The organism is Marivivens marinus (genome assembly GCF_035969385.1).
Classification (GTDB): Bacteria; Pseudomonadota; Alphaproteobacteria; order Rhodobacterales; family Rhodobacteraceae; genus SELP01.
On record NZ_JAYKKJ010000005.1, the window covers coordinates 1 to 57,020 of the forward strand.

At 57.3% G+C, this 57,020-nt stretch carries 56 protein-coding genes and 4 tRNA genes (1 of these 60 running past the window's edge); 15 read left to right on the top strand and 45 right to left on the bottom strand.

What is annotated here, in order from left to right:
• Nucleotides 1–129: 129 nt before the first annotated feature.
• Nucleotides 130–546: a MerR family transcriptional regulator gene (locus tag U3648_RS09035; RefSeq protein WP_420858914.1), complete on the bottom strand. Its 417-nt coding sequence runs from the start codon at nt 544–546 to the stop codon at nt 130–132.
• 72 nt (nt 547–618) lie between these two features.
• On the opposite strand from U3648_RS09035, the gene U3648_RS09040 reads away from it, so the two are divergent.
• Nucleotides 619–1,254: a cation efflux transmembrane domain-containing protein gene (locus tag U3648_RS09040; RefSeq protein WP_420858915.1), complete on the top strand. Its 636-nt coding sequence runs from the start codon at nt 619–621 to the stop codon at nt 1,252–1,254.
• Entirely contained in the window at nt 1,251–1,802 is a 552-nt protein-coding gene (locus U3648_RS09045; RefSeq protein WP_420858916.1) for a methyltransferase family protein, read from the top strand. Before U3648_RS09040 ends, U3648_RS09045 begins: the two co-directional genes overlap by 4 nt.
• Before the next feature lie 329 nt (nt 1,803–2,131).
• Here the strand turns inward: U3648_RS09045 and U3648_RS09050 are convergent, their stop codons facing one another.
• The 7 genes from U3648_RS09050 to U3648_RS09080 all read right to left on the bottom strand — a co-directional run bounded on the left by U3648_RS09050 (nt 2,132) and on the right by U3648_RS09080 (nt 12,004).
• Complete coding sequence (locus U3648_RS09050; protein WP_420858917.1) at nt 2,132–3,043, bottom strand: 2-dehydro-3-deoxygalactonokinase; 912 nt, start codon at nt 3,041–3,043, stop codon at nt 2,132–2,134.
• Entirely contained in the window at nt 3,033–4,589 is a 1,557-nt protein-coding gene (locus U3648_RS09055) for a tryptophan halogenase family protein (protein ID WP_420858918.1), read from the bottom strand. The genes U3648_RS09050 and U3648_RS09055 overlap by 11 nt, the downstream gene beginning before the upstream one ends.
• The gene (melA, locus tag U3648_RS09060; RefSeq protein WP_420858919.1) at nt 4,586–5,959 is read right to left on the bottom strand and encodes an alpha-glucosidase/alpha-galactosidase; all 1,374 of its coding nucleotides are present in this window, start codon (nt 5,957–5,959) and stop codon (nt 4,586–4,588) included. The genes U3648_RS09055 and melA overlap by 4 nt, the downstream gene beginning before the upstream one ends.
• Nucleotides 5,960–6,094: 135 nt before the next feature.
• Entirely contained in the window at nt 6,095–7,705 is a 1,611-nt protein-coding gene (locus tag U3648_RS09065) for an ABC transporter ATP-binding protein (protein ID WP_420858920.1), read from the bottom strand.
• Entirely contained in the window at nt 7,698–8,843 is a 1,146-nt protein-coding gene (locus U3648_RS09070) for an ABC transporter permease (protein ID WP_420858921.1), read from the bottom strand. Before U3648_RS09070 ends, U3648_RS09065 begins: the two co-directional genes overlap by 8 nt.
• Nucleotides 8,844–8,852: 9 nt before the next feature.
• Nucleotides 8,853–9,875, bottom strand: a complete 1,023-nt coding sequence (locus tag U3648_RS09075) for an ABC transporter permease (protein ID WP_420858922.1) — start codon at nt 9,873–9,875, stop codon at nt 8,853–8,855.
• 107 nt (nt 9,876–9,982) lie between these two features.
• Nucleotides 9,983–12,004: an ABC transporter substrate-binding protein gene (locus U3648_RS09080; protein ID WP_420858923.1), complete on the bottom strand. Its 2,022-nt coding sequence runs from the start codon at nt 12,002–12,004 to the stop codon at nt 9,983–9,985.
• 156 nt (nt 12,005–12,160) lie between these two features.
• On the opposite strand from U3648_RS09080, the gene U3648_RS09085 reads away from it, so the two are divergent.
• The 3 genes from U3648_RS09085 to U3648_RS09095 all read left to right on the top strand — a co-directional run bounded on the left by U3648_RS09085 (nt 12,161) and on the right by U3648_RS09095 (nt 15,028).
• A complete protein-coding gene (locus tag U3648_RS09085; protein WP_420858924.1) occupies nt 12,161–13,084 on the top strand; it encodes a helix-turn-helix domain-containing protein in 924 nt (307 codons plus the stop codon).
• Nucleotides 13,085–13,127: 43 nt separating this feature from the next.
• Complete coding sequence (locus tag U3648_RS09090) at nt 13,128–13,460, top strand: hypothetical protein (RefSeq protein ID WP_420858925.1); 333 nt, start codon at nt 13,128–13,130, stop codon at nt 13,458–13,460.
• 386 nt (nt 13,461–13,846) lie between these two features.
• Complete coding sequence (locus U3648_RS09095) at nt 13,847–15,028, top strand: tyrosine-type recombinase/integrase (protein WP_420858926.1); 1,182 nt, start codon at nt 13,847–13,849, stop codon at nt 15,026–15,028.
• A gap of 618 nt (nt 15,029–15,646) precedes the next feature.
• Here the strand turns inward: U3648_RS09095 and U3648_RS09100 are convergent.
• Complete coding sequence (locus U3648_RS09100; RefSeq protein WP_420858927.1) at nt 15,647–16,303, bottom strand: hypothetical protein; 657 nt, start codon at nt 16,301–16,303, stop codon at nt 15,647–15,649.
• A gap of 139 nt (nt 16,304–16,442) precedes the next feature.
• Here U3648_RS09100 and U3648_RS09105 point away from each other — a divergent pair, with 139 nt between their 5' ends.
• Nucleotides 16,443–17,375, top strand: coding sequence for an IS5 family transposase (locus tag U3648_RS09105; protein WP_420394792.1), 933 nt, complete (start codon nt 16,443–16,445; stop codon nt 17,373–17,375).
• 192 nt (nt 17,376–17,567) lie between these two features.
• Here the strand turns inward: U3648_RS09105 and brxL are convergent, their stop codons facing one another.
• Genes brxL through U3648_RS09145 form a run of 8 tightly spaced genes read right to left on the bottom strand, consistent with a single transcriptional unit; the run spans nt 17,568 to nt 31,417 of the window.
• Nucleotides 17,568–19,631 carry a BREX system Lon protease-like protein BrxL gene (gene brxL, locus U3648_RS09110; RefSeq protein WP_420858928.1) on the bottom strand — a complete coding sequence of 688 codons (2,064 nt, stop codon included), beginning with the start codon at nt 19,629–19,631 and terminating at the stop codon, nt 17,568–17,570.
• Between the two features lie 7 nt (nt 19,632–19,638).
• Nucleotides 19,639–22,167: a PglZ domain-containing protein gene (locus U3648_RS09115; RefSeq protein WP_420858929.1), complete on the bottom strand. Its 2,529-nt coding sequence runs from the start codon at nt 22,165–22,167 to the stop codon at nt 19,639–19,641.
• Nucleotides 22,164–24,008: a BREX-1 system adenine-specific DNA-methyltransferase PglX gene (locus U3648_RS09120; protein ID WP_420858930.1), complete on the bottom strand. Its 1,845-nt coding sequence runs from the start codon at nt 24,006–24,008 to the stop codon at nt 22,164–22,166. The genes U3648_RS09115 and U3648_RS09120 overlap by 4 nt, the downstream gene beginning before the upstream one ends.
• Nucleotides 24,005–25,894, bottom strand: a complete 1,890-nt coding sequence (locus U3648_RS09125) for an Eco57I restriction-modification methylase domain-containing protein (RefSeq protein WP_420858931.1) — start codon at nt 25,892–25,894, stop codon at nt 24,005–24,007. Before U3648_RS09125 ends, U3648_RS09120 begins: the two co-directional genes overlap by 4 nt.
• Before the next feature lie 3 nt (nt 25,895–25,897).
• Nucleotides 25,898–29,527 (bottom strand): BREX system P-loop protein BrxC, encoded by a 3,630-nt coding sequence (gene brxC / locus U3648_RS09130; protein ID WP_420858932.1) that lies wholly within the window; start codon nt 29,525–29,527, stop codon nt 25,898–25,900.
• A 21-nt stretch (nt 29,528–29,548) separates the two neighbouring features.
• Nucleotides 29,549–30,124 (bottom strand): BREX protein BrxB domain-containing protein, encoded by a 576-nt coding sequence (locus U3648_RS09135; protein WP_420858933.1) that lies wholly within the window; start codon nt 30,122–30,124, stop codon nt 29,549–29,551.
• On the bottom strand, nt 30,111–30,890 hold the full coding sequence (locus U3648_RS09140) for a BrxA family protein (RefSeq protein ID WP_420858934.1): 780 nt from the start codon (nt 30,888–30,890) through the stop codon (nt 30,111–30,113). Before U3648_RS09140 ends, U3648_RS09135 begins: the two co-directional genes overlap by 14 nt.
• Complete coding sequence (locus U3648_RS09145; protein WP_420858935.1) at nt 30,890–31,417, bottom strand: BrxE family protein; 528 nt, start codon at nt 31,415–31,417, stop codon at nt 30,890–30,892. The genes U3648_RS09140 and U3648_RS09145 overlap by 1 nt, the downstream gene beginning before the upstream one ends.
• A gap of 537 nt (nt 31,418–31,954) precedes the next feature.
• On the opposite strand from U3648_RS09145, the gene U3648_RS09150 reads away from it, so the two are divergent.
• A complete protein-coding gene (locus U3648_RS09150) occupies nt 31,955–32,428 on the top strand; it encodes a hypothetical protein (RefSeq protein ID WP_420858936.1) in 474 nt (157 codons plus the stop codon).
• Between the two features lie 35 nt (nt 32,429–32,463).
• Here U3648_RS09150 and U3648_RS09155 read toward each other — a convergent pair.
• From U3648_RS09155 to U3648_RS09175, 5 genes are all read right to left on the bottom strand, one after another.
• Nucleotides 32,464–32,547, bottom strand: a tRNA-Leu gene (locus tag U3648_RS09155).
• A gap of 2 nt (nt 32,548–32,549) precedes the next feature.
• A tRNA-Ile gene (locus U3648_RS09160) sits at nt 32,550–32,626 on the bottom strand.
• Between the two features lie 22 nt (nt 32,627–32,648).
• The gene (locus U3648_RS09165; RefSeq protein ID WP_420858937.1) at nt 32,649–32,858 is read right to left on the bottom strand and encodes a hypothetical protein; all 210 of its coding nucleotides are present in this window, start codon (nt 32,856–32,858) and stop codon (nt 32,649–32,651) included.
• Between the two features lie 120 nt (nt 32,859–32,978).
• Nucleotides 32,979–33,494 (bottom strand): META domain-containing protein, encoded by a 516-nt coding sequence (locus U3648_RS09170; RefSeq protein ID WP_420858938.1) that lies wholly within the window; start codon nt 33,492–33,494, stop codon nt 32,979–32,981.
• A 163-nt stretch (nt 33,495–33,657) separates the two neighbouring features.
• A complete protein-coding gene (locus U3648_RS09175; RefSeq protein ID WP_420858939.1) occupies nt 33,658–34,371 on the bottom strand; it encodes a hypothetical protein in 714 nt (237 codons plus the stop codon).
• A gap of 445 nt (nt 34,372–34,816) precedes the next feature.
• On the opposite strand from U3648_RS09175, the gene U3648_RS09180 reads away from it, so the two are divergent.
• The 3 genes from U3648_RS09180 (at nt 34,817) to U3648_RS09190 (ending at nt 36,905) form a co-directional block, all read left to right on the top strand.
• Nucleotides 34,817–35,284, top strand: coding sequence for an HD domain-containing protein (locus U3648_RS09180; protein ID WP_420858940.1), 468 nt, complete (start codon nt 34,817–34,819; stop codon nt 35,282–35,284).
• Between the two features lie 315 nt (nt 35,285–35,599).
• Nucleotides 35,600–36,175, top strand: coding sequence for a hypothetical protein (locus U3648_RS09185; protein ID WP_420858941.1), 576 nt, complete (start codon nt 35,600–35,602; stop codon nt 36,173–36,175).
• A 421-nt stretch (nt 36,176–36,596) separates the two neighbouring features.
• Nucleotides 36,597–36,905: a hypothetical protein gene (locus tag U3648_RS09190; protein WP_420858942.1), complete on the top strand. Its 309-nt coding sequence runs from the start codon at nt 36,597–36,599 to the stop codon at nt 36,903–36,905.
• 427 nt (nt 36,906–37,332) lie between these two features.
• On the opposite strand, the gene U3648_RS09195 is transcribed toward U3648_RS09190, so the two are convergent.
• The 19 genes from U3648_RS09195 to U3648_RS09285 all read right to left on the bottom strand — a co-directional run bounded on the left by U3648_RS09195 (nt 37,333) and on the right by U3648_RS09285 (nt 51,508).
• Nucleotides 37,333–40,590, bottom strand: coding sequence for a DEAD/DEAH box helicase family protein (locus U3648_RS09195; RefSeq protein WP_420858943.1), 3,258 nt, complete (start codon nt 40,588–40,590; stop codon nt 37,333–37,335).
• A gap of 87 nt (nt 40,591–40,677) precedes the next feature.
• Nucleotides 40,678–40,998, bottom strand: coding sequence for a hypothetical protein (locus U3648_RS09200; RefSeq protein WP_420858944.1), 321 nt, complete (start codon nt 40,996–40,998; stop codon nt 40,678–40,680).
• A gap of 319 nt (nt 40,999–41,317) precedes the next feature.
• Nucleotides 41,318–41,803 (bottom strand): hypothetical protein, encoded by a 486-nt coding sequence (locus tag U3648_RS09205; RefSeq protein ID WP_420858945.1) that lies wholly within the window; start codon nt 41,801–41,803, stop codon nt 41,318–41,320.
• A 221-nt stretch (nt 41,804–42,024) separates the two neighbouring features.
• A tRNA-Phe gene (locus tag U3648_RS09210) sits at nt 42,025–42,099 on the bottom strand.
• A 92-nt stretch (nt 42,100–42,191) separates the two neighbouring features.
• A complete protein-coding gene (locus U3648_RS09215; RefSeq protein WP_420858946.1) occupies nt 42,192–42,374 on the bottom strand; it encodes a DNA gyrase inhibitor YacG in 183 nt (60 codons plus the stop codon).
• The gene (locus U3648_RS09220; RefSeq protein ID WP_420858947.1) at nt 42,371–43,411 is read right to left on the bottom strand and encodes a ribonuclease E/G; all 1,041 of its coding nucleotides are present in this window, start codon (nt 43,409–43,411) and stop codon (nt 42,371–42,373) included. Before U3648_RS09220 ends, U3648_RS09215 begins: the two co-directional genes overlap by 4 nt.
• The gene (locus tag U3648_RS09225; RefSeq protein WP_420858948.1) at nt 43,408–43,992 is read right to left on the bottom strand and encodes a Maf family protein; all 585 of its coding nucleotides are present in this window, start codon (nt 43,990–43,992) and stop codon (nt 43,408–43,410) included. Before U3648_RS09225 ends, U3648_RS09220 begins: the two co-directional genes overlap by 4 nt.
• A gap of 2 nt (nt 43,993–43,994) precedes the next feature.
• Nucleotides 43,995–44,552, bottom strand: a complete 558-nt coding sequence (locus U3648_RS09230; protein ID WP_420858949.1) for a hypothetical protein — start codon at nt 44,550–44,552, stop codon at nt 43,995–43,997.
• A 27-nt stretch (nt 44,553–44,579) separates the two neighbouring features.
• A complete protein-coding gene (gene infA / locus U3648_RS09235; protein WP_008186030.1) occupies nt 44,580–44,798 on the bottom strand; it encodes a translation initiation factor IF-1 in 219 nt (72 codons plus the stop codon).
• 83 nt (nt 44,799–44,881) lie between these two features.
• Entirely contained in the window at nt 44,882–45,766 is an 885-nt protein-coding gene (locus tag U3648_RS09240; protein WP_420858950.1) for a carbon-nitrogen hydrolase family protein, read from the bottom strand.
• Complete coding sequence (locus U3648_RS09245; protein WP_420858951.1) at nt 45,763–46,350, bottom strand: GNAT family N-acetyltransferase; 588 nt, start codon at nt 46,348–46,350, stop codon at nt 45,763–45,765. Before U3648_RS09245 ends, U3648_RS09240 begins: the two co-directional genes overlap by 4 nt.
• Nucleotides 46,347–46,751, bottom strand: a complete 405-nt coding sequence (locus tag U3648_RS09250) for a ketosteroid isomerase-related protein (RefSeq protein WP_420858952.1) — start codon at nt 46,749–46,751, stop codon at nt 46,347–46,349. Before U3648_RS09250 ends, U3648_RS09245 begins: the two co-directional genes overlap by 4 nt.
• A gap of 7 nt (nt 46,752–46,758) precedes the next feature.
• Nucleotides 46,759–47,154, bottom strand: a complete 396-nt coding sequence (locus U3648_RS09255; protein WP_420858953.1) for an arsenate-mycothiol transferase ArsC — start codon at nt 47,152–47,154, stop codon at nt 46,759–46,761.
• A gap of 84 nt (nt 47,155–47,238) precedes the next feature.
• Nucleotides 47,239–47,718 carry a UPF0262 family protein gene (locus tag U3648_RS09260; RefSeq protein ID WP_420858954.1) on the bottom strand — a complete coding sequence of 160 codons (480 nt, stop codon included), beginning with the start codon at nt 47,716–47,718 and terminating at the stop codon, nt 47,239–47,241.
• Nucleotides 47,719–47,722: 4 nt separating this feature from the next.
• Nucleotides 47,723–49,027: a histidinol dehydrogenase gene (gene hisD, locus U3648_RS09265; RefSeq protein ID WP_420858955.1), complete on the bottom strand. Its 1,305-nt coding sequence runs from the start codon at nt 49,025–49,027 to the stop codon at nt 47,723–47,725.
• 76 nt (nt 49,028–49,103) lie between these two features.
• Nucleotides 49,104–49,583, bottom strand: a complete 480-nt coding sequence (locus U3648_RS09270; RefSeq protein ID WP_420858956.1) for a GNAT family N-acetyltransferase — start codon at nt 49,581–49,583, stop codon at nt 49,104–49,106.
• Between the two features lie 11 nt (nt 49,584–49,594).
• A complete protein-coding gene (locus U3648_RS09275; protein ID WP_420858957.1) occupies nt 49,595–50,074 on the bottom strand; it encodes a DUF2948 family protein in 480 nt (159 codons plus the stop codon).
• The gene (gene murA, locus U3648_RS09280; RefSeq protein ID WP_420858958.1) at nt 50,071–51,339 is read right to left on the bottom strand and encodes a UDP-N-acetylglucosamine 1-carboxyvinyltransferase; all 1,269 of its coding nucleotides are present in this window, start codon (nt 51,337–51,339) and stop codon (nt 50,071–50,073) included. Before murA ends, U3648_RS09275 begins: the two co-directional genes overlap by 4 nt.
• 7 nt (nt 51,340–51,346) lie before the next feature.
• A complete protein-coding gene (locus U3648_RS09285; protein ID WP_165352884.1) occupies nt 51,347–51,508 on the bottom strand; it encodes a hypothetical protein in 162 nt (53 codons plus the stop codon).
• Nucleotides 51,509–51,594: 86 nt separating this feature from the next.
• On the opposite strand from U3648_RS09285, the gene U3648_RS09290 reads away from it, so the two are divergent.
• Nucleotides 51,595–51,669: transfer RNA gene (locus U3648_RS09290), tRNA-Thr, on the top strand.
• Nucleotides 51,670–51,787: 118 nt separating this feature from the next.
• Nucleotides 51,788–52,300: a hypothetical protein gene (locus U3648_RS09295; protein ID WP_420858959.1), complete on the top strand. Its 513-nt coding sequence runs from the start codon at nt 51,788–51,790 to the stop codon at nt 52,298–52,300.
• Nucleotides 52,301–52,319: 19 nt separating this feature from the next.
• On the opposite strand, the gene U3648_RS09300 is transcribed toward U3648_RS09295, so the two are convergent.
• From U3648_RS09300 to U3648_RS09310, 3 genes are all read right to left on the bottom strand, one after another.
• Entirely contained in the window at nt 52,320–52,838 is a 519-nt protein-coding gene (locus U3648_RS09300; RefSeq protein ID WP_420858960.1) for an acyloxyacyl hydrolase, read from the bottom strand.
• 67 nt (nt 52,839–52,905) lie between these two features.
• On the bottom strand, nt 52,906–53,718 hold the full coding sequence (gene hisN, locus U3648_RS09305) for a histidinol-phosphatase (protein WP_420858961.1): 813 nt from the start codon (nt 53,716–53,718) through the stop codon (nt 52,906–52,908).
• Nucleotides 53,719–53,784: 66 nt separating this feature from the next.
• Entirely contained in the window at nt 53,785–54,153 is a 369-nt protein-coding gene (locus U3648_RS09310; RefSeq protein ID WP_420858962.1) for a helix-turn-helix domain-containing protein, read from the bottom strand.
• Nucleotides 54,154–54,411: 258 nt separating this feature from the next.
• Here U3648_RS09310 and U3648_RS09315 point away from each other — a divergent pair, with 258 nt between their 5' ends.
• Nucleotides 54,412–55,389 (top strand): NADPH:quinone oxidoreductase family protein, encoded by a 978-nt coding sequence (locus U3648_RS09315; RefSeq protein ID WP_420858963.1) that lies wholly within the window; start codon nt 54,412–54,414, stop codon nt 55,387–55,389.
• A gap of 44 nt (nt 55,390–55,433) precedes the next feature.
• On the opposite strand, the gene U3648_RS09320 is transcribed toward U3648_RS09315, so the two are convergent.
• A complete protein-coding gene (locus tag U3648_RS09320) occupies nt 55,434–56,318 on the bottom strand; it encodes a LysR family transcriptional regulator (RefSeq protein ID WP_420858964.1) in 885 nt (294 codons plus the stop codon).
• A 116-nt stretch (nt 56,319–56,434) separates the two neighbouring features.
• On the opposite strand from U3648_RS09320, the gene U3648_RS09325 reads away from it, so the two are divergent.
• Both U3648_RS09325 and U3648_RS09330 read left to right on the top strand, forming a co-directional pair.
• Entirely contained in the window at nt 56,435–56,665 is a 231-nt protein-coding gene (locus tag U3648_RS09325; protein ID WP_420858965.1) for a DUF1127 domain-containing protein, read from the top strand.
• Between the two features lie 122 nt (nt 56,666–56,787).
• Nucleotides 56,788–57,020 carry the start of a Bax inhibitor-1/YccA family protein gene (locus tag U3648_RS09330; protein ID WP_420858966.1) on the top strand. The gene runs 547 nt beyond the window's last position, so 233 of the gene's 780 nt are visible here — the first part of the coding sequence; its start codon is at nt 56,788–56,790; the stop codon falls past the right edge of the window.

Genomic DNA, 57,020 nt, shown 5'->3' on the forward strand with positions numbered 1-57,020 from the left:
CCCAGCCATCGCTGATCCTCCAATTTGCGGGACAAACTATCCCAGTTGGTGGACCACTTTCAGGGGGCTATTCCACCGGGACTTTGCTGCCGTTCATTCTCAGCAGTCCAATATCCGCATTCACGGCTTTTAATGCTCTCTGTCGCACAAGTTGTGGTCGGCCAATGATGCTAAAACGTAGCAGTCTTCGGAAACGCCTTCGCCGTCGCAGCCCTTTGATATCCGGCTGAGTTCCTTTTCAAGTGTTCTAAGACGTTTGATCTTCGCGCGTACCTCTTCAAGTTGGGACGTGGCAATGTTTGTTGCCGCCTCGCACGACCGATCCGGATGATCCTGCAATTCGATCAACGACGAAATCGCTTCAATCGAAAACCCAAGGTCACGCGCATGACGGATGAAGCTCAGCCGCTCTAACCCAGCTTTGTCGTATCGCCGTTGGTTACCGGACGTGCGTTCTGCCTCGGCCAACAACCCCATTTCCTCATAGTACCGGATTGTCGGGACCTTGACCTTTGTACGCTTTGAAAGCTCGCCGATAGAAAACATGAAGAAACCTCTTGAACCTCTAGTCACTAGAGACATTACACTATGAGCAAGCAAAGATGAAAGAGGATTTCCATGGCTGGTTGCTGCGGACATGATGGCAAGTTTGACGGCGTTTCAGATGATTACAAGGAGCGGCTGTGGATCGTCATTGCGCTCAACGCCACGATGTTCTTTGTCGAGATGACGGCAGGCCATCTGGCCAAGTCCCAAGCGCTGCAAGCCGACGCCCTCGATTTTGCGGGTGATGCGTTGACCTACGGCATTTCGCTTGCAGTTATCGGGGCCTCACTCCGTGCGCGCACGAATGCGGCACTGTTCAAAGGCGTCAGCCTGCTTCTGATGGGCCTTTGGGTGTTCGGGTCAACGGTCTATCGCGTCTTCTTTGTTGGCGTCCCTACGGCTGAGATCATGGGCGTTGTCGGCTTTCTTGCACTGCTCACCAATCTGGCAAGCGTATTGCTGTTGGTTCGCTACAAGGACGGTGATGCCAATGTCCGGTCGGTCTGGATGTGTTCGCGCAATGACGCGATTGGGAACGTGGCCGTAATGTTTGCAGCACTTGGTGTGTGGGGTACGGCGACCGGCTGGCCTGACCTGATCGTGGCAACCATCATGGCGGGATTGTTCCTGTCATCGGCCTTCCAGATCGTGCGCCAAGCCTTGGCGGAGCGGCGGGGAATCACCGACCATGAGCATGTGGGAGTATGATGCAGACGGTCTTGATCATCATCGGCCTTGTAATCGCGTCAGCTACGTTTGCCGCGATGCTTTGGTCCATCGCATATCCTGAACGCCGCCTTTGGCCGCCAAGGCGCTATACCATGACCACTCCTATCCTGGTTTGGGTTCCGACATTCACCCTCTTTGGGATACTGATCGCCCTCGGAGTGATTGAATGGGGAAGCCTGCCAATCCCGACTTGGTTGCGGTTTGGCGTAGGCTTACCCCCGATTGTTGCCGGGAACGTAGTTGTCTGGTCAGAAGCCGCAAAGTTTGGTTTTGCCCAGACTGGCGGTGCAAAAGGATCGCTTCGCACAAGCGGTATGTACCGCTACTCCCGGAATCCACAGTACGTGGCGGATATCGCAATGATTGTCGGATGGACCGTGCTTTGTGCGTCGCCCGGAGCAGCTCTGATCGGTTTTCTCGGAATAGCCGTACTAATCGCCGCGCCTTTTGCCGAGGAACCATGGCTCGAAAAACAATACGGATCCGCATTCGAGGACTACAGGGCAACGGTCCGACGGTTCCTGTAAGCAAACGACCAAGTGCAAAAGCAGACCTTCGCTATGTTGCGGTATCTTTGTAGCTCTGGGCTCACTCCCGCCATTAGATTGGCCGCAGCATTTTCGCTTCATGGGCGCGCCATCACCGACACGCACGGCCCATTGCGGACTTCAAAGCTACCAAATGGATTCTGCAGTCGCAAACCACTTTCGGACATTCAATCTGGCCAGCTCCTGCTGTCTGCTCACAAACGTGGCAGGTTCGCATTGGTCAGGTATTGGGCCTCCACGATCAAACCGGTCCAGGTCATCTTGGTACAAGTCGAAGATACAGACTCTCGCCATCTGTTGACCGCAGTTCATGCCACCGGACGTAGCTTCAAGCTGTCATATGCGCGTCGTAGCCCATCGAGGGTGCAGATTTCGCCGTCTGCCGTTTCGACTTTTGCACTGACTGCCTCTAGTGCCGACCGGTAGACTTGCACCAGCTTGTCGTGGCCAATCAGAACCGTTTTGGACTTCTCCCAAAATTCCCTTGCGCCGCCGATCTCAAGCCCCATCAGGATTCCTGATAGCTCAGATCGGCTTTGGGCGCGATCAAGACCTTCCAACAGTGCACTAGCTCGGATGGAGAAAAGCTGGGAGGTCAGATGCTGCGGCGCGCTGAGCGTCTGCTTCAACGCTGCAATGAAGGAAGGGGCATTCCATCCTTCACCCGCGACGACATGGGAAAGGACCGAGTTTGTCGCCAAGAGATTGAAACATTCGCCCGTCATGAATGTCCGAAAGCTCTGGATACATCCGCCAGAGACGCGGACCCATTTGCTATGCGTGCCGGGCAAACACAGCACCCCGTCAAAGTCAGGATGAGAGGCCAGATAGCCTGAAATCTGGGTTTCCTCACCCCGCATCACGTCTGAAGGCCGAGCCTGCATGACGCCTGTCAGAATACGGACACCAATGCGCGGGTCGCGGGTTTCCGGCTGCACCGCCTGACCCGGATGCAGCGGGTTACATGGTGCACAGACGTAAGGAGCTTCAAGCCATCCCTGACGCGCGCCCGCCATGCCGCAGATGACAACCGGAGTCTGACGGTCGGACTCCAGTCTGTCACCAATCAGATCAAGAAGCGTGTGTTCGAACTGGCCTTTCTGAACGGAAGACACGCCAAGCGCTGCGGTTTGTCGAGCGATGATCCGGCCATCTGCCGCGATCATCCATGCACGCAGGTTTGTTGTTCCCCAATCAACGGCAACCCATTCAACCGACATGCGTTCGGTCCTCTTTAGGAAGAGTCTCGAGCCAAAGACGGTGTGGGAGCGCCTGCCGGGCAACCGAACTGGCCTGTTTCTCAAGGTGATCTGTCGTCGCGCGCGCGAAAGCTTGCAGGCGCCTATCCTGTGCCATCTGCGTTTTTGCGACCTTGCGGTTCAGCAATCCCAAACCGTCCAGAACCGGATAATGCAGCAGTTCTTCGACATGCGGCAGACCATCAAGGTCATTGCTGAAATCTGCGGCCTCGGGCATCCGTTGCTGCCAAATCTCCAGTTTCTCGCGGACTTTCGGCAGGATGAAGTCAGCTGCGACGTCACGCCAGAACGGGGAGTCATCGCGCTCCGAGACATAGTGCAGGTTGATGAAGTCGCGGAAATCGTCGACCTGTCCGGCAATTGCCGCATTGTAGCGCGACTGACCGTCGTGATCGGTGCCAGTCAGTGCACCAAGATGCCGCTGGCAGAAAAGCAAAAGCGCAACCACCGTTCCGTGGATTGAGGTTGCCTCAAGTGGTTCCAGAAAGCTTGACGCCAAGCCGAGCGCTAGAACGTTGCCGCGCCATGTTTCGGTCAGGCGGCCTGCACTGATTGGAATGTCTGCGCGCGGTGTGATCTTGTGCCCAAGTGCCGCTTCGATCTCGGCCTGTGCGGCATCAGGTGTCGTATGGCGATCCGAGTAGACATACCCACAGCCTATGCGGCCCTGTGTCGGGATTTGCCACATCCAACCGGACTTTTGCGCCCAGGCATGCGTGTAGGTGGGGATCTCCTGATCCTCGGCAAGGTCGAGCCAGAACGGCATCGCACGGTTCACCGGCAATGCGTCGGCATAGCTGACCCAACCGGCACCCATCGCACTCTGAATCAGAGTGCGTCGGAATCCAGTGCAATCAATAAAGAAGTCTCCGGCGACTGTTTCGCCGCTATCTAGGGTTAGCGCGGTAATGTGGCCGGTGTCGGGGTCATGCACAGCACCCTCGACCAGCGCGTCAATTTGCGCAATGCCGGTCGCCTTGTCTCGCAGATAGGCCCCGACTTTCGCCTGGTCAAAATGGTAGGCGTGGTGAAACCTGCTCACAGCGACGCGGCGACCCGCGACATCTGCCACCGGTGCCTTGCCGTCCTTCATCAGCGCCGCAAAAACATGTGGCGATGCAACAGACCGACCTGCAGCGACACAGAAAGTATCGATCCAAGACCCGCCACCCGGAATCTTGTCTGCCAAGGCATAGACGTCATCAATCGGCCCGTCATAGCTGTGGCCAAGGCGTCGCCAGTCGCGATGCCGGATACCGTATTTGATCGTCGCGTCGGTCTTTGCCAAGAAGTCCTCTTCGTCGAATCCCAAGGACTGCAAGACGCCGCGAAAGACAGAGGTGGTGCCTTCGCCAACCCCGATTGTGGGCACTTTCGAGCTCTCGATCAGAGTGAGGGACAGCCGAAGGCCCTGCCGTGCGCTCTCTGCTTTCAGCAGATGTGCGGCGAGCCAGCCTGCTGTCCCGCCGCCTACAATCACCACATGCTTTTGCGGCAGACCGGTCATGCCACCCGCATCGTCCGTGCGCCTGACAACCACGAGGGCAACCAATCGCCATGGGCCTCGATCAGGGCATCCACCAGCGACCAGATCTGGTCGAGGTCAAGCTCAGCACCCGTGTGTGGGTCCATCATGGCGGCGTGGTAGATATGCTCGCGATTTTCGGTCAGCAGCGCCTTCACCGTCAGTTCCTGCACGTTGATGTTGCTGCGCATGATGGCAGTCAACTGCGGCGGCAGGTCAGCCACGCGCGTGGGCTGAATGCCGTTGCGGTCGACAAGGCAAGGCACTTCCACGGCACAACCCTCTGGCAGATCGGGGATATAGCCCGCATTCGCGATGTTGCCGTAGATCACGCTGGGCGTGCCGGTCCAGACCGAGTTCATGATCTCGGATGCATATTCGACCGAGTTCGGGACATCGATCTTTTCGGAGTTCTTGAACTCTTCAAGGCGGTCCTGCCAGCTTGCGATCTGTTCCACGCAGCGCTTGGGGTACTCGTCCAGAGGGATGCCGAAGCGTTCGATAATGTCTTCGCGCCCTTTCTTGATGAACCACGGTACATATTCCGCAAAATGCTCGGAGCTTTCTGTGGCGAAGTAGCCCAGGCGCTTCATCATCTCGTAGCGGACCTTGTTGGGGCAGCGGGGATTCCAGCTGCTTTCGGGTCGCGGGAATGTGCCGTTGGCGTAGCCCTGTTGCAGTTGCGGATAGAGGTCGCGGTAAGTGCCGTCCTCCATGATCTCTGCGAATTCGAGAAAGTAGGCCACGTGATTGATCCCGGCCGACCTGTAGCGGATCTTCTCCACTGGAAGTTTCAGGTCACTTGCCAGTTCGGCGGCCGTGTGCTGCACCGAGTGGCACAGACCGACCTGCTTAATCTTGGGATACTTCGCCGCGATGGCCCATGTGTTTATTGCCATAGGGTTGACGTACTGCAGCAAGAGTGCGTCGGGGCAGACCGCCATCATATCTTCGCAGATTGACCACAGGTGGGGGACGGTCCGCAGGCCGCGCATGATCCCGCCGATGCCCAGTGTGTCAGCAATCGTCTGACGCAATCCGAACTTTTTGGGAATTTCAAAGTCGGTGACGGTGCAAGGCTCAAACCCACCGATCTGGAACGCCACGACCACGAAGTCGGCCCCTTCCAGAGCTTCACGCTGGTTGGTATGCAGCGAATGGGTTGCAGGAACATCCAGCGACATCACCAGCTTTTCAAAGACAATCTCGCTTTCTTTTAGCCGCGTCTGGTTAATGTCCATCAAGGCGACATGCGCACCCTTCAACGCTTCGCGTTGCAGGACGTCGCCAATGATATTTGTCATAAACACGGTCGAGCCCGCGCCGATAAATGCAATCTTAGGTCCGCTCATGTGAACTCTCTTCTGATTGGGTGTGTTTCGTTTGATTTGCAGGGGTAGGACGCTGGCCAGCACATGCCGACCAGTGCCGGTTTGTTCGGAAATCGGGAAGGCATGCGATCCGATTGCGGTTCTTTGGCAGGGGCATCATGCGACAACCTTGAAAGCCGCATCGACAAGTCGGCGGGTGTATTCCTTCTGCGGATTCTCGAGGACGCGGGAGGTGGGGCCGGTTTCGACGACATCGCCGTGCTGCATGACGATCACGTTGTGACACAGCGCTTTGACAACTTTCAGGTCATGGCTGATGAACATATAGCTCAGGTCGTGTTTGGCGCGCAGGTCGCGCAGCAGGTCGATAATCTGGGCTTGAATCGATAGATCGAGGGCCGATGTAGGCTCATCCAGGAGGATGAATTCGGGCTTCAGGACCAAAGCGCGTGCGATGGCAAGACGCTGGCGCTGCCCGCCGGAGAACTCGTGCGGGAAACGCTGCATAGCGTCTCTGGGCATCTGCACGTCGTCAAGTGCCTGACCAATCATCTCTTCCCGTTCCGCCGCAGATCCGCCAATGCCATTGACGATCAGCCCCTCCTCCAGGATTTGCCGGACGATCATACGCGGGTTTAGCGACGAAAACGGGTCCTGAAACACGACCTGTATGCGGGTGCGGAATGGTCGCATCTGTTTGCGCGACAACCCGTCGATGCGGGTCCCGTCAAAGGTGACTTGTCCGCCATTCGGTTCCAACAGCCGGATCATGGCCATGCCAAGGGTGGTCTTGCCCGACCCGCTTTCGCCAACAACACCCAGGGTTTCGCCACGCCGAATGGTGGCCGAAATGTCATTGACGGCGACAAGATCGGTGTATTTCCGGCTGAGCAGCCCGCCATGTGCGATGCGAAACGCGACACGCATGTCCTGCGACACCATCAGCGGTGGTGCATCCGGTTCAAGTGGATCAGGCCGGCCCTTTGGCTCGCTTGCGAGAAGGTGGCGGGTGTAGGGGTGCTGTGGATCGGCGAAGACCTCTGCGGTGTTTCCGCGCTCAACAACCTCGCCGTAACGCATGACCACGATCTTGTCGGATGTCTTCTCGACGACGGTCAGGTCATGGGTGATGAGAACGACTGCCATGTTATGGGATTTCTGCAGGTCCTTCAGAAGCGACAGGATTTCTGCCTGAACCGTGACATCCAGCGCCGTTGTCGGCTCGTCCGCGATCAGCAGGTCAGGCTTGTTGGCAAGCGCCATGGCAATCATCACCCGCTGCCTTTGGCCGCCGGACATTTCATGCGGGTATTGGCTCAGCCGGGCTTCGGGGTCCGGCAGGCGCACCTCTTCGAACAGCTTCAGGACCTCGGCCATCGCCTGTTTTTTCGGCATCGGGCGATGCACTTGAATGATCTCGGCAACCTGATCCCCGACACGGTAGATCGGGTTCAACGAGGTCAGCGGTTCCTGAAAGATCATGGAAATCCGATTGCCCCGGATTTCCTGCATCTGAACCTCTGACAGCTCTGAAAGGTCGATGCCGTCAAACCAGATCCGGCTCTCGGCCCCGACGCGGGCATTTTCGGCCAGCATAGACATGATGGCCCGCGCGGTGACGGATTTGCCTGACCCGCTTTCGCCGACAACCGCCAGGGTTTCGCCGCGCGCGACCTCGTAAGATACGCCACGTACCGCATTCACGGTGCCATGAACGGTACGGAAATCGACCACGACGTTTTCGATTTTCAGAAGTGGATCAGTCATTGGAATACGGGTCCATTGCATCGCGCAGCCCATCGCCGAAGGCGTTGAAGGCCAGAACAGAGATCACGATCATCCCCACCGGAGCCATCAACCATGGGGCGGCTGCGAAGGATTGGAAGTCGCGCACCTGGTTCAGCATCGTGCCCCAGCTGACCATTGGCGCTTGTACGCCAACGCCGAGGAACGACAGGAAGCTTTCGAGCAAGATCACTTCGGGGAGTTGGTAGGTCGCCCAAACGATGATGTGCGACGATGTATTCGGCACGATATGACGCCCAATGATCCGCCGATCCGGGGCCCCGACCGCCACGGCCGCGCGGACATATTCCATCGACCGCAGGGAAATGACCTTGCCGCGCAGCTCCCGGCTCAGGTCTGCCCAACGCAGCAGAACAAGGATCGACGCAAACAGGATGAAGACGGTGACCGGATCCGCCCGCCGCGGCAGGATCGCCACCAGAGCAAGATAGAGCGGCAGGTCCGGGAAGGATTTCACGAATTCCACGATCCGCTGCACCAGCATGTCGAAGCGTCCACCGAAATAGCCGGACGAGACCCCGACGATCGTCCCGATGACACAAGAGGCCGCCATGACGAGAAAGCCCATCAAAAGGGTCACGCGCGTGCCTTCGACCATCCGCGAAAACACATCGCGGCCCAGCGAGTCCGTGCCCAGAAGATGAACGAACCCACCATCACTGGTTCCGATCAGCCGGGTCTCGAATTCCATCCCCAGAAAGGTCCAGGGATCGCCCTGCACGAACAGTGCAAGATCGTGGCGAGCCTCCGGATCAGGCACGAAGGTGATCTCGAATGTGTTCGGGTCCATTTCCTCGGCATAGCCAAGGACATAGGGCCGGGTCAGCCCGCCTTCGGGGGCGATGATGCGTGGCATCTGGGGCGGGCTGTAGATCGCCGCGCGGTCTTTGGTCTCTCCGTCATAGGGGGCGATGAAACCCGAAAAGACGGCCGTGACGACAATGAACAGACACCCGATCAGCCCGACAAGGCCGTATCGGTTGCGCAGGAACCGGCGGCGCACCAGCTGCCAATAGGACAGGCCCGGGCCGGTTGCGGTTTCCGCGTTCATGGTCGCGCCATCGGGCGTGATTGTTGTCATGGGGGTTTTCTCGGTCATCGGGGCCCCTCAATTCCGGCTGATCGTTGCGCGACGGACCCGCGGGTCGAGAAGCGCAAGCATGAGATCGGCGAACAGGTTGCCCAGCACCAGCAGCACCGCCACCATCATGAAGATCGCCGCGACCACATACATATCGCGATCGCCGACGGCGCTCAGGATCAGGGGGCCGACGGTGGGAATGCCCAGCACGATGGCGATCTCGATCTCGCCCTTGATCATGTAGTCGAAGCGCGTGCCGAGGTTCATGATGACCGGGTGCAGGGCGTTCGGAACAGCGTGCTTGAACAGAACCTTGCGACGGGACAGGCCCTTGGCGCGCGCAGTTTCGATATACTGCATGTTCATCACATCAAGCAGGTTTCCCCGCATCATCCGCGTCGTATAGGCCTGTCCGGCCCAGATCGACACAAGCAGGATCGGCCAGACGTGTTTCAGGAAGTCCCAGAACTTTGCCCAAGTCCATCCGTCCTGAAGGATATACTGGGGCGAATTGATCGCGCCGATATAAGGCGAGTGCCAGACGATCGCGAGGAAATAGAGGATCACGAGGCTGATCACGAATTTCGGGATGACGATTCCCATGAATGCGATCAGCGTCGCAAGGTTGTCGCCCAGTTTGTATTGGTTCGTGGCGGCGTAAATGCCCAGCAGCACCCCAAGCGCCTGACCGATAACCAGTGTCAGTACGGCCAGAAGAAGCGTGCGCGGAAGGCGCGTGCCGATCACTTCGGTCACGGGGCGGTTCTGTTCGAACGACATACCGAAATCGAAATGGAAGACAATATTCTTGAGCCAGGTCAGGTATTGGACTGCAATCGGCTGATCGAGGCCAAGCCTCTCGCGCATGGCTTCTGCATGGGGCAGCAGCTCGTCATAAGACTTGCCGGTTTGCGCCGCGGTGTTGGCAATCCAACTATCGACGAAGTCGCCGGGTACGGCCTGGATGATCGCGAATGACACAATCGAGATACCCAGCAGAAGGGGGATCGACATGGCAATGCGCTTGGCAAGAAAGACGAGGAAATCCATGGCGGACTCCGTTGTGGCGGGGTCAAATTCTGAACGGGCCACGCGCGGTGCGCGATGGGTGCCCTGCCCCCCTATTCAAGGGGACAGGGCGAGCAACCGGCAAGGGCTTAGTATTCAGCCACTGTGCCAGGGAGGAGCTCTTCGGTCTGCAGGTCGGCGGGGACCCACAGGCGTTCACGGATCACGGCATCTTCGGCCCATTCATACATGAAGACCGGGGTGCCGGGATGCGCGTTGCGGACCCGCTTGTTCACCAGCAGAGCTGCGGGCACCTGAACCAGACCGATGTTGTAGAGGTTCTCTGTGAGGATCGACTGCATCCTATTGGCGATTTCCGCTTGTTCAGCCGCGTCACTGGACGCGTTGAACCGCAGAACGATATCCGCTAGTTCAGCCTCGAACGGCAGAAACTCACGACCATCAGGCCCGGCCAGGTGGAATGCTGGGCAGATTTCAGACGTTGGCAGGTTGCCGCAGGTTTCCCGCGTGGGCACAACAAAACTCACCCGCTGCAGGATCGCCGTGAAGCTGCCAGAGTTGCGCAGCGGATCAAAGCTGGTTTCATCGACCGGAGTCGGCAGGACACGGATCCCGATTTCTGCCAGTTGCGAGGTCACCGCGTCGACCTGCTTGCGGTCGTCATTTCGCTGGGACTTGAAGGTCATGTCGATGACAAGATCTTCGCCCGTGCCTGGCAAGTTCAAGATCCCGTTGCCGTCCGTGTCTTCCAGACCGAGACCGGCCAGAAGCTCGCTCGCGTAACTCTGATTGAACGGAGTAAAGTCAGTCGAAGCCGCATCGTAATAGGGCGAGCCGCTCGCGAAACCACCCATATATGGATAAGCGAATGGACCACGCGCCAAAGCTTGTCCTAGAGCGTCACGATCAATTGCCGAGCTAAGCGCTTCGCGGAAATCGTGCTCGCGGAACAACCCACGCAATTCGGCGTCGTAATCGCTGTCAGCCATGTTCTGGGCGAAGTTCAGTTCGATCCGAAACGCCAGAGTCCGCGGTCCGAAGTTTGCCGTGACCGGCGCGTCTTCATCTTGGCTTTGCTTTAGCGCTTCAACATAGTTGCCGGGGTTTTCCATGTTCGACCAGTCACCGGTACCGGCGACAGCTTGTGTCGTGCGGTCGTCCCAGGTCGTCAATTTGAAATGCATCTCGTTGAGATAGGGCAGCTGGTTTCCGGCTTCGTCCACTTTCCAATAGTATGGATTGCGGCGAAGGATGACCAGCTCGTCAGGACGGTGCTCGACCGGTACCCATGCACCCAAAACTGGAACCGGAACATCACTTGCCGGCATTGCGTTCAGGTAATCGTCGTAGGAAGCATCGGAATTATAAGTCGGATGCGAATCGCGAAGCACATGGCTCGGCCCGGGGCAACCCTGGATATAGGCCAATCCCTCGACCACGGTTTCCGACTGCGGGCTGGGGAAGGTGAATTTGAAGGTATATGCGTCGATGATCTCGAGCGTCGCGCCACCGCCGAAGGACCCGGCCTGAATGCGGCTCGCAACGTTTTCGTCTTCGACGTTGTCGTTCCACCAGAAGGCAATGTCGTCGGTATCGAACGGATCGCCGTCAGACCACTTGACCCCTTCGACGAGGTGCATGGTCAGCTCGGTCATATCCGCGTTCCATTCCCAGGAGCGGGCAAGGTTCGGCAGCGGGCCGGTCTGGTCTTCGGCACGGATCTGCCAACGTGGGCCTTGCCGCACAAGGCATTCCTGAACGGCCATGTTGATGCCGCCCCAGCCCTGATGCTGCCCGGCAAGCCAGTTGAACCCTTCAGGCCGACCGCCGATCACGTGGCGGAAGACGCCACCATATTCACCAATACCGTCGGACATGGCCGAGGTCTTGAAAACAAGCGGTTCCGCCGGCAGTCGATCTTCGACGGGCGGCAGTGCACCGCTTTCAACCAGCGCATCCAGGAACGGCGCCTGATTGTAAGACTCGAGTGCCCGATAGGAATACAGGTCGTCACGACCGATCAGGTCGTATTCCAGACCGGCAAGGCTCTGCTCGGGCGGCATTTCATCGGCATTGGCTGCGGTGATTCCCAGCGCGGCGGCACAAACGCCGCCCAGCAGAAACCCGGTTCGTGTTGCTTTGTGAATCATTGGATGTCCTCCCTTAGACGCCCAATCTGTCGCACGGTCCGGCGACTTGCCGCTTCCGGTTTTTCAACATTCTCTTCCGGTTTTTTTGATTCACAGTTACAGTTTGATAAGGCCCAAAGGATGGCAACAGCCATGTCTCGCCGAAAGGAAAATTGGATGCCCCGAAACAGCCACTCGATCGATGCGACCATCCCCTTTTCGGAAGCGGTGGACCAGACGCGCGTTCCCGCCCCCAACGGGTTCATCATCGAACGGCACCGTCCGACCCTTTTCGACACGCCGTTTCACCACCACACGTCGGTCGAGGTGAATTTCCTGCAAGACTGCAGTATGAAGTATTCTTTTTCAGGGCGGACCGCGCATCTTGAAGCCAACCGTCTGGTGGTTTTCTGGGGGGCAGCGCCCCATCGGGTTACAGACGTTGTCGGCGAGGGGCGGATCACAAATATTTACCTGACCCTGGGGCAATTCGTCCGCTGGGGTCTGCCGTCCGAACTGGTCAAGGCGGTTCTGTCCGGCGAGGTCATCGCTTCTGCAAAACCCGATCCAATCGACGCGCTGCTGATCGACAGGCTCTACAATGAAAGACAACGTGACGCGGCATCCTGGCGAAGGACACATCTTGCAGAAATCGAATGCCGTCTGCGGCGCCTTGCGCTTGATGGATGGTCAACGCTGTTGTCGACACCGCGACAGGCCACGCCCTTTTCGGCAAGGTCGGCGACGATGCGGCAGGTTGAAGCGATGCTTCGGTTCATTTCTGACAACTTTACCCTACCCATCTCGGTCGAGGACATTGCCGAAGCAAGCAGTTTGTCCCCGGCCCGGGCCGGTCAGATTTTCCGCGATGTCATGACGGTCAGCATCAAGAAGCATCTGACACGGGCGCGATTGTCACACGCCCGAATGCTCTTGATCGAAACCGAGGCGAAAGTGGGCACGGTTGCGCTGGACAGCGGGTTCGCGTCACTTTCCGCCTTCTATGAAGCATTCACCAAGGAACACGGACAATCGCCTGCCAAGTTCCGCCGACAGTCGCAGCGCAGCAATCCCTTTCTTGCGTTCCACAGACAGGACTGAGGATCGTCGACCCAAAACCAATAACGGTTTTGCTGATGCGAGAGTGACCAATTATTTGGTTATTTCACGACTGAAAAATTTCGCTCCCTTCGTGGTGCCAACCGAAAAAGGCCACGCAATGGCAGTTTGGACGTCCGGTTTGTTGTTTTCGACTGACTACAATGCGGCCGCAGCGAACTTCCGCTTCCCGCCCAACCCTCCCGAAATGTCATTTCCGCCGCGTCGCAGAATGAATGTCCGTTTTGGGCTGAAAATGGTCATTGGAGATACTCACATCAACCCAATCGGGGAATCCTTCTTTGACAAGTCTTCTGTAAACAATCACGAATTTCGGATACCCGTCTGGTTTTGCTCCGCCGTTCTCAGGCAGGTCTAGCCGCATGACCTGACTGGCGTATGCGAAGCAAAGAATCGAATGTGTGGCTCGCCCGTGAAAAGGACGCGTTTCATAGAAAACAGGCTAGGTGGCATTCAAGCACAACGGCTTGGGCGACAACACAAGACCCGAAGCAAAACACAAGACCCGAAGCAAAACACAAAAGGTGTATAACTAGGGGGATAATAGAAAGCCCCTCTTGGATATATCCATTATATTACAAAGATTTACATGAATTATGTGGTGCCCGGGGGCAGCACCAGGAATATAACTCATCATGTATCAGCGCCGCTCATTCCGCCCCATTTTCCCTTTAAAATAAATACCATTATGCCTCATCATGTCTTGACGACAATCAAGGCATCGCACACATAATGGGGGAGTAAATGGAGGAAAGGATGCGCGCCCTTCACAAGCTTCCGAGCAATGCCATCACATCAATGCCTGCTGGCAAACACGAAGATGGAGGCGGCCTGCGCCTCGTCAAAGATGAAACCGGGGGCGGCTACTGGGTTTTTCGTTTCAGTCTCCACGGCAGGCGTCGAGAGATGGGTCTCGGGTCAATCCAAGATATTTCACTGAAGCAAGCCCGAGAACAGGCCGCGCATTGGCGCTCTCGTAGGGCGCTTGGGTACGACCCCATTTCCGAAAGAGACCGAGATCGCGCAAATCGTTTGGGAGCAAGCCTTGAGGGTGTCACACTTGAAGCCTTTGAAGCGCGCAAGGCCGAGTTGAAAGGTGAGGGAAAGTCAGGACGCTGGTTGTCTCCGCTGGAGCACCACATCCTGCCTAAGCTGGGCGCCGTCCCAATTGTGCAAATCACTCAAAGAGACCTGCGAGATTGCCTCGCTCCGATCTGGCACGAAAAGGCAGCGACAGCGACCAAGGCAGTCAATCGTTTGAAGGTGGTCTTTGGGCACGCAGCCGCGCTCGGGCTTGATGTCGATCTTCAGGTCGTCGACAAAGCCAAAGCGCTGCTCGGAAAACAACGCCACAAGGTCGAGCACATTCCCGCGTTGCCGTGGCGAGAGGTGCCGGCTTTCTACACCACACTGCGCGAACCGACGCTCGGCAATCTTGCGCTACGGCTACTCATACTCACTGGTGTGCGTTCAGGCCCAATCCGCAACCTCAAGCTGGAAGATATCAGCGGCGATATCTGGACCGTCCCAGCAGATGACATGAAAGGACGTGTTGGGGCTGTCGAGGCTTTTAGGGTTCCGCTCTCGGCAGAGGCTTTGGATGTTATCGAGCAGGCCAGCCCCCATGCGCGCAACGGCTTTCTTTTCTGGTCACGTAAAGGCGTAATAAGCGACATGACAATGTCGGGGGTAATGAAGCGGCAAGGCCTTGAAGCGCGACCACACGGATTTCGCACTAGCCTCAGGGAATGGCTCGCCGACTGCACTGATGCGCCACACGAAGTCGCGGAGATGGTACTGGCCCACAAGGCTGACAGCTCGGTCGTGCGCGCATACCGTCGCACCGATTTTTTAGATCAGCGGCGGGGCCTACTGACTTCTTGGGCTGTCTTTGTGACAGGCCAACAAGTTTCTGAGTCGGACTAATTGTTTCATGAAACTCGCATCGCATCTGGACGAAAATCTCAAAGTAGAAATCCACCTAAGATACCAGTTTAACCCCAAGCCTGAGCGCGAGCGGCCCGCGGAGACCAGCGCGGGATGAAATTGTGTCAGCTCCATCTGCCGACGCAGTTCCAGCATCCGTAATACGTCGGGCTGCGGATGCGTCTCCAGTTCCCGCGCCACTCTCGCTCCCAATAGCATCTGAGAATTGCGGCCCATCGCTTGTAGCTCGTCCATCGAGTAGGCCAGCAGGTCCGCGTCCAAAGTAGTCATCGGCTCGTCCATGGTGTGTCCATTGATCATGATCTTGCGATCCTCGACCGTTTTACGCTGGCGACAATTTCCGACCGTCTTTGCATTGATACCGAGTTTTCGGCTCTGCGTCGCGAGCGAAACTTGCGATCGCTGTATTGCTGTTCTGACACCGTGCGTTGTAGTGTTGCAGTCTTAAAGAATTTATCCCATGGCGCCTCCTTACATTCCGACGTTTGGATCGCGCCATCAAACCGCAATACTGACATTATTAAAAATAAAATTTCAGATAATAAAATAATTATTCATAAATAATCTAAAAACTACCAAAATTCAAAATAATTATAATTAAGTGATTTCTGTTTTTTTTGCCGACCCAGCAAGGCGTTCGCGCTCTTCTCGTCCAACAATTATCTCAATTATAGCGGCTTCGCTCAGCAAGCCTTGCTTGTACATCATTAGCGCCTCTTTTAAGAATTGGTGAAAATTGTCATTTTTGCTACCTAATGCTCCCTTGGTAGGAGCTATATCTATATTTTCTGCAGTTTTTGCAGTTTCTGCAGTTTCTGCGGCCTTTACCAAACTGCCGCGCATTGGACGAATTTCAATATCTTTGGGGGTGCGCTTGATTTTTTCATCAATCCACCTTTCAGCCTCAATTACATTGGGCAAGGGGTGCTCACCAACGCTCACTCCTTTGCTTTGCCTCACGATCTTATAACCTTTATATATCTTGATAACCTCGCCGACCTTTCGTTCCAGCCTAAAACTTGCTTTAACTTGTTCAGTTTCTCGTATTTCTAATTTAGCGGGAAATTTCCCCAAATTCCGCAGTTCTTCGATCCTTCTAAGGCCGGCTTCATCAATTAAGCCTAGCCTCTCTTTTTCAAGAAGTGATTTTACATCTTTCTTGTGTTTGTATACAAAAAAAGGCGTTGCGATAAGTGACAAAAAGAATGCAGCCAAACCACCAGTCACTGCAGCATTTAGTCCATCAATAAGCACATTCCTCTCCACTTCCATATTTCGCTTTCTAGACGCACTGATTGTGATTTTAGTGCAATATATATGAACCTCGCAAGGCTTTGTTGCACAAATGGGGTGAGGGATTCCCTGTGTGAATCCAGCGTGGTAGCTGGCGAGCATGAGCAGTTGGTCCCTTATGACGTACAAGACCAGGAACTGGCCTTCGTACAACACGGCGCTGAAGCAGCGCGGTTCGCTATCGATCTGGTTTGATCCCGATATGACCTGGCACGCGGCACCCACCGGCAAGCGCGGGCGGCAACCCGAGTTCAGCGACGCGGCGATACAGGTTTGTCTCACGATAAAGGTGTTGTTCGGCATGCCCCTTCGCCAGACGACCGGGTTCGTCGAAAGCCTGCTGCGGTTGGCAGGCCTTGACTGGAAAGTGCCGGACTTCAGCACTCTGTCTCGCCGCCAGAAGACCCTGAGCGTCGCCATCCCTTATCGCGGAGGAACGGGTCCTTTGCACCTGCTGATCGATGCGACCGGGATCAAAGCCGAGGGCGAGGGAGAGTGGAATGCCCGCAAGCATGGCGGGTCAAAGAAGCGCCTTTGGCGCAAGCTGCATCTTGGTATGGACGAGGAAACACTGGAGATCCGCGCAGTCGGTGTCACGACAAGCAACGTCGGCGACGCCCCTATGTTACCCGACCTGCTGGCACAGATCCCGCCCGACCAAGAGATTGCCACGGTCACCGCTGACGGAGCCTATGACACGCGCAGATGTCACAATGTGATTGCCGCTCGAGGTGCCGTTGCCGTCATCCCACCACGCAAGAATGCGCAACTCTGGAAGCCAACTACGGCGGGTGCTATCGCGCGAAACGAAGCCGTGAGGGCCTGCAAATATCTCGGACGGGCACTCTGGCGAAAGCTGACAGGCTATCACCGACGAAGCCGCGCAGAGACGAAGATGCACTGCGTCAAACTCCTTGGCCAAGGCCTGATGGCCAGAGACTTCGACCGGCAGGTCGCTGAGCTCCAGATCCGGATCGCGGTGCTCAACCGCTACACCGCTCTTGGCATACCCGTCACTGAGCCCGTAGGATGAGTCCGTCCGGGGAAAGGGGAAGCCTGCCCTTCAACCGATTTGTGCAACAGAGCCCCCTTAAGAAGAAAGATGGCTCATGCTTCACATGACAGGTTCAACTTTGATCGTTTCAGGGATTTGCCCCAACAATAATGCGAAACTAGGCTTAATCAGCTAGTTCTACCATCTTCAGAAATTTTAGTTTGCCACAAGTTATGTTGCTTTGAAGATGTCGACTTTTGTCTCCAGGCACGGCCTGAGCGAGAAGTCATTTGCTCCAATCGCGAACCAGCCTTCCGGTCTCTGATAGAAGTCGAGACCTCGTCCGATCTTGATGATCCAGAAGTCATCGATCCTGATTTCCCGGTCATGAATTTTGCTGTCGATCTCAACTGAAAGTACGACGTCTCGCTCAAGCAGGCTCTGTTTGAGCTCTTCAATCTTGCTCTCCACCCCCGCAAGATCGGTGTTTTCATCATATCCGGTCAGTAGATGGATCTCTCGCACGGTCGGGCTTTTCACGACTGTCTCGCAAAAGCGCACAAAATTCGCGATCTGATGGGGTGCACGAATGTACGGGTCTTCAATCGAAACCTTCTTCGCCTTTGCCAGGTATGGTCCGACGATCGTGTCGTAGGTATGCCCAACGTCCCCATAGGCGATGGTGTAGTGCCGCTCTTCCGGGACTTCAGCTTCAACGGGCTGCGAAACTTCGGGTGAGATAGCTCTCTGTTGGGTCGCCACTTCCGGTTCTTTGATCTCAACCATTTTCGGTCGAGAGGCCTTTCCGGAAAGCGTGCGGCGCGCAGGTTCGAGCGTCGCGGCAATACCTTTAGTCTCCGGGCAATGAACCACCACCTCACGACCATCTGGCGCGAAATAGGAAAGGTTTATCAACGCAAACTCGTCATCTGGTTTGCGCTTGTTCATCTGCTCCTTCACGCGACGACGACACTCAATCGCGTACTCGACGTACTCGAAGAAATCCTCGTCGCTGGGAGCGCCGTCGGGATGGAGGATTTTCAAGAACGCGCAGAGCGTCTTCTTGATACCCTTCTCATCGCGCCCCTCGACATTGCTCCCAAGCTTCACCCGGCTTGAGACCTCTTCGTATCTGTTATTGTGCTTGAGCTGGTAGTGAAACGCTTCAGCCAAGTAGTCCGTGATTAGCCCAAAGCGGTCTGTCAAGTACGCGCTGCTTGTCTTGGGCATCTCCCAGCCAGGCAAGTAGCAGGCAAAGCGGTCCATCACGGCCAGATCGAACTCAGCAGGGAGCGGTAGGAAGAGGTCGTGCTCGGATGAACGAACGATTTGTTCCACCGACTGATCGATGTTTCCCACGAAGGCCATGCTCGCATTGGCAATGATCTCGACACCCCTCGAGAACCGACCATTGGCCATGAAGTCCTTCATGATTTGGATGGTATCTGGGTCTTTGATCTTGATCCCACCAACCTCGTCGAAAGCAACGGTATCCCAGAAGCCAACAAGCCCGATCTTGTTGCGGGCATTGTTGTAAAACAGCGTTGCCTTCGTCGCTTGGCCGCCGCTGATCAGCGTCGAGTACGGGGAAAATTCACTAAAGAAGTACGACTTCCCGGTGCCGCGCGGACCAAGCTCGACAAAGTTGAAATTAGCCTCAACGAGGGGCGCGAGCCTAGCAATGAAGTGCAGCTTTTCCCTATGTGACAGCGTGCCTGGTTCGAGGCCGACCGACCTCAGGACCACGTCCAGCCATTCGTCTCTCGTAAGCTTTGAACGGCCTTCCTTGTAGGCTTCGAAGTCGAAGCGACTCAGCTGGATGGGACGCAAGTCTTCTACGTAGAAGGCGTAGTTGTCCTCGTCGATATCGTTGTGTGCGATGGTCACCTCAGCCCAGATACCGCCTTCAAGAAGTCGATCGATGTCGCGGTAGAACTTCTCGGCGATGGCGACTTTTTGGGATGCAAAGTTCTCGAGCGCTGCCCAATGACGCTTGTCCTTCTCGACGTAGCGCACATGCACCTTGTCGATGAATTTGTGCCTGCCCTTTACGGCAACCCGAGATTGAGCGGCATTTGCTTCGTCAGGGCGAACGTAGTTCTCATCAAGCGTCGCTAGAACGGCTTCCATACCGGCTTGGATTTCCGCTGGTTCGTTGCTTGCGCAATACCGTGCCAAAAGGAACTCCAGGACGAACGTAGGCACGTTCGTCCCTTTCTTAATGCGATGCAGTAGGTCCTTGCGGACGACCTTGCCGTCGAAGACCTCGTTGAGCTTCTTGTCGAGGTCATCCATTTCCATTTCAAACGGCATAGTCAGTCTCCAGATCAAGGCTGGCGTAGGCGGCCATCGTTACCGGATCGAGGGCCTTCAGCCTAAATTTTCCTTCAAACTCAGGCTCCATGCGAATGGGGATTTGTTTGCTCTCGCCGGGCCGCAGCGTGATGGTTCGTGTGGCTGGGTTTACGTCCCCGCCTGGGCGCGGCTCTCCTACGACATCATCTTGTGCGGACTGAGCTTCGAGAAGGACCTCAATGTTTTTGTCCTGTGTGAACATGTCTTCAGACGATGCACTCACTTCCACTACCGGCACCCGCGTTGTGATCCGCTTAGCGCCACGCTTGTAGTTGAGCTCAACACGGAAGCTTCCGGAGCCCGACAGATCCTTGGTATCCAGTCGCGCGACCAAGACCGGTACGATCGCCTCCGGCAGCGATACCCCTCCGTGAAAGTAAAGATGTCCTGCTCTGTAAGGAGCCATGCTCTTTGGCAAAGCGACTTGCTGATAGTCTCCACGCACCCCCAACTTGGCCGCATCGATTACAACACTATGATTGTCCGCGTTACCCGTTCCTAGGAACGCACGGTCGTGTGCGTTTACGGCCCAATTGCCTTGTGGCTTCGAACAGACGTCGCCGTCAGATGCGTGCCCATTCAAGAAGAAGCCGTGATCTGTGGCGATAACTGCGTCGTGGAAACCAAGCTCGCGCAGCTTGTGAAGGGCCACGCGAACAAGTTTCAGCGTGTTCGGGATGAGCCCGAGGGTGCTCTCCGGGTTGTTCTCGAGCTGACTGTCGATCTCAGTTGAGCGCAGCACGATAAGATCAACAGTCTTGGAAAGGCGCGGTTTCGCTTTTACGAAATCGCTTAGGGTCATTTCATGGAAGCGGTCACCCAACCGCTTCCTTAGAACATCCATACGCTGACTGACATTCGCGACTTTGGCATCACCAAGCCTGGGAACGAGCTTACCGGCCTCGTCTGTCAACCTGAGGTCTTCGCGCGCTCCAGGGAGGAGGCTTGCCATTCCAACTGGCGTGATGGTCGGAAGCTGCGCGTACGCCGCTTGAAGTTCAACCGGGCCATCATCCGCAAGCCTTTTTTCAAGCGCTACACCGAGTTCGTAGCGCAGGGCATCTACAAGGATATAGGCGACCTTTCGACCGCTTTCCTTCAGCTTGCTCGCCACATGCTTGTCGTAGACATCGAGATTGCTCAGGCGTCCCTGCGGGGGCCAACCCGATGCTTCCAGATGCTTCACAAAGGCGGTCTGTACCTTCTCAGCGAGGCGTCTGTATTTTGACCTCGAGTACTCGACCACGTCAGACAAGAGGTCTTGATGATCCAAGAAATCGGAGAGCGCCTGCTCGAACTCCCTCTGAAGTCGATCAGTTTCCCTCAAGCTTGAAATGTAAAACTCAATCAGGGCGCTCTGTGACTTTGCGTGATCTGGGAGTTGTCGCTCGTTGTCGTCGCAACTCTCAATCAAGGCGAAGCTAGCCTTGATCAACTCCCACTGTGCTTGGCTTTCTCCACGACCGATCCACACCGAATGCCCATGGGCTCCGATGGTGGCCCTCGCAGCGTTGAGGTCATTTTCAAGCAGGCCCTTGATGGCTCGCTTCAGGAAGGTCCGCTCTTCGAAGGGGAAAGTATCCCTGCTGCCCAGGTCTTCGATACTTGCGCATATCCTGTCTAGCGAGAGCTCTTGCTCGATTTGCTCGGCGCGTTCGATGTAGACATCTCGGCTCGCCGGACTGGTTCTCAACCTCTCGCAGACGTCCTCAATAATTGGTTTCGCTTCAGCAACAGCATGCGGAACGCCCTGGAGCTGCTCCGGTAGGTCCGCTGGCAAGTCGAAGACAAATTCGCTGAAGAGCACAAACCGCCACAGCTCGTCAGAGATGGAACTCCAGGTCTTGCCTCTCGTCTTAACGCTCATGCCAAGCGTTGCGGATAGGAACTCCCGCGCTTCTTCGCTCCATCCATCTTGAGCTTTGAGCGCCGCCGCTTGCTTCTCGCTTGGGGCGAGCAAGGCTTCAAGGATTTCACGTCCAGACTCGACCTTCAGCGCGGCGCGCAGTTGCGGCCAACTCGCACCGCTACCCACGGCGTCGACCACTGAAAATGTCGGACCACCTGGCGAGTTGGCAAAGACGCGCCTTATCTCCGTTGAGTGATCAGGCTTGGCGCGGAGGCAAAGACTTAGGTAGTCATCCCCGTCATCACGGGGAAACACCGCCCCGGCCTGCGCGTAGATCGAAAACGGATCGATCTGTTTCTCTTCATCAGTCTCTGGCCTTCGCTTAGGGACATAGACCAGCACAGCATCCAGCGTGCTCTTTGGTCGCCCGATATCCTGCAGGGCTTCAATGGCAGCCAGGCGGCTCTTGATGCTGCTGCTGCTTGCATCGACGACGCGAACACGTTCGTCTTCAAGGCTCGCGCACACGCTCTGGTATCGCCCGTCTGGATCGTAGACGACCATACACCCCGCCTCGATCAGACGAGGGCGCAAGATGGTGTCACGGATGAAGGCGGCAATACTCATGCCCGATCCTCGGGTTCGACGTAGAGATGTTCCAGGTCGTGCGCGATGGCGAGGGATTTGTCTGTCTTGCACTTCTCGCGCACGCGGTCTGGCCAGTAGGCCATAGCCAGGTGCGCCCAATCGTAGTCACCCTTCTCCAACTTGGTCCACGTATCCTTCAGAACCTTCTGCCACGGCTTGTGACGGAATAGCTGCCAGAGCGGAGCAGCGCTTATCTGAACGCCGTCATCGTGGTTGGGACGGTAGGTCGGAGCGATCTCAAGGAGCGCGTCACGAAGCGCGATGAGTTCGAACTCAAGGTCCTGGAGTTTCTCCAATGCTTTCTCGTCTGAACTAGAGCGAGCACTGCCTTTGTCGCGCAATGTTGCCAGGTCGCGTCGAACTTCATTCAGCTTTGGTTCAAGGAAATCATTCACAGCCGTGTAGAGCGTTTGGCTAGTCAGATCAGGATAGTAGAGCCAAAGAGTGTAGCTGCCTGTGTCAGTGGAGATCGGCCAGTAGATGGGGGCCTTGCGGCGACTCTTGCTGTACTGTCCCAGATGAAACTTGAAGAAATCGCGCTGTAGCCAGCGGCGTACATCTCCACGCGTTTCAGCATCGACGCGGGCGAGCACCTCTTCAATCAATCTGGACAGATCATGCGGATGCCCTTGGTCCTCCACAAGGATACCGGCATGAGCATGAAACGGCTCTGCAAAATCAGTGAGCATCCCAGGACTTTTAGCTGGCAGGGGATCAAATGGCTCCGGCTCGGGTGGGGCTTCGCGCTCACCAGTAGCTAAACGCCAGTCGAAACGGCCAAAGGCGACTCCAACAGCCCAGCTGAATAGGCCTTCGGTTTGATCCACCGCGAAAGCATCCTCGTCGTCTTCACCAACCTCCGTCTCGCCCAAATCTTCGTCAGAGGAATCGGTCGGACCAAGAGCAGCGGCTCGGTCTGCATCATTGAACCCATAAAGTTCAAAGGCGATAATATCGATTTTGGCCTGAATGTCGTCGAGCACGCCTTCAATGTGCGACGGATCGTACTCCCCCAATCGCGCGCGAATTGCTGCAGGCAATGTGAATGCATGAGAGGTTTCATTGATTGAATCGAGAATACGTTTGAGTGTCCAAGACTGCCGGGTTAGCCCCTCCAAAATCGAGTTTTTTTCTCCATCAACATCTGGCATGGGTGTGCGCTGTATCACGCCAGCCTGCCAGGCGCGATGATCAGCTGTCATTGAGGCTAGTCTCTTGAATGGTGTGGAGTTGAGCAAGGCAAGTTCGGCAAGATTCGCTCCGTGGATTCCCATTCCAACTACAGAAAAGATACAGCCTTTAGGCAGGATGCGTGGAGCAAATCCAAGATTTGTGAAGCTTGTATATGTAAAACCGGGTAAGAAGTATCTATCTGCACCCCGCACTCTGGACTTTATGTTTCCCGTCTTCGGATCAGAAAAATTTCGGAGCTCACGACCGTTTTCCCCCCATTTAACAAAAAGGTCGATATCTGCGTAGTAACTCGAATATGCTCCACCCTTCGCATACGGCTGCCATTTTGAATTCTCGGCATTCGAAGTTACTTCCCACCAAGCCCTAACAAAACGGAAATCATCCGCAGTGCCCAGACCTTGTGTGACACTGCGCCCGGCAGAGCCAAAAGAGGGGAATGTCTTGAAAAGACTTCTCACATTTGGCGAAACCCAATATGCGAAAGAGACCCCAGGTATGTCTTGGAAGCTTGAAGGGTCTACTTCGACATAACTGCTCAAAGCTTCACCAGAGCGAAAATCTTCTACTGCCTGCAGTAGATCTCGTGGCTTCTCTTGACTTTCGATCAGGCGGATAAAGCAGGTCATTTTGCTTTCTCCAGCACATAAGCTGCCGCCTGGACCATTGCGTCGTCCATAATCCCATTCCCTAAGTCGGCAAGCGCTAACATCTTGGTGTCTTCCAGGATGGTTTTTTGCCTCCATTCCGTATAACTTGATAAAAGAAATGCTGTTCGCGATGTTATTGCCCCAATCAGGCCGGTAGTTCGAATCATATCGACGGACCGCTCAACAAACATAGCGAGAATGTCTTGACGACTATTCGGGTGATTTCTGGTTAGGTATGTTTTTGTCGACGCGCATACTGCTCCAAACGGCGGATTCATAAGAACTACATCAAAAACGTAGCTCTGCATTTCGATCATGCGGAAACACTGCAAAGCGTCCTCCGCAAACAGCCGTCTCTTATAGCTTGTCTTCGCGCTATGCGCATAGCTGGATAGTGCCTCTCCAAGCCTATCTTCAGCCTTCTGCCACTGCATCTTATCTTCTTCTCGAAAGAGGTCGCCGTGCTCGCCAAATACTTGACGCACCAGGGCAGGCAATTCCTTCTCGACTTGCAGCAGTACTCCAAGCTCCGGCAGCCCCTTGAGCAAGAACAACGTCTTTTCGAACAGCTCTGCATCCAGCGGATCGAGTTCTTCCATGAACCGCTTGCGCAACTCGACTTCTGCAGGAGGTGCGACCGCTGCCACCACATTGCCATGCCCGACCTGAGGTCGATCCTTGGCCTTCACGCCTGCCTCATGCCAAGCGCGCTGCGCCCTGAGCCATAAAGCAAGCGACGCGATCTGCGCCGCGCGTGGGTCAATATCAACGCCGTAGATGTTGTGCTCGATGATCAGTCGCGGCACGTCGTGCAAGAACGCATCTTGATCGGCGTAGGTCTGACTGAGGGGCTTTAGCTCATCGCTGCCACCAGTCTCCGTGTCCAGGCAGCCGGGGCCATGGGCCTGCTCCCAATCCCAGGCCTCACGGTAGATTTCCTGGAACAGGTCGAAGGCATAAAGCCCGAAATGCATGGAGCCACATGCAGGGTCGAGAAGCTTGATCGTACGCGGATCGCGAAGACGCTTGGCCGGCTCCGGATGTTCATCCGGCTTCACAAGAAGGTATTGGCACCTGTCGCGCAGGCTGGTCTCGCCGCCCGTCCAGTTAAACCAAAGCCTGCCAAGCGTGTTGTCGACGAGGAATTCCACCACATAGCGCGGCGTAAAGAACTGGTTGCGGACTGCCAGTTCGCGGCTGTTGCGCGGGGCTTGAGACGCATCGCGCATCGCTTTGCGCTCTTCCTTCGAGTTGAAGTACTGGTAAATCCAACCAATCGTCTCGTCCTCACCCCATAGCGGCTCGATCTCTCCGTGGTTGATGAGATCGATCACCTCGAGGAGCGCGGTCTCGCGAGGGAACAGGCGGCCTTGCGGCGAGAACCGGTCAAAGAGCCCGGGCAAATCCTGCGCCAACTCATCGAACACGCTTTGTAAGAAGACCCGATAGGCATCGCCAGTTTCACCGAGACCAGTCCCAGCAAGGCGTGAGTAGAGTTGGAAGCCCTGAGACTGATAGCCGTTGCCGACAGTCTCGATTAGGAGACCGCGCGCCTCGGCCATACGCAAGGCCGCGAGCCGGTTGAAGATCGTAAAGGCCTGCTCTCGGACGATCCGGTCTAGGCCTGCTTTCGCGTCTGTGTCCGAACCAGCGCAATAGTGTTCAAGCGTGGCACGGAGAATACGCGCCGTCTCACGCTGTTGGTCGGTTATGTGACGTAGGCTTTCGAGCAAAGAGACCGTGCCCGAGTCAGGGTCCAATCCGTAGTCGTTCTGAAGCTGTCGCGTGAACTCCTCTTCCAGAATTCCACGAGCTGCGCTTACAAAGCGCTGAAGCGTATTGCGTGTGGACTGATCAAACGCCATCGATCAGGCCTCATCCGTCATCAGGGAGATGGAGACGTCGATCTCCTCGTAGAGCCGAGCTTGCGTCTTCAGCTCTTCCAGCTCCGAGATTACCGCTTCAAGCTCCGATGCCGAGCTCACCTTGGCAGGGATGGACACCGACGTTTCCAGGCGCGAAGGACCGTCCTTTCCTTTCTTGGCCTGCTCATCAGCAATGCGCTGGCGAATGCGTTCCTGTCCGGTGACCTCAACAGAACGCTTCAGTTCGTCCAGCGTAATGCTGATATCATAATTCCGAGCAAGCAGTGCGTTCAGCCCGGCGAGGTCTTCAGTCGCGGAGAACTCCAAGGCATCCAACCGGCTTAGTGTCGTACCACGCTCGTCCTGAGTAAGTTCTCGCCATTCAGGCAGCTCTTGGAGACTTTCGCCGCCGTCCTTGAGCCGTTGCTTTTGTTGGTTCGACAACTCAATGACAGTGTCACGGACGCGGCCCTTGATGTGAGTTAGGGTCGAAGCCAAGTCCGCAGAATGCCTGAAGAAGTCGTCCTTGGCTGCCCAATCGGAAATGGATGAGAGTTCATCCTTTAGCTCCATGCGCAGCGCACCGGGTGCGCCGGTATCCGGCAACGCCTCGATATCACGCTTATGAGATTGAAGCTGCCGAAGTGTGTGTTCCAGCCCATTCTCAAGTGCTCGCCGAACCTCTGCAGCCCATTTCAGATTGTCGTAAAGTGCCGACTCCTCCGCTCCTAGAAGCTGGGGCGCATCCGAAGCGTCAGAAGAAAGCAGGTCCGACAGAGACTGGTTCAACGCTTGTGCGCGATCACTTCCGTCAACACCAAGTGAGCCGAGTTTTTCCGGCAAGGAACCATATTCGTTCTGAAACCGAGGGAAGTTCTTCAGCGTCGCTTTGCTGATCTCTTGTTCAAGCGGGATGACGGTGTCGCCCAGCAACTCGGTCAGACGTTCTGAAGCGCGTGACAAGGCTTCATTGGAGGGGCGCTCGTCCCTCAGAGACACGCCGATCTGCTTGAAGCTGTTGTTTGTCTTGAGAGCGTCAATCGCAAGCGGCCCAGCAGTTGTGACCTCGCGCCCTGAGACCGTGAGTTTGATCTCGCCAGCCAGTAACATAACGGCGAGAATGTACCGGGTTGTGTCCTGCGACCACCCGAACGGGTCCGCGTTGAAATGCTCAAGAAGCCGCTTCCCTACAGCGCTTCCATGCCGGTCAATGTAGTCACGGATGCTCACGAGAGCCTTTTCGTCAGTCTTGAACGACGGACGGCCAGCTTTCACCTGAACAAGCCCCAGCGGGTCAAGGGCACTTGTGATCGCCGCTGGATTAGCAAGCTTAAGAACCTTCTCAGCATTATCTGTGTTGGCTCGAACAGGTGCTTCGCCATAACGATCGAACACTTGGGCTGCTGCGCTGGAGAGTATTTTCTTTGAGGCCTCCAAAAGGTCGGCATGCAGCGCAGACACAGCAGTGCTCTGTCCCCTGAAGATGAACGACCCCCCCTGAAGAGCAGTCTTTAGTTTCGACTTGAGTTCTGCCGCCAGCCTTGCAGCGCGATCTTGTTGTGCTCTGCAATATTCCCTGATCTCCTGATCGGCGTCATTTCGATGAAGTTCGGTTATCCGCTGACAGCGGAAGATCTCGTTGCAGAGGTCGTCCAGTTCGGGCGTTGTCCTCGTCATTAGACCGATGACATTGCGGGACGCATGGCTTCGTGAGTCGTCAACTAGGCGGGTCTGTGCCGTTTCGTAGTCGTCGGATGCAACGAACTCGACGACGGTCTGGATGGCGTTTTGCTCTCCAGCAAGGCTCGTCACTGAGCCTCCACTCTGAACCTTGATCCCCGAAGCAACTGCAAGAGTTCCGTGAAAGTTGACCCTGGGCAGAGGATCGAAGACTTCACGGACACCATCGTTGAAGATGCGCCGAACATCGACAGAACGAAGCGCCAGTCCGCTACGCTCTTGCTCGATATCTCGCAGCTTCTCGCTCAAGAAGACAAGCGTGCCATCTTTATCGCCGAGCGGAACCAACGGGTCCCGCAACATCTCTTCCACGGCTGCTTTGACCTCCTCGAACTTTGAGGGAGCCATGACCGAGGAGTGCATCAAACTGGCAACGTTCTGAAGCGTGACTGGTAGGTTCCCCAGTATCTGCAATACAGCAATAGATTTGGCGATATCTTGGTGAAGAGGTTGATCGGGAAACCGAATTTGAACTTTGCCGACCGCTTGATGAACCGGAGCAAAGGCTCTTCGAATATCCTTCTCGAGCTCGTCATACAGAGTGACCGTCGTGGCGAGCGACCCTACGGGTTGATCCGCGAGAGCAGTTGTCCCTCCCTCACCACGAAGGATGTCTTGGACAACTTTGATGGCTGAACGCAACCCAACGCCACCTGTCGACTTGGCTAGTGCTCCAAGAAGCTGAAGAAGGATTTCAAAGTGAGCAGGCAGGAAGGGGTAGAGTTGAACGAAAGTGTCGCGGGTGAAGTCCGCGTCGTAGTACTTCGCATTCTCTAGCCGGGTGTTCTGTCGCAGCGCTTGACCTTGCTGATCAAATAGTCTGGCGAGCTGCTTTTCACCGTCGTTTGACTTACCAAGTAGCCGTCGATAGCAGATTTCCTTGATATCGCTGGACTCAAGATCGATCTGGATGGGAAACCGATCCTTTAGCTTGAAGAGCTGGGGTGAATTGAGACTGGCTCGGGGGTCATCCTCAGTAAGCGTTTGTTGTGCCGTCGAGATGATCCAAACCTTTCCGTCGCCCAGCCTCTTGAAGTTCTTCGCAAGCCCGTCGAGATTTAGGATCAAGTTGTCCCGCGAGGCAACATATTGACCAACTTCGTCGACGATGAAGATGATATTTTGCTTGCCGCTCTTTTGGCGCACAATATCAATCATCTCTTGGACACGCTGATCCTCGAACTGAAGGAAGTCTTCAATGTTCGAGCTAAAAGAAGATGCCTCGGGGAAGAGCTCTGGGTACATCTCATGCGCGATGCGAGGAATAAGTGCGTCAATAGCAAGCGGATCATTTTGTATCCGCTTCCAAGTGGCACCCGGCATCACCTCGGAAACCTTGTTATGAAGTTCTTCGGTCCGATTGTCCGCTTCAACTTTCCGCTCGAAAGCTGCAACCTTGAGGTTCCGGGAGTAACCTGCCCACTGAAGAACTTTGTAGTAGAGGACGCTCGAAACATCCTCCATCGTCGCACCAGCGAGCATCTCACTAGCTAGGTCTAACATCACTACAGCTGCGGGAAATCTCTGCGCGACGGTACTAAGCTGAGCTTTGGTCTGCGGCTTGTGGAGGCGATCTTGCAGGTGAGTTAGGAAGGGGACTCCATCAATTGTCTTCTGATTGTCGAAGGCAAGACCCAGGTATTTTGTAAAGGAGCTTTTTCCCGATCCGTAGAAACCGGAGACCCATACGCCAACTTCGTTTTCGCCACCCGCTTCCATCGCATGTTGCATTTTATCGAGCAGTTCTTGGAATTGCTCTTCAATACTTTCAGTTACAACGTATTCAGATATTTCAGCCTTCAGGCGCCTCTCCTCGTCAGCGCCGTAGCTGATGACTTTCTCAATCGTACGATTGATGTCGCGAGATGCGTCGAACAGACTGCGAATGCTCATGCTTTGTGCTCTCAAAAAATGTTATCCGCCCACGTGCACTGAGCGATAGTTGCCGTCCTCTGGGTAAAACCCAAGATACTTAAGCTTCGTCTTTCCTGTACGCGTTCCCGGATAGAGAAAGATCGTCGGCACATGAAAACTGCCCTGCAACCTACTCTCAATTGAACCGATACGCAGAAACGGATGCAGCGCCTCCAAATCCGTCACGATCAGCAGCGCGTGCTCATTGCCATCAAGCTCGCTGAGCTTGCTTTCAAGTCGTTGAAGAAGACCGTCTTCCGCTGTAGCCCGTGCAGCAAGAGCTTCGTTGGTTTTTTTCCAGTCAGTCGGGGATTTCTCATCCTGTGCCACCCACAGTGGCCAGAATGGATCTTGCTTCAGCAAGTCCCAAAGCTGCTCCGCGATTGAGAACAGCTGAACGTCCCAACCCTCTTGATGTAGCTTAGCTTCCCATGCAGGAGTTTGCCGCTTTACCTCAAGAATACTTTCAGGAGGAAAGACGAGGTAATAGACGGGCTCAAAGCTCGCATGTCCAAGCTCACGCCCATGGCGAATCCGTTCACGAAGCTCATCAAAATCCGCTCTAAGTGAGGCCATCGCAAAGCGCCTCCATGTCAGGGAGCGTCCAACTGATACGCACAACGTCGCTTGCGCTCTGAATGACTAGGTTGCCCTGGAGTGATGCACGTTTCAGCTCCTGGGTTACATCTTCACGAGACAGGCCAAAAAGCCCCCAGTCCTCATGTGCGAGTACGGTGTTGTCGCCCATCCCAAGAAAATGAAGATCATACGCCAGATAGGCAGTGACAGGTTGCGCTATTCGAAAAGGAAGAATTTGCCGAGTTGATTTCAACCCAGCTTGGAGAAGTCCAAAGTCTGCGCAACAACCGGTAAGGTAAGCTGCGACACGACGGGTAGTGCTTTCGGACCAACGCTTTGAAGTCTTACCGTCGTCTATGCCGCGCTCGACAAAATGCCGAGCGTCATTGCTTTCGATCGTGTCGTAACCGCCTTCATAGCGTGCCCAGTAAACTTCGCGGACAAAATCTGCGAGGATTGGGTTGGCACGGCAGGTGTACAGAAAGAGCAGCTGTAAGAACGCGTCACTCGGAAGCTGATGACGCAAAGTCTTAAGAAGTCGCGCCGTTTGCCCGTCACCCCTAAGGTAGCGCGGCGCAAAACACTCTGCCACGATGTTTCGCAGGCGACGGGCCGTCACGTTCGGAAACCGACCTGAAGAAAGCGCAGTCTCGTACAATGCTGCTGTGCGCATTTCAGGTTCCCAGATTTCGAGTAGTTCTTTGGTTTCTTCAACCAATCCGAGGCCAGCCTGGAGCTGCGTTGTGTATGGAGCACTTTCCATCACGAGCTCTTCTCGAAGTATGGATACGCACGCGTGCCATTTTCGAATGCTTGGTGATACACAGATGCCACTCGGGACAAGGCCGATCCGCCCAAGATGTCTTCGATATCGCCACAGAGCGATGGTCCCTCTGCAACTTCGGCTTGGCCGTCGGCAAGATTTAGAAGAGCCGCCATGCCAGCTGTTTTGTCTTTTATCAGAATGTCGTCGAGCTCATCCGGCGACATGGATGCGACAAGATCATAGATATCTTGCTCGGCTTCTTCCGGAAGGCGAAAAACGTGGAAGCTACCTACACTGAGATGTTCATCGTGAGTGCGCCGCGCCGCTTCCAGGTTGCCGTTATACTGCGCGAGAAGCGAAGTACGGGGAAAGACCGGCTCCAAAAACATCTTTGCCGACTTTGAAAAGAAAGAGGTGGGCCACCAACCATGGAGTTCACGCTCGCCCAGAGCGCCCACCAGGAGCCTCAATTCAGCAAGTTGCCTATAGCGCGACGCAGTGTTCAATGTCTTATCCTCGGTCAAGAACCCGTTAGCGCCTAGTTCAAATCGTGGAAGCGTTCATCGGAGGGAAATTTGTGGACGCAGTCTTCATGGTCCAACGCTATGAAACCAGATCCATTTCTTCAAGTGAACATTGGATACCCCTGTCTTGAATGCACACATTCTTCAGCGCACATCTATCACAGACCGCGGCATGGGTGCCGATGTCGATTAGGATGCATCGCGGCTTCGATGACGATCGAAGATGCCTAGGGCACATATTGTTGACAAAGCAACTCAACCCCAATGCTCGGAATCCTGCCGATTAAGCCATCACACTCGCCTGCTGGTTGACCGCCTCAGTATTCGCGCTGACTGTTGGTCAAAACAAAACATATGAGGCATGAGATGCGATTGAGCAGGCATCTTGGTACGCTCGCGTTCAGCTTGGGCACCGGTTTGTGGCTTCTTCTTTCTGGGCTACCTTTAGCTGCGCAGACTTGGCCGCTGCCCCCCCATTCCGAGCTGAGTGTTCAGGGAGATTTGAGCGAAGAAGTGTACAACGCACTACGGCCACAGATGCAGGAGATGTTTTCCAACTGCCAATTTAGCATGAACGCGATTACGCCATCGGGTCAGTTCATCCCCCACTACTTTCCTGCCACACCGACAGTCTCGGAGCGCCTCGAGGACGGAACCATGATTTACCGCCCGCTCCCACCTCCGGGTATCTACAGCCTTCCAGCAGGTGAGGGGCTCACAGCCTATGTCGCCCATTCGATGGTCTGTGGTCGCTGGCCAGAGGGCTCAAACAATAGCGACGTCGACCCGGGCGCATGGGGAAATTGCGGCATGACTGGAAACTGTCAGGGCTATGTGGTGATTGGTGAGAATGTCCATGACTACATTGGCCACTCACCATATGTTCGCAACAATGGGGATGAGTGGATGCTGGTGTTCCCGCATAGCCAGTGGGTTGGCGATGATGTAGCCTTAATCGTCGATGGTCAGCTCATCTTCACCCATCAGCAGCCCGGACAGAGCGAGAGATAATAATACGGGGTATTCAACCCTCGTTAAGATGCTTTTGGTGCCCCCTGCCGGACTTGAACCGGCACGCCCGAAGGCAGAAGATTTTAAGTCTCCAGCGTCTACCATTCCGCCAAGGGGGCTTTGGTAGGCCCGGCAGGACTTGAACCCGCAACCAAAGCGTTATGAGCGCTCTGCTCTAACCAATTGAGCTACAGGCCCGCACAGTCAGAACCATACCCATCTAAGGGGCAGTGTCCATGGCGAGCTTAGCAGCCTGCAACCAAGCCTTTGCGGCCTCCTCTGCCCCTATCCCAACACCCGCTACCCCCGCGAAGTGAATCTCGAAGAGAGCAGTGGAGTTTGGTTCAGCCCAGAATCCACCTGCAGCTATAACGCTGTCGCGCAGGGCAGCTGCCGGGTCTTTAGCGTTCAGGATGTCATCCAGTTTCATGTGCATCGATGTATCAGCAGCAGTGACGCCACCCATTTAGGCAAGGCAGCGTCAAGTGCAACATCCGAAACGCTGATTACATCGTGCACTCATCTGAACAGGCGCGGTCCATACGCGGCTCTACTCATACCTTAGCAGAGTGACCTGAAGCTGTCCGCCTTCATTAAAAAGGTGGAGGCGATCATCGATCACGAAGTAGTGCCCATCGAATGGGATGATCTCAAGAAACCGGTCTTCTTCCTCATGATCAGAAGCTGGGCAAGCGCGCATCGTTGAGAAAAGGCCGTCAATGAGCTCAACGCGTCCGTTGTTGGCATAAACATCGCCCCAGATCGGGTTGCAGCCCGCAGAGACCGAAAGGTCACCGCTTCCGAAGCGGACCCACACGTTCTCGGAATCTTCATAGACCGGCTCAACGAGGCCGGTATCCATATTAAGGAACGATATGACCCTCCAGCTTCCCTGAAGCTCTTGTTCGACGTAGGGCAGAAATCGAAGGTCAGAGATGAGAATTCCATCGAGCGGACTATCCGCAGAAGCAGTGTTCGAGACGAGGACGGAAGATATCAGCGCGAGTGCAGTTGTGGTTGCTTTTAACATGAGAGTGGCTTTCAGGGCTTGTGCTTGGATAATCATGTGTCGCCCGACAGAGCTGAAGGGTTCACACGGAATAGAAGCCGCCGAGTTCTGTTAGCCTCCGATTTCCCCAAAAACGTAATGAAGCGCCACTACAGTTAGGGAGTATCAAGGATTTACTGTGGGCGCTTAGGTGCGGCGATAAGCAGCAAGTTCGTCGATATTATGGCTCATAGGGCGAGCCTGGAGCAGGACCCATGCTTGGTTCGCCCTCGATTTCTTCAGCCTCTTCCTCACACTCAGGACGCCAAGATTCTAGCCATCCCGCTACCGTGTCGACATTGGGCCGAGCCCATGCCGGCACGACCTCTACGCGGTCACTCTCCAAAAAGTCCCGGTATTCCTCGACTTCCTCTTGAATGATTTCAGAAGTCACTTGTGCCACTTCACACGCATATTGTGTGCGATCCCCTCCAGGATTTTCTTCAAGCCATTCCTGATACTCCACCTCCACAAAGTAAGCAGCCAACAAGCTACCCACTGCAGGAACCGCCACAACCATTCTGCGCAATCGAGCCTTTGCGCGTGCTCTAGCGACCGCAGTGGCGACCGCACGTGTGGTGCTGCGCTGTAGAATACTGAGTTGGCGACTAATGCGGCCAACTTGAGCAGATGAAGATGAAAGATTGGCTCTCAATGTCCTTAGAGCCCGAGTTTGCGCTGCCACTCTGGACTGGGTTCGTGCCAGATCCGTAGCCAGTTGGCCTGCTTCCAATGTTAACTCAGCAACCTGAGCTGTCAGGCGAACCGCGTGAATGGCTAGGCTGGCGGAACCAAATGCTAGAGCAACGAGTAGTATTACAACAAACCTCATTGTTCTCAGGCTTTTCCAGAGAATCCGAAGTGCTTTGATCAAAATAAGGTCCTCCTCGCTCAAACTTTATGTGCCCAGGGCCTCGTCCACATGCAACAAAATGCAGCCCGCACTTAGACCCTGCCCCTAATGGCTGTTTGAGCCAGCCCCCGGGACTAATCGACCGCCAACAGACGGTGATGAAAGGTTCGGTCCACCCTTTATGAGAATACTTCTCACCCATGAGGCGGAGCAGTGTCATAAGCGGATCTTATCTAGACTTACCGCTCAGTCTACCTGGCATAGTTATTGCAGGCTGGATGGCGCCATAATCTTAAAGTATGCAACGGCATTTCAGAGGATAGATGACGCTGAGTCTATGCGTTGAAGTTTGCTGTTTCTGGGTAGCACTACGGCCACCATAAATCACCCCTCTGCACCCTTCTCAACTGGAAGGCATGACGGGTATAATTCGGTCCAGCCTAGCATTCAGTAGAGCACTCTCCGCATGTTAACTCCCTCCGCCAACGTGTCCGCAGCCCTCTTCTACCACCTAGTTGACACGCACTCGCTGGGTCATGGCGGGTTCCATGGGAGGGATCACTGGCTGCGGGTCCTGCACAACGGGAGAGAGATCGCCACTGCGACAGGCGCCAACCTGAAGGTGGTGGAACTCTTCGCAGTGATCCACGACAGCAAGAGGGAGAACGAAGGCCACGATCCTGATCACGGTCCACGCGCAGCGGAATACGCCAGGGCGCTGCAAGGGGACTGGTTTGATCTCTCAGCCGCGGAACTCAACCTGCTCTGCGAGGCCTGCCGCTACCACTCAGACGGCTTAATTGCTGCTGATCTGACTGTTCAGGCCTGCTGGGACGCTGATCGGCTTGATCTGGGACGGGTTGGCATCAAGCCTGACCCTCGCTTCCTGTGCACGGGCTATGCCAAGCGTCCGGAGGTGCTGCTCGCTGCCTACGAGCGATCCTTGGGTCAGTAATTAGGCTTACACCAAGTGGATGATTGCCAAAGCTGAAATGGCGCCGAGCGAGGCCGAAGTCAGCGCAAGTGCGATGGCAACTACAGTTTCTTTTGTGGTTGGTTCAAACATGGATACGGCCCAGAGAGCTTGTGTTGGATATCCATTTGTCGCCCAACAGAGCCAGATGGTTCAGAAAACAGACGAGGGACGGGTCTGCGAGCGAGAAGCATGCTATTGATTGAAGAGCTCGGCATCCGTTGAGTTCAAGGATAGAGCTGCAAGGGCAGACAGTAGAAAGCGCCGCCCCTTCCACCAGAGGAAACGAGGAACAGTATGTTCATGCTGATCAGAATTGCGCTGCTGCTATGGAAGCCGCTGGCTCTGATCCTGCTGCTTGCCATGGCATTCCCTGTCGCGGCGCAAACCGAACGAGAACTCCTCGTGAGGCTCATCGATGAATACCGTGCGCACTGCGAGGCCACCGACCCTGAACCAATGTCTGAAGCCGAGGCGGAAGAAGAGGACATATTTGAGATCGCTGAGGATGCCCTCTACACCATGCCGGTTGACGACGATCTGGAGGCCCTCGTATTCCACGCCAGCATCCGATGCGGCTACTCCGGCTGGAGCTACAACTGCGGCACTGGCGGTTGCCGTGGGCATATCATCGTGGACGGGCAAGTATACGATTACCGAGGCGGTCGACCGATCAGCGTCGAGACGTCGCCGGGCCGTTACACGATCCTATTCAGTCGACATGGGTCGAGATGCACCGATGCCGTAGACCCAGACAGCTATGACGCCCCGGGGGTTGCACCGTGCTACATCGCTGCAAGCTGGTTTCAAGGACGCTTCATCGCGCGGGAAGGTTTCTTGAGCTTGCACCAGTGGAGGAACACATCGGAATGAAAAAGATCTATAGCGGCTTCAACACTCCACCCGTACGCCCTGGACCTCCCGCGCGGGTCAAGTATGAAATCGATTTCAGGTGTCCTGCATGCGGCAGTGAGGATACCCAGCCCACTGGTGAAATCCCACAGTTCTTTGATGGAAGTCCTAGTACGCATGACGAAATACGAAAATGGACATGCAACTCATGTAAGCATCAGCAGCTTGGTGAGGACTTTGCGTTCAGTCGAAGGGATGTGTAGAGATCTGGGTCAGAATGCGTCTAACCGCGAGTTCATGGTCAATACGACGCTGCCCATGCGAGCAAAGCTGGCGGAACGCGGAGTCGACCTCACGGTCGCAGAGATCCAAGCGGTCCTGTAGTACTATGAAAAACGGCTGTATGCTGAGCTGGGAGCGCGGGCGACTGCGGATGTAAGCTATGAAGAAATCGCAAGACAAATCATCGACGGTCGTGCAGATCCTGCCGGAGCCGACACCGCCGACGGGTCTGAGCTCAGCCTCAATGCAACAGGTGATGAAAGCGGCGTTAGAGAACCAACGTCCGCTGCCGACCTTGCGAGCGCAGAACAGGCAGCCAACCAAGAACTCTTCCAATCCGTCACCAGCGATGTTGGAGATGAAGGCACACGCCGAACATCTGGCGGGAACGTCGTTCTCAATGGACGAGCTACAACCGCATCGGCCATCTTTGGCGGCACAACGGAACGCCCGATCTACGAAATCATGAGCCGCGCTCGGCCTTCGTGTAGCCGCTTTACCAGGTCTTCGCCACCAAACCTGCCCAATGGGTAACAAGTCTCGACAGGTTTCGAGACCAAAAATGGCAGTGCAGTCTTCGCCGCCAAAATCCTTGCCGCGACCGGCTGGGTAGGGTCCAAGGCTATGCGCTCCAGTTCTATTAGGAGTTGATGTCCACGCCTGTGAACCGCACTCTGGATCCTATCAGCATCATCGATATCGAGGACCTCTGCTAACGCCTCTTTTGCGATGGTCGTCTTATTTTTAGACCCCCTTGGACGACCGGCTCCAAGGCGTGGCCCACCGCGATTGTTAACCATTTTGCGCACCATTCACTGCTATTGCATGGTATCAGCTTTGATATTTATGTAATATTATAACAAAACAAAGTGGCATTCAACGGGCTGCGCTTCATCTCACCACATGAGAGCAAGCTCATCACTTGCCCTCAGCTTTTCTCGCCATGCGCGTGTGAGCTTTGTCGAAACCGCTACACTAGTCGGTAAATACTGAACCATATTTTCTGAACTTGCGCGGCTAAGAAGAAGCTGCCCTGCCTCATCCACATTCATTAGCAGTGATTTGACGACGATCGCGGGAACCATGTAGCGCGCTCCAACACTCTGTAGACCAACAATTTCGGTTTGGCATTCAAAAGAGCTGCGCTCATTGCCATTACCTTCTAGTAAGAGTTCCTTATTAGGCCTATCAGCAAGTGAGGACGTGCCGGCCTGCCGAGCGGCCTTCTCGCTCTTAAAAACGTCGGGAAGCAGCGCCTGCACTATTCCGGCCCATCCTTGAACCCGCTTCCGAGGTAGAAGTAACCCGTACCTCCCAAGGATCAGGTCACGAGCAGTAGGGCGAGCACATTCCCATGTAATAACTTCATCGATCTTTGTGTTGGGCAGTGGAACCTGATTGATGATGTCGATTTGTAGCGGGTCTTCTTTTGTCCTGTTTACTGCCCTCCCGCGACCGATTGCTTGGATTAGCTCTTCCTCACAGACGTGAAAGCGCAGCATGTCCGCAAGATGATCAGGGTGACGCTCTGAGCGCACGAGATAGTTCGTACCGGTAAGCGGTTGCCAAACAGAATTATAATACTCTGGCTGTATCGTCCCAACTGGCTGCGCAAACAGTGCCTCTGCGTGGATCTCCACAGCCCCTACGGGTGGCTGGGTCCGCCCGACGACAATAAGCAAATCAACATCTCGCCACTCATCACGCCCCCGGATCGCGTTGAAGTGCGCAGCTTCCACATGTGCAGGCAGCCCGCAATCTCTGATACAATTCGCTACGGACTTTTGGCCGATTACCAAAACCTTATCATAAGAAGCTGAACGGGCATCGATGTAGCGCCGAAGCTTTAACAGATTGCCAGTCGGTTCACTCCCCTCTAAGAAGCGCCTCTTAGCGGCGGAGAAGACGACCTGCCTAATTTGAGTATGCGGTATGACACTTCTTATTCGGCGCGCAGGCGCGCTGATTGGCGGAAGTGGATAAGGGTAATCGATGGCGACGGATCCATCCTCATCGGCAAACTTGCCAGGCTCATACATTGGAGGAGCTTGATAACCATCATATAGATGCCTTGAGCGTTCCCAGTTTGATGTAGCGTCAACCTGAAGCAACGCCGCCGAGAAATCTTTGTGAATGCGCCGCTGCCGCGTAAACTCAAGCCGCCTTCCACTTTCATCTACAAAGCATCGCAGTCCCACAACGCCATGCTGCCTAATGCTTCGAAGTAGATTCGCATGCGTAGCTTCTTTCGCAATCTTCAACGCCACTATCTTAGCCTCGTAAAGCTCGCTTACATCTGCGCCTTCACAAAGCTTAATCTTGTTCGTTCGGCTCCAGAGCTCCTTCTCCAACCGTCGAAGCGCATGATCATCAACATCCAGGTCAGAACGGCTAAATGCGACACCAAGCGGCAATGAACGCATCGCTCTTGCGAACTCAGGTGACGCATCTGCTTCCGTAAGGACCGCAGACCTCTCCTCGAAGCCGGCGCCCATCGGATCTTCGTCAACGATCAGGAAATCAATCGGTGGGATTGGCGCCTGTCGCTTGTGAAACAAGACATTATGGGGTGCAATCCAGATTTTTGACTTAAGCTTTCTCTGGCGCTGATACCCGCACAAAGTACGATGTTCGCAAACCTTACACAGCTGGCTTTGCATCCCAGCGGCCTGAAAAACTGCGTAGTCAGTGTGCCGACGGCACATCTGGTGTGCTGGACTGGATGGATCGGGTTGGCGTGGACCTCGATAGACTTGGGCCTCCGCGCCTGTTGCTGCTATCCGGTGTGACAATTCGTCTGCCAACGCGTGTGTTGGGACCGAAATAAGTACCCCGTGTCGATCCTGCAGCGCGTCGACTAAACGATGCAGGATCTCGATGTATTCTCTCGTTTTTCCGAGCCCAACCTCCGCGTCGATAAGTTGACGCGGGGGCAGAAAGTACTCCTCAAACGCGCACGACAGGAACCAAGCGTTCAACCCTGAACTGCCTTCTGTGAAAGCAGCCCTCAGACGGTTATAATTAATAGCTAGCTTGGCCCATCTCTGGACTTCAAACTTGAGTGCCGCAGAAGCCTCCTCTCGTGACAACTTCTCATCAACAGGATATGGCTCGGCAATAACAAAGGCCTTGTTGATCCAGTCTGCGATGCTCCTGTCTAGGACGGTGTCTGAAGTCTCGTGCTCCAGATAAGATCTCGGGTGCTTCTCATGGTCCCACGGCGCTTCGCTAACACGATTGCGGATGTCATGTTTGAGAGCTTTAAAATCGACCCCTGGACCTCGATCATTCAGGTAAGCTGCGATCGCTGAAGTGAGGACGTTGTGACACCCCTCCAAGCCCGGACCATCACCTAGTAAGGATATCCTCGATTCATAGCCGGACGCGACTTGCAAACCAACACCAGTTCCATTCGATGCCGTGAGTTGTCTCGGCTGCACCCTGTGAATTACTGGAACACTGACTGTGTCACTAGCTCCAGGCACAATACCCTTCCGACGGGAAACAGGATCTACTCTGCCGTTCTTGAAGATGGGGTTGGCGACAAAATGTGGTTGCACCGTACGGAATAGAGCCTTGTCGACAGGGGCGATTGTCAGCCAACTCTTTAATTCGCCTTCACCTACCGGGCGATCGATCCAAAACCAAAGGTGTCCACTGATTGTCGCTCCATCTCCCGACAACCCAGCCGACGACGACATGCTATAACTGCATACGACATCCTGAAACTCGGGAGGCAGCAACGTGCGTAAATATAGCATTGCCTCTAATGAAGTTGGCTCCAAGCCCTGCAAGTTGGGCACTTTGTCGAAATCCAGCATTACCCAGTTACGAGGAACTTCCAGAAAATATGGGACCACCTCACCCAATTCTTTCTGCGCGTTCTTGGCGCGACGAACGGTCCCGTTGGCTCTAGCGATGGCCTGCTGGTTAAGGTGCCCCCTGATTATAAAGTCAGTGCTGTGATCACCAAGCTCGACCAGAAGGTCGTGCAGAGCACGAACTCCATCGACTTCAAACGCTCTATAATTAAACCACTTTCCTGCATTGAAAGCCTTTGTGACTGGGACGCCACAGGAAATTGTATGCGTTTTAGCGGCGATGTACGGCGGCAAGCAGCTCAGCACCGTTATCCCGTTGCCGTATCTGTTCATCGACAACCCCGAATTATGATTTTCAGCAGAGCATACAGAGTGGACTTAGGCGGCCAGCTGGCCGCCTAAGTCCCTCTCAAGACAGCTTTACAGCTCTTTCAACCTACGCAGCCGCATTTCTTCCACGTAGGCTTTCATCTCGCTTGCGAGGCAATGAAGGCGCTCTAGCGCAAACGGCGAGGGAACCTCTGTGCGCCCTGCTTCGCGCGAAAGGTACCAAGGATGCATCTTGATATCGTGGATGATCTCGACCAGTCCCAAACCAAGGGAGGCATCAGTTATACGTTCAAGCACCTCTCGGCACTCTAACCCTGCGCAGTCAAGTTGATGCCGATCCAGGTTGGCGTGACCAGTGGCCATTTCAGCGCCTTGTCCCCAAGTATTCGCTTTGGCATGACGATAGGTCATTTGATTACTCCTTTCCGGTTATTCGGACGCTCGGACGCACCGAGGGAACTGACGAAGAGGTCTACGTCAGATTGCCTAAATCGCGTCGATGCACCAACTTTTACGGGCTGGGGAAAGCCTGGTAAGGCTTTGATGTGGCGATAGATGGTCGGGGAACTGATGCCGCCAAGAGCGACCCCCAACTCATCAATCGTCAAGAGTTTACAGGCCATGTTGACCTCCTTCTTTGAAGCGCAGCGTTGCCAGCTGCATGTCAAGAAGGATCACCAAGAACCCCTACGAGAAAAATCCCTAAAAACTACGTGAAAATTGGAAAAATCTACGAGAAAATATTGATATCGCGAGCGCGAATACGCCGCCAAACGGTTTCCCCTTTTGCCGCCACTTTTAGAACCTGTTCTTGATCCACCTCACAACGCATCGCGGTTGCTCTTATCGCTTCACTTAATACAGTCTGCTCCAAATCAGTGATTTCAGAAAGTGAACTCAGCCTGAGTGCAACCCGAGCATTCGGATGGGAACGGGCATATGATGCCGAGCATTCTTGCCTGAACACGCAAAACAAACTGAGCGGTATGGCCAAGCCTTGCTTATCCAGAGAGGATAGTCGACGAGCCAGTCGCTCTGCGACACTTTCAATGAGAGGGGGAGGCTTTCTGGTTTGAGAACCGCCCCTCTTTTGGAAAGCTAGCTGTGCAGCATGAGTCGGCTTTCTCTTCCCGTCTGCCCCCAAAATGCCCACAGCAATCCTGCTTGCCTTCCGGAAGCTCTGGCCTGATTTTCCGCAGCACCAAAGTTCCGCCATGTACTCGATGTGTTCGATGTCTTCAGGAACTTTACTTGGCCTCCCAGGTCTCTTCCCCACTGCAACTTCCACTTTTTGTGATGCTAATGAGACAGAATTCTAACGGGCTAGCGCGGGGTGTCGACAAGAAGAGTGGTAAAATAAATGGGGGAGCAATGCGGGGAAAGCCCACACGCAAGGGTCATTAAGCCCCTGTTTTATATTATATTTTTTAAATTTAATGGTGCCCGGGGGCGGAATCGAACCACCGACACGAGGATTTTCAATCCACTGCTCTACCCCTGAGCTACCCGGGCACGGGATGCGTTGACGGTGTTGTCAATCGCTTGGGTGGGTGCCTTCTAGACGCGCTTTGGGTGGGTGTCCAGAGGCTTTTGTCGCAAAAATTTCAATGCGGTTTGCGAAGCTGTTCTTCCATCTCCCGAAGCGCCTCTTCGGCCTCTTCCGGGTCCTCGGAGGGGATCGCGTAGCTGCCGGACAGCCACTTGCCCAGATCGATGTCTGCGCAGCGTTTAGAGCAGAAGGGCCGCGCCTTTGGGTCGGTCTGTTTGCCGCAGATCGGGCAGGTCATTCCAGCACCCCGGCCAGAAGCGACCGCATCGGCAGCCGTTCCCGTTTGCGCTGCATTTCGAACAGGCCCATCGTGGTCCAGCCGACCAGTGAGGTCTCGATCCCGTCGGATTTGAAGGCCGCGCGCAGCGATTGTTCCACCTGCCGCCGGTGCGCCTTGGACATGGGCGCGAAATCCACCACGATCTGTCCGCCCAACCCCCGGAGGCGCAATGCCCGCGGCAGGGCGCGGGCAGCGGCAAGGTTGGCCTTCAGCGCCGCCGCCGGGGACGTATCGCCGCCGGTGTTCACGTCCACGGCAACCAATGCGCGGGTCGCCTCGACCACCATCGACCCCTCCCCGATTGGCACCTCGGCCCGGCGGATTCCGTCGATTTCATCCAGAACGCCCAGCCGGGCAAACCCGCCCGGTTTGGTGACGACTTCGGCCCGGCCGGTCCAGTCGCGCCAGGCCAGAACATGGGGCCCGTCCCCATCGGTCAACGCCTCTGGGTCCGTGCCCTCGGCATCGCCTGTCACCGCCTCGGCCAGCGCCAGCATGGCGGCGATGTCCTCGGCAATCTCCTCTTCCCCGGCCCCGTCACAGGATGACCGCAGGATCAGCCCGTGCTCCGCCCCCTCCATCTCGGCATGGCCGATGGCAAGGATGCGGGCGCGTTCTTCCTCGTCCTCGACCTGCCGCGACAGGTTGATGCCCGGCGCGCCCGGAGTGACGATGGCATAGCGGCTTTTGAACAGGATCCGATTGGTCAACGGCACGGCCTTGCCATCCTCGGCATAACCGGTGACCTGCGTCAGGATCGGCTGGCCGGGACGCAGCCCTTTGCCCTGCCGCAAGAACCCCGTCTGCCCGTCGGGCAGGCGCACCATCATGCCGCCCTGCCCCTTCAGCGGCCGGTCACAAATCGCCCGGAAGATCGCGCCGGGGCGCGGCTGGCTGTCATCGTCGATCAGAAGATCGTCAAGCCGCCCGTCGACCATGCGCGCGGCGGCTTCGCGCCCGCCGATGTGGTCGAGAATGATTGTCCGGCCCTTCATGCCGCGCCTCCGTGAACTGGGTATCCCATCGCCTGCAACAGCCCCGCGGTTTCGGTCAGGGGTAGGCCGACGACCCCGGTGAACGATCCGTTGATCCACGGAATGAAGGCTCCGGCGGGCCCTTGGATGGCATAGGCGCCGGCCTTACCGTCCCAATCCCCGGTGGCGAGATAGCCGTTCACCTCGGCATCCGACAGCCGCTTCATCTGCACGATGGTCAACACGTCGCGCACCTTGATCACCCCGTCCCGTTTTGCGGCAATGGCGGTGATCACCCGATGTCGGCGACCGGAGAGCTTGTAAAGGAATTCCGCAGCTTCACCTGCGTCCTCGGGCTTGCCGAGGATCCGGCGGCCCAGTGCAACGGTGGTATCGGCGCAGAGCACGACCTCGCCCGCCTCTGCCGGCACGGCCTCGGCCTTTTCGCGGGCCATGCGCTTGACGTAGTCGCGGGGTAGTTCGCCCTTTTGCGGGGTTTCGTCGATGTCGGGCGCGCGCACCGCATCAGGGCGCAGTCCGATCTGCGCCAAGAGCTCCAGCCGCCGGGGAGAACCGGAGCCGAGGATTAGTTTGGGTTGCACAGTCAACGTCCCAACACCGCCGTCTGAAATTTCTGCACTTCGCGTCCAATCCTTTGGTAATGGCGAGTACTCTTTTCGTCTCGAGGCGTCCAATCAACATGCCTACCCACGAACCGTCCATTTCTAAATTTGAACATGTCAAGCCGATCTAGGGCACCGGCCCATTGTTTGACCATAGGTTCGTCGCTCAGCAGCCACCTTTCTGGGCGGCGGGTCGGTGCCGGGTTATTAACGTCAAAGGACCATGTGGGATCCTCGACGAACAGAATCGACTTCTCACCGTCAAGGTGAGGGGTAATATCTTCAATCGCACCGGTTGTCCGCCGTAGAACTGCATGCCGTTCAGCTTCGAGCCAATGACCCTCAAATTCCCAAACTAGGAAACCAAAGACCGGGCTGCCTTCTCCGTCGCGAGCCGCATCAGCAACGTTGAAGAAGCACTCTAAGGGTTTGGCCCTATCGCGAGGCTGTACCGGCAAAACACACGGCTCAACCGAAGAGAGCTCGCGACAGAACCTTCTCACTTCAACAGAAACACCTTTCGGTGTGGTGATGTTCAATCGCAAACCCAAGGGTTGGCTAGCGCACTATTTGAAGCGATAGTTGATCCGCCCCTTGGTCAGGTCATAGGGGGTCATTTCGACCTGCACCTTGTCGCCTGCCAGAACCCGGATGCGGTTCTTGCGCATCTTGCCTGCCGTATGCGCGATGATCGTATGGCCGTTTTCCAGCTCGACCAGGAATGTCGCGTTCGGCAGGAGTTCCTTCACGACACCGGGGAATTCGAGCAGTTCTTCCTTGGCCATGTGATCTCCTGAATTGGTTCTTCGCGCCCGAATGCGCGACCGGCGCTTAAATGCGCCCGAAACCGCCGATTTTCAAGGGGCAATCAGCGCAAGGACCGGATTGTGACCGTTTCGACCCGCCCGTCCTGTTCCGTCCAATGGGCGAAATTGCCAACCTGCCCGGTCTGACGCGGGGCGGCGATGGCTGCGGGGTCCACATCGGCAATGACCCAGCCGGGGGCATCGGTGTCGCCCTGGGCGAGGATCCCGTCAGAAGGCAGGCCGAAATCGGGCGGGCAGAAGAACCCGACGCGGCCCGTGCCGCTGTCCAGAACGTCACATCCCGCGACCCCACCCAGAACCGGAGCTTGCACGATCAGGCATTGCCCTTCGATGGCGCGGGCACGGCAGGACTGGCGGACGCGGGTCTGCCCGGCGGGAAAATCCGTGGCGGAAGGAACAAGGATCATATCCGCCCCGGCCTCGACCAATGCGCGGGCCTGAAGCGGGAATTCGCTGTCATAGCAGATCAGCACCCCGATCCGGCCGAGCGCGGTGTTGAACAGCCGGATCTCGTGCCCCGGTGAGATTTGCATCTGGTGGCGTTCATAGGGGGTGAGGATCAGCTTGTCCTGCCAGTCCAACTGCCCCTCGGGCCCGCACAGATAGGCGCGGTTCACCGTCCGCCCCACGGCGTCATGGGCGCAAAGGGACCCGGCAAGGATCCAGACCCCGTTGTCCCGCGCCAGCCGCTGGTGCAAGGCGGCCCAATCCACGGCCCGGTCGGCCATGCGGTCGGCCCAGGTTGCAGGGGCCGGCTCTCCCTCGGGCGCGCCGATCAGCGCCGCCTCTCCGCCCGCGTATTCGGGAAAGACCAACAGATCGGCCCCCTGCCCCGCCGCATCCGCCACCCAGGCCGCCAGCTTCGCCTCCAGCGCCTCTTGGGTGCGGTGCCATCCGGGGCGATAGGCGCAGGCGGCGATCTTCATAGCGGTTTGATCCAGAATTGCAGGGGTTTTGGGGTCTCTTCAGGCTGACCGTGATCTTTCCAGCGGAAGATGGCAATGGCCCCGTCCAGCTTGCGGTATCCCCGTTTGCGCCAGAACCCGTCCAGTGGGACATAGGCCTCGGGCCGGTCGGGATGGTCGTCGGGCCGGATCACGCCGCAGAAGGCGGAATAAAGGTAACCGAGTGACCGCGCATGAGCCTCTCGCATGTCAAAGAACACGTGGCCCGCCCCCTGCCCCCGATATTCGGGCAAAAGCACGGATTCGGCGCAGTAGAATACGTCGGCCATGGGGATATCGACCTCCGCAAAGGCCTTGGCGAACTGATCGTCGTGACCCAGAAGCGGCGTCCCGGTCGAGGCGCCAACGATCCGGTCCCCGTCAAAGGCGGCAACCAGCACCGCGCGCGGGTTGTCGCGATAGCTGGACATGTATTGCCGTTCATAGTCCAGATCGCCATCGTACAGATATGGCCACGCCCGGAACACCTCGATCCGGAGGCGGGCAAGATCATCCAGCGCCGCCTCGACCTCGGCGCCGGTCAGGGTGCGAAACTCCAGCGTCACGCCGCCACCTGCGCCACCCAATCGGCAAGGTTGTAATAGGTTGTCACGCGCGAGATCTTTCCGTCCCGCAGTTCCATGAACGACCCGCCCGGCAAGCGGTAGGTCTGGCCCCGCGCCACGGGCAGGCCCGCGTCGGTTTGCAGATAGGTACCGTTGACGATGAATTCGGCCGCCGCGCGGGTGCCGTCGTCGTTCGCGAAAATCACCATGTCCGTCAGCTCCTCCTTGTAGCAACGGGTCATGTGATCGCAGAAGGCCCTGAACAAATCCTTGCCGGTCCTGATCTTTCCCTCGTTGACGTGGTGGGCAACGTCCTCGGTCAGCTCGGCCAGCATGGCGTCGGTGTCGCCCGCGTTGAAGGCCTCGAAATAGCGGGTCAGGGTGGCGCGCGCGTCGGTCATCGTCGGTTCAACTCTCTCTTGCGGGGCCCCAGCGTTCGATCAGGCGGCCCATGATCTGATCCCGGGTCTGGCGGTAGCTGTCCAACCGCGCCTCCCGGCTTTCTCCCAGACCGGTGGGGTCAAGGATTGGCCAATACTCTACGTCCAGATGAAAGACCCGCGTGAGCTCTAGCGCCCTTCTTTGGCTCGCGGGCGACAAGGCGATGACCAGATCGAAGGACGACAGGTCGTCGCCCCATTCCTGCATTTCGTCAAAGGACCGGGACCGGTGGCGGGACAGTTCCACCCCAAGCTCCTGACAGACGGTCACGGCGAATCCGTCAATCTCCAGATCGTTCTTCACGCCGACGGACTGGATATAGCATTCCTGCCCGTAAAGCTTCTTCATGATGCCTTCGGCCATGGGCGAGCGCACCGAATTATGGTCGCAGCAAAACAGGACCGACTGGGGCAAAGGTGGAAAGGTTTTGTCCCCGTCCCCCACCGGTCAGCCCCCCCAGTGCAGAACGCAGATAAGGGTGAACAGGCGGCGGGCGGTGTCGGTATCCAGTTCTGCCTTGCCTTCCAGCCGCTCCTGCACCACGCGGGCGCCTTCGTTGTGGATGCCACGGCGGGCCATGTCGATGGTTTCGATCTGGCTGGGGGCGGCGGTTTTCACAGCGTCGAAATAGCTTTCGCAGATCTGGAAATAGTCCTTCACCACCTGACGGAACGGCCCAAGCGACAAATGAAATTCGCCTGCCGGGGCGTCGGCCTCGGTGCGGATGTCAAAGACCAGCCGCCGGTCGCGGATCGCAAGGTTCAGCTTGTAGGGACCGGGCGGGATGCCCTTCCCGTCCGGGTCGGGAAGCACAAAGCTGTTGTCTTCAAGAAGGTCAAAGACCGCGACTTTGCGCTCCTGCTCGATCTCGGGCGTGGGCGGCGGCAGGTTGCTGTCGTCGATGCTGATGTCGATGATCTTGGTCATGCGCCTACCCCTCGTTCAACCGGTCAAGCCGTGCACGGACAGACAGGCCGTGGGCCTGAAGGCTTTCCGATGTGGCCAGCCGTTCGGCGGCAGGACCGATGGCAGCCAGCGCCTGAGGAGTCATCCGGGCAAGGGTGGTGCGTTTGACGAAATCCATCACGGACAATCCACTTGAAAACCGGGCCGACCGGGCAGTGGGCAGCACGTGGTTGGGTCCGCCGATGTAATCGCCAATCGCCTCGGGGGTCCAGCCCCCGATAAAGATCGCGCCCGCATGGGTGACGCGGGCCGCCATCGCCTCGGCATCGTTCACGCACAGCTCCAGATGTTCAGGCGCGATCCGGTCGGACAGGGTTACGGCCTGTTCCATGCTCTCCACGGTGATCACCGCGCCGAAATCGCGCCAGCTGGCCCCGGCGATGGCCCGACGTTCCAGCGTCTCAAGCCGCTTGTCCACCGCGGCGGCCACAACCTGACCGAAGGCCGCGTCGTCTGTGATCAGGATCGACTGGGCGCTTTCGTCGTGTTCGGCCTGGCTGAGCAGGTCCAGCGCGATCCAGTGCGGGTCGTTGTCCCGGTCGGCGATGACCAGAATTTCCGACGGCCCCGCGATCATGTCGATGCCCACCTTGCCGAAAACCCGGCGCTTGGCCGCGGCGACAAAGGCGTTGCCCGGCCCGGTGATCTTGTCCACGGGCGGGATGGTGTCCGTGCCATAGGCAAGGGCCGCAATCGCCTGCGCCCCGCCGATGCGGTAAATCTCGTCCACCCCGGCAATCCGGGCCGCAAGGATCACCAGCGGATTCGTGACCCCATCGGGCGTCGGCACGGTGATGGCCAGCCGCGCGACCCCCGCCACCTTGGCCGGAATTGCGTTCATCAGCACCGAGGACGGATAGGATGCCAGCCCGCCCGGCACATAGAGGCCCGCCGCCGACACGGCCGTCCAGCGCCAGCCAAGCGAGGCGCCAGTGGCATCCTCCCAGCGGGCATCATCCGGCATTTGCCGTTCGTGGTAGGCGCGGATGCGTTCCGCGGCCAGTTCAAGGGCGGCGCGATCCTCGGGGCTGACCTTGGCGCACTCCGCCTCGATCTCGGTCTCGGAAAACCGCAGAGTCTCGGCGGTCAACGTCAGCCGGTCGAATTTCGCGGTTAGCTCGATCACCGCCGCATCCCCACGCGCCCGCACATCGGCAATGATTCCGGCGACGGCGGCATCCACGTCCGGGCTGTCTTCGCGCTTCATCCCCAGAAGCGCGGAAAAGCGGGCTTCGAAATCGGCATCACGGGTGGACAGAAAATGCGGCATGGGCAGGCTCCTTCCCCCGCCTGATACAAGGGGCGGGGCCGGGCATCAATGCGGCGTTTGGGGTCTGGCCGCGCACCTAGTCGTCCAGCCGCCGGATCAACTGGATTTCATCGACATAGTTGCCCTTGATGAGCAACGCGCGGGGGATCACGCCAAAGCGGACAAAGCCGTGCCGGGCGTAGGCGTCATAGGCGCGGGTGTTGGTTTCGGCCACCGACAGTTCGATCTGGGCCAGACCATCGGTGCGGCCCTGCGCAATCGCCGCTTCGATCAGCAGATCGACCGCCCCTTTTCCGCGCAACCGCTTGCGGACATAGACCGCGTGCAGGCTGGCGCGATGGCCTGCGTTGTGGCCGTCTTCCCGGTCATAGGCCAACAGCCCTTCCAGTCCCTTATCTGTCCAAAGGCCAAAAATCACCCCGTTTTCCAACCGCTGAATGTAGCGGGATTCGGGCAGGTTTTCCCATTGCGCGAGGGTCGAGCCATAGGCCTCGGGATGCAGGCGCAGCGCCTCCAGCCGGACATGGCGAAAGGCCAGCGCATCGGCGGCTGTCAACCGCCGGACAATCATTCGGGATGATCCGGCGTCTTCTTCGATGGCGCGATGTAGGGGCGGGTGACGTCCTGAAGGAGGATTTCCAGCGCATCGACCTCCAGCGCGATGGCCCCGTCCCCGGCAAGGGTCAGGGTCACGCGGCCGGTTCCGTCTTCGCCCGCTTCAAACGAGATGGACAAAAGCGACAGGATCACCTCGGAATCGCCGCGAGGTACCCCTTGGGATTGCACTTTTCGAACATCTTCGATGGACAGGACCGATTGGACCCTCTCCACCGCGCGGCGCCGGGTTGTGGCCCGGTCGGCGTCTTCCCAGCGGAACCGGTTCAGCAGGATCGCAAAGCGGCGCCGCCGAGGCAGCCACTGCATTTCCGACGCCGGGAACACCGCATCCTGCGCCAGCGCCGAGAGGACCGACAGGTCCATCTCGTCCAGTGCCTTCAGGCGCAGCGGCTTGTCGCCGCCATCTTCGAAACGCGCGTCCCCGGTCACTCGCCCGCCACCCTTTCGATCTGTGCGCCCACCGCGCCCAGCTTTTCCTCGACATGCTCATAGCCGCGGTCAAGGTGATAGACCCGGTTCACACGGGTTTCCCCCTCTGCCGCCAGCCCCGCCAGAATCAGCGAGACCGAGGCCCGCAGATCGGTCGCCATGACCGGCGCGCCTTTCAGGCGGTCGACCCCGTGCACCGTGGCATGGCCGCCGTGCACCTCGATACTCGCCCCCATGCGGACAAGTTCCGGGGCATGCATGAAGCGATTCTCGAAAATCTTCTCTTCCAGCACGCTGGTGCCCTCGGCGGTGCAGAGCATCGCCATCATCTGCGCCTGAAGGTCCGTGGGGAACCCGGGGAAGGGTTCGGTGGTCACGTCCACCGCGCGGGGGCGGTCGCCGTTGCGGGCCACTTTCAGCCCTTCGGCGGTTTCCGTCACCTCGACCCCGGCCTGATGCAGTTTTTCGACAAAGCTTTCGACCAGCGACAGGCGGCCGCCGATGCATTCCACCTCGCCCCCGGCGATCACCGGGGCCAGCATATAGGTGCCCAGTTCGATCCGGTCGGTCACCACCTGATGGGTCGCGCCGCCCAGACGGTCCACACCCTGCACCTCGATCCGGGTGGTGCCATCGCCTTCGATCTGGGCGCCCATCTTGCGCAGACAATCGGCCAGATCGACGATCTCGGGTTCGCGCGCGGCGTTGTTGATCACCGTGGTGCCCTTGGCCAGCGTCGCGGCCATCAGCGCATTTTCCGTCGCCCCGACCGAGGCAAAGCGGAAATCAATGGTGCCGCCTTTCAGGCCACCCCGGGCGACCGCGTGAAGATAACCATCCTTCAACTCGATCTCGGCCCCCAGCGCCTCGAGCGCGGTCACATGCAGGTCCATCGGACGCGCCCCGATCGCGCAGCCGCCGGGCAGCGACACGACCGCATGGCCCTCGCGCGCCAAAAGCGGGCCCAGCACGAGGTTCGACGCGCGCATCTTGCGCACGATTTCATAGTCCGCAGTGGTCGAATTCAACCCGTGGCTCGACAGCACCTGCACCTTGCCGTCATGCAGCGCGGACACCTCGGCCCCCAGCGACTGCAACAGTAGCGTCATCGTCTTGATGTCGGACAGGCGCGGCGTGTTGGTCAGGGTCAGCGGTTCCTCGGACAGAAGGGTTGCCGGCATCAGGGTCAGCGCCGCGTTCTTCGCCCCCGCGATCCTGATCTTGCCCTTCAGCGGCGTGCCGCCCTTCACGATAATCGAATCCATAGCCTGCCTATTCGTCTTTCCCGGCGGGGTCGTCCGCCGTCTTGCCTGTGCCACGGGCGCGCGCCTGCGCCTTGCGCCGGGCCATATTCGCCTTCAGCGCTGCCTTCAAACGGTCTTCCCGCGTCTGCGTGGATTTCCGCCCGGTCTTTGGCCCGTCTTTCTGCTCCATGACCGCGTTGTTAAAGGAAGGTGCAAAAACCGTCCAGAGAGGGCTTGCGCCCGATTTCGATTAGGGCTAATCCCCGCCTCGCAGATGCTGCAGTAGCTCAGTGGTAGAGCACTCCCTTGGTAAGGGAGAGGTCGGGAGTTCAATCCTCCCCTGCAGCACCATCCTCCTTCCCTTTGAGAATTATCACTGGTTAGGCTTTTTGCCTGATAATGCATTGCACTGGACGGCCGTCTACAACACCCTTCGGGTGGATCGGGTATGGTTGATCAGGTGCAGGTCATGAAACTGGGAAAGTATACCGGAACGGTTCTTCAATTCGACTTTGGCGATTTCTATTGCTACGGCATTTGCGTCGGGGCGAGCCAGTTGCCGGATGAAGATTCCAAGTCGGCCAAAGGCATCTTCATCGTCCGGATGCTTGCTCCGGCGGTGTCAGAGGAGGTGTCCGATCTGAACGTCATACACGGCTTTCCTCTTCGGACGTATGTGCGGTTCCATCTTGGCGCCATGATACGCCAACCCGAGGTCACGATCCTTGGACAGGTCGAATTGTCAGAAAGCGAACTAGCCGAACCCACCTTCAAGAGTCTTGGACTGTTTGCACCTGGGGCGAAGGCCAAGGGATGGTGGTTGGTCAACAGTAAGCGAGAGGATTGGGTGACAAGCCTGAAACCTGAAGAACGGCGCTTCCCCATAGATGGGGTCTACGGTCTCGTTGGCTTGCGGGAACTCTACGAGTTGGATCTCTACCCCGAGTCCGAAATCTATTTCACGAACGCCCCAGCCCAATAATGAATGCCTGCCGCCCACCCTACATCGGGAAACTCACCCGCAGTTGCACAGTTTCGATCCCCGGGTTCTGGGCGAATATGTCGGCGTTGGACCGGTGGTCGTAGGCCAGTCCGAACCGGACCCCGCTGCGGGTTTCATAACCGAACTCGATCCCCGACCGGAACTCCAGCGGTCCGCCAAGGTCGAATCCGTCGTTGGGCGCGTAAAGCCCCGGCATCAGGTGCAATTCGGCGAAATAGGGCGTGTCGGGGCGGGTCAGCTCGTAGGTGACGCCGTAGCCCAACCACAGCTCTCCCTTTTCGCCCACCGACAGGCCGGCGGCGGTGCCGAAGGGGCCGAATCCCCGGCCGAAATCATAGCGCAGATAGATCTCTCCGGCCGGTTGTGCCCGCCGTTCCAGCACCTCGCCCGCCGAGATCGCGAATCTTGCCTGCCGGTCATTTCCCGCAAGGCACCCCGCGTCGGTCCCGCAATGGTTTTGCGCCATGTCGGTCAGCCCGAAGGCCAGCAAGAGCACTGCAAAGGTTCCGTCGGCCATGATACCCCCTTGGTCTGATGGTTGCGGGCTACCATAGACAAGCGGCCCGCGCTGTCCACCGCCCGACCTAGACGCCCTGAAGGATCGCCAGCGCCTCGGCATGGATGTCACGGTTCGCGGCGGCGATCACGCGCCCGCCCATATGCGCCGGACCTCCGTCCCAGCTTGTGACGATCCCGCCCGCCGCCTCGACCACGGCCTGTGGGGCCTGAATGTCGTAGGGGTTCAAGCCCGCCTCGATCACCAGATCCACCTGCCCCGCCGCCAAAAGGGCGTAGCCATAGCAGTCCATCCCATAGCGGGTCAGCCGGGCGCGGGTCGCAACAGCGTGAAAGGCGCGGCCTTCCGCCTCGGTCCCGACCTCGGGAAAGGTGGTCAGCACGGTCGCTTCGGACAGGGGGCGGTGGGCGCGAGTGACCAGCGGCGCAGTGCCGGATGGCCCTGTCACCTCGGCCCGGCCAAAGCCGCCGACGAACCGTTCGCGGATATAGGGCTGGTCGACAATCCCGAAGATCGGCCCGTCCTCGTCCGCCAAGGCAATCAGCACCCCCCAGGTCGGCGTGCCCGAGATATATCCGCGCGTCCCATCGATCGGGTCGATCACCCAGGTCAGGCCGGATTGTCCTTTCGTGGTGCCAAATTCTTCGCCCAGAATCCCGTCGTCGGGGCGTTCGCGCGCCAGAATATCGCGGATCGCCTGTTCGGCGGCACGGTCGGCGACGGTGACAGGGTCGAAGCCCGCCCCGGTGCCGGTCTTGTCATCGGTGTCGATCTGGGCGGCGCGGAAATGGGCCAGTGTCGCGGGACGGGCCGCGTCGGCAAGCAAATGGGCGACCCGTTCCAGATCGCCCTTCGTTGCATCGTTCAGATTGTTACGCATCCCTGCCCCCGGCGGTCCCTTTGCACAGGCGGTAGCCCGCCCGCGCAAGGCCCGTCAAGGGTTCGGTCAGGCGGCGTCGCTCAGGACGCGGGCCAGATCGAACAGACGACGGCGCTGGGTTTCGGGAATGGCATAGTAGGACCGCAGCAGGTCCAGCGCTTCCTTGTCGGCAAGGATGTCCCCCGGAAGGGCGGTATCCACGGCCTCTTCGCCCGAAACGTCCAGCCCTTCGAAGAAGAACGAGATCGGCACCGAAAGCGCATGGGCAATATCCCAGAGCCGGGATGCGCTGACCCGGTTCATGCCGGTTTCGTATTTCTGGATCTGCTGGAACTTGATCCCAACCTTTTCGGCCAGCTGCTGCTGGGTCGTGCCGATCATCCAGCGCCGATGGCGGATTCGCTTGCCAACATGAACATCAACCGGGTGCTTCATTGTAATTCCTCGACTACGGGGCCAACCCTTCTCCTCATGTGCCTTTTCCCGGGAACGGCCCCGTACACATGGCGATCGGCGCGATTTGATGAAGCCAAAGAAACACGTCTTGGTTGCGCGGGTCTACATGACCTTTAGGACAGGCTGGGACCGGTTTCAGCGCGGCGAATCCCCCCAAAACCCACCCAAAAGGATAGGTTTCCCCTTTCGACTCGCTATACTAGCGTCTGTCAAACCAATGATAGGAAAAGGGATTCCATGCGGCACAAAGCCTATCGCATCCTCGAAACGGGCGTTGAGCCCAGCCTGACACATGTGGAAATCCCCATGCCCGCAAAAGGCGAAGTGCGCCTGAAGATCGAAGCCTGCGGGCTCAACTTTGCCGATCTGTTGATGGCCAAAGGGACCTATCAGGACACCCCCGCGGCCCCATTCACGCTGGGGCTGGAAGTCTGCGGGACGGTCATCGACTGCGGGCCCGACACCGACGGCCCGGCACCGGGCACCCGGGTTGCCGTTTTCAGCGGACAGGGCGGGCTTGCCGAAGAGGGGTTGTTTCCGGCGGACCGCTGCATTCCTGTCCCCGAAACGATGGACCCGGCGGTGGCCGCGGGGTTTCAAGTCGCCTATGGCACCTCGCACCTTGCCCTGACCCGTCGGGCACGATTGCAGCCCGGCGAACGACTGGTTGTCACCGGGGCGGCAGGTGGCGTCGGGCTGACCGCGATCGAGATCGGCAAGGCCCTGGGGGCCGAAGTGGTGGCCATTGCACGCGGGGCTGACAAGCTGGCCGTGGCGCAGGCCGCCGGGGCCGATCACCTGATCGACGCCACAACAGACCCGGCAGAAATCACCGCAAGGATCAAGGCGCTTGGCGGTGCCGATGTGGTTTATGACGTGGTCGGCGGCGATCTGTTCACCGCCCTGTTCAAGGCTGCCAACCGCGAGGCACGCCTGATCGTCATCGGCTTTGCCGGGGGCGACGTGCCCAAGATCCCGGCCAATCATCTGCTGGTCAAGAACATCGACGTGATCGGGTTCTACTGGGGCGGCTACATGGCCTTCAACCCAACAGCCCTGACCGACAGCATGGCCGAGTTGATGCGTTGGCACGCCGAAGGACGGCTCCAGCCCCATATCGGCCATACATTGCCTTTGGATCGGGCCGGGGATGCGCTGGCGCTGCTGGCAGACCGCAAATCGACGGGCAAGGTCGTGGTGACGATGGGGGACTGACCCGCGCCAGGAAGTCCTCACAGGCGTTTACGGCACGCACGACCCTATCCCGCAACCCGCAGGTCCGGGCCCGCCCCCATCGCGCGAAAGGCATGCCGCACCTGATCGGCCATTTCGGCCTGCACAGTTCCGGCGAGCGTTTCCGCGACGTAGATATTGATGTTGATCCGTTCGAGATCTGGCAAGGTGCCGCCATGGGGGATTTGCTGGAACATCTGGCCTTCGGTCCCTTCCAGCATCGCGTGAACCGCAAGATCGGCGCTGACCGTCGCCTCGATTGACCGGGTCGACTCGCTCTCGACCGCCATTTCCCACGGCACCCCGGCGCGGTCCAGCTGGGCCTGTACCTCTTGCCGAAACCGGCAGCGTTCCTCGAACGCCAAAGGTAGGGGGCGCTGTTTCCACGCCTGCCCACCGGGCGCCCCGACCCAGACCAACGGCAGGGTGGTCAATGTCTCTCCGCCCTGATCAACCCCGCCTTCGGTGGTGAGGATCACATCCAGCTCGCCCCGTTCGAACTGGCTGCGCAACACGCGGGTAAAGGAACTGGCCAGTTGCACCTTCACACGGGGATAATCGGCGGCAAAGCGGTGCAGCACCTTGGGAATGACCGGGTAGACGATGTCATGCGGCACACCCAGCCGCAGCACGCCTTCGAAGTCGCTGCCGGTCATCTTGCGCAGCGCCTCGTCGTTCAACTGCAGCATCCGGCGGGCATAGCCCAAAAGCTGTTCGCCCGCCGGTGTCAGGGCGATACCCCGGCCCGACCGGTCCAGAAGCGGCAGGTCCAGCGCCTCTTCCAACCGCTTCAACTGCATCGATACCGCGGATTGGGTCAGGTTCATGAGGCCGGCAGCACGGGTGACACCGCCGCAATCGGCCACTGTCACAAAAGAGCGGAGCGCCGTCAGGTCGAGGTTTCGGGGCATTACATCACAATCCCTGATATTGAATCTAAAAAAGATGAATTTTCATTATGGGTCAAAATGCACGATACATCAACCATGTTGAACATTTGACGCCAGACCATCACAGGAGATTATCAATGACCCAGTCCCTTGCCCATTGCGCCCCGGCCGCCCGCCAATTGCCCCGCCGCGTTGCGCCCGCGCGTCCCGCGACGCGGCTGATGCAGATGATCGCCCTGTGGCGGCAACGAAGCGCGCTGCGCGAAATGGATGACGCGCAGCTGTGCGATCTGGGCCTGTCGCGCGCACAGGCCGACGCAGAAGCCCGCCGCCCGGTCTGGGATGTGCCCGCCCATTGGCAGCGGTAACATCATCCGCCAATTTTCCGCCGGAAATGCTTGAAAACCCGGACCATACCGCCAATATCTTAGCCGAAGGCTCTGCCCATTCGGGCAGGGCCGATACAACAAAAGGCTAACCGGAGGTTTCCATGGCTGATTTTCAGACGGTCCGGGCGGGTGTAGGCGTCCGCTCCGCCGAAATCGATGCAGGGCTGCGCGCCCATATGAACAAGGTCTACGGCACCATGTCCGTGGGCATGTTCATCACCTTTCTTGCCGCCTGGGCGATTGCCGGGCTGGCCGTGACGACCGACCCGACCGGGGCCACCGCGATGCTGCGGCCGGGCCAATATCTGACTGGTCTGGGCGAGGCGCTTTACAT

Bases quoted from the DNA above. Each gene is read 5' to 3' on its own strand.
- U3648_RS09120 (WP_420858930.1), bottom strand. From the start codon at position 24,008: ATGACCTGCTTTATCCGCCTGATCGAAAGTCAAGAGAAGCCACGAGAT.
- U3648_RS09035 (WP_420858914.1), bottom strand. From the start codon at position 546: ATGTTTTCTATCGGCGAGCTTTCAAAGCGTACAAAGGTCAAGGTCCCG.
- U3648_RS09310 (WP_420858962.1), bottom strand. From the start codon at position 54,153: ATGAAGCACCCGGTTGATGTTCATGTTGGCAAGCGAATCCGCCATCGG.
- U3648_RS09240 (WP_420858950.1), bottom strand. From the start codon at position 45,766: ATGAAGATCGCCGCCTGCGCCTATCGCCCCGGATGGCACCGCACCCAA.
- murA (WP_420858958.1), bottom strand. From the start codon at position 51,339: ATGGATTCGATTATCGTGAAGGGCGGCACGCCGCTGAAGGGCAAGATC.
- U3648_RS09050 (WP_420858917.1), bottom strand. From the start codon at position 3,043: ATGTCGGTTGAATGGGTTGCCGTTGATTGGGGAACAACAAACCTGCGT.
- U3648_RS09140 (WP_420858934.1), bottom strand. From the start codon at position 30,890: ATGGAAAGTGCTCCATACACAACGCAGCTCCAGGCTGGCCTCGGATTG.
- U3648_RS09255 (WP_420858953.1), bottom strand. From the start codon at position 47,154: ATGGCCGAAGGCATCATGAAGAAGCTTTACGGGCAGGAATGCTATATC.
- U3648_RS09185 (WP_420858941.1), top strand. From the start codon at position 35,600: ATGTTCATGCTGATCAGAATTGCGCTGCTGCTATGGAAGCCGCTGGCT.
- U3648_RS09300 (WP_420858960.1), bottom strand. From the start codon at position 52,838: ATGGCCGACGGAACCTTTGCAGTGCTCTTGCTGGCCTTCGGGCTGACC.
- U3648_RS09045 (WP_420858916.1), top strand. From the start codon at position 1,251: ATGATGCAGACGGTCTTGATCATCATCGGCCTTGTAATCGCGTCAGCT.
- U3648_RS09285 (WP_165352884.1), bottom strand. From the start codon at position 51,508: ATGGAGCAGAAAGACGGGCCAAAGACCGGGCGGAAATCCACGCAGACG.
- U3648_RS09165 (WP_420858937.1), bottom strand. From the start codon at position 32,858: ATGAAACTGGATGACATCCTGAACGCTAAAGACCCGGCAGCTGCCCTG.
- U3648_RS09205 (WP_420858945.1), bottom strand. From the start codon at position 41,803: ATGGCGGAACTTTGGTGCTGCGGAAAATCAGGCCAGAGCTTCCGGAAG.
- U3648_RS09295 (WP_420858959.1), top strand. From the start codon at position 51,788: ATGAAACTGGGAAAGTATACCGGAACGGTTCTTCAATTCGACTTTGGC.
- U3648_RS09320 (WP_420858964.1), bottom strand. From the start codon at position 56,318: ATGCCCCGAAACCTCGACCTGACGGCGCTCCGCTCTTTTGTGACAGTG.
- brxL (WP_420858928.1), bottom strand. From the start codon at position 19,631: ATGGATGACCTCGACAAGAAGCTCAACGAGGTCTTCGACGGCAAGGTC.
- hisN (WP_420858961.1), bottom strand. From the start codon at position 53,718: ATGCGTAACAATCTGAACGATGCAACGAAGGGCGATCTGGAACGGGTC.
- U3648_RS09085 (WP_420858924.1), top strand. From the start codon at position 12,161: ATGCCCCGAAACAGCCACTCGATCGATGCGACCATCCCCTTTTCGGAA.
- U3648_RS09080 (WP_420858923.1), bottom strand. From the start codon at position 12,004: ATGATTCACAAAGCAACACGAACCGGGTTTCTGCTGGGCGGCGTTTGT.
- U3648_RS09260 (WP_420858954.1), bottom strand. From the start codon at position 47,718: ATGACCAAGATCATCGACATCAGCATCGACGACAGCAACCTGCCGCCG.
- brxC (WP_420858932.1), bottom strand. From the start codon at position 29,527: ATGAGCATTCGCAGTCTGTTCGACGCATCTCGCGACATCAATCGTACG.
- hisD (WP_420858955.1), bottom strand. From the start codon at position 49,027: ATGCCGCATTTTCTGTCCACCCGTGATGCCGATTTCGAAGCCCGCTTT.
- U3648_RS09325 (WP_420858965.1), top strand. From the start codon at position 56,435: ATGACCCAGTCCCTTGCCCATTGCGCCCCGGCCGCCCGCCAATTGCCC.
- U3648_RS09040 (WP_420858915.1), top strand. From the start codon at position 619: ATGGCTGGTTGCTGCGGACATGATGGCAAGTTTGACGGCGTTTCAGAT.
- U3648_RS09220 (WP_420858947.1), bottom strand. From the start codon at position 43,411: ATGAAGGGCCGGACAATCATTCTCGACCACATCGGCGGGCGCGAAGCC.
- melA (WP_420858919.1), bottom strand. From the start codon at position 5,959: ATGAGCGGACCTAAGATTGCATTTATCGGCGCGGGCTCGACCGTGTTT.
- U3648_RS09125 (WP_420858931.1), bottom strand. From the start codon at position 25,894: ATGGCGTTTGATCAGTCCACACGCAATACGCTTCAGCGCTTTGTAAGC.
- U3648_RS09315 (WP_420858963.1), top strand. From the start codon at position 54,412: ATGCGGCACAAAGCCTATCGCATCCTCGAAACGGGCGTTGAGCCCAGC.
- U3648_RS09170 (WP_420858938.1), bottom strand. From the start codon at position 33,494: ATGATTATCCAAGCACAAGCCCTGAAAGCCACTCTCATGTTAAAAGCA.
- U3648_RS09190 (WP_420858942.1), top strand. From the start codon at position 36,597: ATGAAGAAATCGCAAGACAAATCATCGACGGTCGTGCAGATCCTGCCG.
- U3648_RS09075 (WP_420858922.1), bottom strand. From the start codon at position 9,875: ATGGATTTCCTCGTCTTTCTTGCCAAGCGCATTGCCATGTCGATCCCC.
- U3648_RS09115 (WP_420858929.1), bottom strand. From the start codon at position 22,167: ATGAGTATTGCCGCCTTCATCCGTGACACCATCTTGCGCCCTCGTCTG.
- U3648_RS09150 (WP_420858936.1), top strand. From the start codon at position 31,955: ATGCAGGAGATGTTTTCCAACTGCCAATTTAGCATGAACGCGATTACG.
- U3648_RS09135 (WP_420858933.1), bottom strand. From the start codon at position 30,124: ATGGCCTCACTTAGAGCGGATTTTGATGAGCTTCGTGAACGGATTCGC.
- infA (WP_008186030.1), bottom strand. From the start codon at position 44,798: ATGGCCAAGGAAGAACTGCTCGAATTCCCCGGTGTCGTGAAGGAACTC.
- U3648_RS09250 (WP_420858952.1), bottom strand. From the start codon at position 46,751: ATGACCGACGCGCGCGCCACCCTGACCCGCTATTTCGAGGCCTTCAAC.
- U3648_RS09105 (WP_420394792.1), top strand. From the start codon at position 16,443: ATGAGCAGTTGGTCCCTTATGACGTACAAGACCAGGAACTGGCCTTCG.
- U3648_RS09095 (WP_420858926.1), top strand. From the start codon at position 13,847: ATGGAGGAAAGGATGCGCGCCCTTCACAAGCTTCCGAGCAATGCCATC.
- U3648_RS09055 (WP_420858918.1), bottom strand. From the start codon at position 4,589: ATGACCGGTCTGCCGCAAAAGCATGTGGTGATTGTAGGCGGCGGGACA.
- U3648_RS09200 (WP_420858944.1), bottom strand. From the start codon at position 40,998: ATGACCTATCGTCATGCCAAAGCGAATACTTGGGGACAAGGCGCTGAA.
- U3648_RS09070 (WP_420858921.1), bottom strand. From the start codon at position 8,843: ATGACCGAGAAAACCCCCATGACAACAATCACGCCCGATGGCGCGACC.
- U3648_RS09195 (WP_420858943.1), bottom strand. From the start codon at position 40,590: ATGAACAGATACGGCAACGGGATAACGGTGCTGAGCTGCTTGCCGCCG.
- U3648_RS09065 (WP_420858920.1), bottom strand. From the start codon at position 7,705: ATGACTGATCCACTTCTGAAAATCGAAAACGTCGTGGTCGATTTCCGT.
- U3648_RS09215 (WP_420858946.1), bottom strand. From the start codon at position 42,374: ATGACCTGCCCGATCTGCGGCAAACAGACCGACCCAAAGGCGCGGCCC.